The sequence below is a fragment of the Sphaerisporangium sp. NPDC051017 genome (assembly GCF_040683095.1).
Lineage (GTDB): Bacteria > Actinomycetota > Actinomycetes > Streptosporangiales > Streptosporangiaceae > Sphaerisporangium.
Genome location: NZ_JBFBCI010000039.1, coordinates 1 through 56,739 on the forward strand (window position 1 = coordinate 1; position 56,739 = coordinate 56,739).

At 70.8% G+C, this 56,739-nt stretch carries 51 protein-coding genes and 1 pseudogene (1 of these 52 only partly in view); 24 read left to right on the forward strand and 28 right to left on the reverse strand.

What is annotated here, in order from left to right; translation table 11 throughout:
* The first annotated feature begins 69 nt into the window (after positions 1-69).
* The 4 genes from AB0M95_RS26560 (at position 70) to AB0M95_RS26575 (ending at position 2,493) form a co-directional block, all read left to right on the forward strand.
* A complete protein-coding gene (locus AB0M95_RS26560) occupies positions 70-1,338 on the forward strand; it encodes a helix-turn-helix transcriptional regulator (protein WP_363769866.1) in 1,269 nt (422 codons plus the stop codon).
* Between the two features lie 218 nt (positions 1,339-1,556).
* On the forward strand, positions 1,557-1,808 hold the full coding sequence (locus AB0M95_RS26565) for a hypothetical protein (protein WP_363769869.1): 252 nt from the start codon (positions 1,557-1,559) through the stop codon (positions 1,806-1,808).
* Positions 1,809-1,867: 59 nt separating this feature from the next.
* Complete coding sequence (locus AB0M95_RS26570) at positions 1,868-2,203, forward strand: hypothetical protein (protein ID WP_363769872.1); 336 nt, start codon at positions 1,868-1,870, stop codon at positions 2,201-2,203.
* Positions 2,203-2,493 (forward strand): hypothetical protein, encoded by a 291-nt coding sequence (locus AB0M95_RS26575; protein ID WP_363769875.1) that lies wholly within the window; start codon positions 2,203-2,205, stop codon positions 2,491-2,493. The genes AB0M95_RS26570 and AB0M95_RS26575 overlap by 1 nt, the downstream gene beginning before the upstream one ends.
* Positions 2,494-2,629: 136 nt before the next feature.
* Here the strand turns inward: AB0M95_RS26575 and AB0M95_RS26580 are convergent, their stop codons facing one another.
* The 5 genes and pseudogenes from AB0M95_RS26580 to AB0M95_RS26600 form a co-directional block, all read right to left on the reverse strand.
* Positions 2,630-2,818, reverse strand: coding sequence for a hypothetical protein (locus AB0M95_RS26580; RefSeq protein WP_363769878.1), 189 nt, complete (start codon positions 2,816-2,818; stop codon positions 2,630-2,632).
* A gap of 53 nt (positions 2,819-2,871) precedes the next feature.
* Positions 2,872-4,500 carry a hypothetical protein gene (locus AB0M95_RS26585; RefSeq protein WP_363769881.1) on the reverse strand — a complete coding sequence of 543 codons (1,629 nt, stop codon included), beginning with the start codon at positions 4,498-4,500 and terminating at the stop codon, positions 2,872-2,874.
* An 88-nt stretch (positions 4,501-4,588) separates the two neighbouring features.
* Positions 4,589-5,395 (reverse strand): annotated as a pseudogene (locus AB0M95_RS26590) (RtcB family protein); the annotation flags it as partial.
* Between the two features lie 307 nt (positions 5,396-5,702).
* Positions 5,703-6,227, reverse strand: coding sequence for an NUDIX hydrolase (locus AB0M95_RS26595; RefSeq protein WP_363769884.1), 525 nt, complete (start codon positions 6,225-6,227; stop codon positions 5,703-5,705).
* 204 nt (positions 6,228-6,431) lie between these two features.
* Positions 6,432-8,108 (reverse strand): thiamine pyrophosphate-binding protein, encoded by a 1,677-nt coding sequence (locus tag AB0M95_RS26600; RefSeq protein WP_363769887.1) that lies wholly within the window; start codon positions 8,106-8,108, stop codon positions 6,432-6,434.
* Positions 8,109-8,419: 311 nt separating this feature from the next.
* Here AB0M95_RS26600 and AB0M95_RS26605 point away from each other — a divergent pair, with 311 nt between their 5' ends.
* On the forward strand, positions 8,420-8,608 hold the full coding sequence (locus AB0M95_RS26605; protein ID WP_358521718.1) for a hypothetical protein: 189 nt from the start codon (positions 8,420-8,422) through the stop codon (positions 8,606-8,608).
* Positions 8,609-8,620: 12 nt separating this feature from the next.
* Here the strand turns inward: AB0M95_RS26605 and AB0M95_RS26610 are convergent, their stop codons facing one another.
* Together AB0M95_RS26610 and AB0M95_RS26615 are read right to left on the reverse strand one after the other, a co-directional pair.
* Positions 8,621-9,739, reverse strand: a complete 1,119-nt coding sequence (locus tag AB0M95_RS26610) for a M20/M25/M40 family metallo-hydrolase (RefSeq protein ID WP_363769890.1) — start codon at positions 9,737-9,739, stop codon at positions 8,621-8,623.
* Between the two features lie 5 nt (positions 9,740-9,744).
* Positions 9,745-10,311: a helix-turn-helix domain-containing protein gene (locus tag AB0M95_RS26615; RefSeq protein ID WP_358521723.1), complete on the reverse strand. Its 567-nt coding sequence runs from the start codon at positions 10,309-10,311 to the stop codon at positions 9,745-9,747.
* 56 nt (positions 10,312-10,367) lie between these two features.
* On the opposite strand from AB0M95_RS26615, the gene AB0M95_RS26620 reads away from it, so the two are divergent.
* The 4 genes from AB0M95_RS26620 (at position 10,368) to AB0M95_RS26635 (ending at position 14,503) form a co-directional block, all read left to right on the forward strand.
* Positions 10,368-11,603 carry a benzoate/H(+) symporter BenE family transporter gene (locus AB0M95_RS26620; RefSeq protein ID WP_363769894.1) on the forward strand — a complete coding sequence of 412 codons (1,236 nt, stop codon included), beginning with the start codon at positions 10,368-10,370 and terminating at the stop codon, positions 11,601-11,603.
* Positions 11,604-11,830: 227 nt separating this feature from the next.
* On the forward strand, positions 11,831-12,886 hold the full coding sequence (locus AB0M95_RS26625; protein WP_363769897.1) for a 3-oxoacyl-[acyl-carrier-protein] synthase III C-terminal domain-containing protein: 1,056 nt from the start codon (positions 11,831-11,833) through the stop codon (positions 12,884-12,886).
* Positions 12,887-12,944: 58 nt separating this feature from the next.
* The gene (locus tag AB0M95_RS26630) at positions 12,945-13,493 is read left to right on the forward strand and encodes an isoprenylcysteine carboxylmethyltransferase family protein (RefSeq protein WP_363769900.1); all 549 of its coding nucleotides are present in this window, start codon (positions 12,945-12,947) and stop codon (positions 13,491-13,493) included.
* Positions 13,490-14,503: an NAD(P)/FAD-dependent oxidoreductase gene (locus tag AB0M95_RS26635; protein ID WP_363769903.1), complete on the forward strand. Its 1,014-nt coding sequence runs from the start codon at positions 13,490-13,492 to the stop codon at positions 14,501-14,503. The genes AB0M95_RS26630 and AB0M95_RS26635 overlap by 4 nt, the downstream gene beginning before the upstream one ends.
* Before the next feature lie 113 nt (positions 14,504-14,616).
* On the opposite strand, the gene AB0M95_RS26640 is transcribed toward AB0M95_RS26635, so the two are convergent.
* Positions 14,617-16,296, reverse strand: a complete 1,680-nt coding sequence (locus tag AB0M95_RS26640; RefSeq protein ID WP_363769906.1) for a DEAD/DEAH box helicase — start codon at positions 16,294-16,296, stop codon at positions 14,617-14,619.
* A gap of 323 nt (positions 16,297-16,619) precedes the next feature.
* On the reverse strand, positions 16,620-16,940 hold the full coding sequence (locus AB0M95_RS26645; RefSeq protein WP_363769908.1) for a hypothetical protein: 321 nt from the start codon (positions 16,938-16,940) through the stop codon (positions 16,620-16,622).
* Between the two features lie 267 nt (positions 16,941-17,207).
* Here AB0M95_RS26645 and AB0M95_RS26650 point away from each other — a divergent pair, with 267 nt between their 5' ends.
* Complete coding sequence (locus tag AB0M95_RS26650; protein WP_363769911.1) at positions 17,208-18,062, forward strand: helix-turn-helix transcriptional regulator; 855 nt, start codon at positions 17,208-17,210, stop codon at positions 18,060-18,062.
* Positions 18,059-18,343, forward strand: a complete 285-nt coding sequence (locus AB0M95_RS26655) for a DUF397 domain-containing protein (RefSeq protein WP_363769914.1) — start codon at positions 18,059-18,061, stop codon at positions 18,341-18,343. The genes AB0M95_RS26650 and AB0M95_RS26655 overlap by 4 nt, the downstream gene beginning before the upstream one ends.
* A 220-nt stretch (positions 18,344-18,563) precedes the next feature.
* On the opposite strand, the gene AB0M95_RS26660 is transcribed toward AB0M95_RS26655, so the two are convergent.
* Entirely contained in the window at positions 18,564-19,199 is a 636-nt protein-coding gene (locus AB0M95_RS26660; protein ID WP_363769917.1) for a TetR/AcrR family transcriptional regulator, read from the reverse strand.
* A 391-nt stretch (positions 19,200-19,590) separates the two neighbouring features.
* On the opposite strand from AB0M95_RS26660, the gene AB0M95_RS26665 reads away from it, so the two are divergent.
* Positions 19,591-19,986, forward strand: a complete 396-nt coding sequence (locus tag AB0M95_RS26665) for an ankyrin repeat domain-containing protein (RefSeq protein ID WP_363769919.1) — start codon at positions 19,591-19,593, stop codon at positions 19,984-19,986.
* 257 nt (positions 19,987-20,243) lie between these two features.
* A complete protein-coding gene (locus AB0M95_RS26670; RefSeq protein ID WP_363769922.1) occupies positions 20,244-20,906 on the forward strand; it encodes an NAD(P)H-binding protein in 663 nt (220 codons plus the stop codon).
* Between the two features lie 233 nt (positions 20,907-21,139).
* Here the strand turns inward: AB0M95_RS26670 and AB0M95_RS26675 are convergent, their stop codons facing one another.
* On the reverse strand, positions 21,140-22,414 hold the full coding sequence (locus AB0M95_RS26675; protein WP_363769925.1) for a M14 family metallopeptidase: 1,275 nt from the start codon (positions 22,412-22,414) through the stop codon (positions 21,140-21,142).
* A 248-nt stretch (positions 22,415-22,662) separates the two neighbouring features.
* Between AB0M95_RS26675 and mihF the strand changes: the two genes are divergently transcribed.
* Both mihF and AB0M95_RS26685 read left to right on the forward strand, forming a co-directional pair.
* Positions 22,663-22,971, forward strand: coding sequence for an integration host factor, actinobacterial type (mihF, locus tag AB0M95_RS26680; RefSeq protein WP_358521758.1), 309 nt, complete (start codon positions 22,663-22,665; stop codon positions 22,969-22,971).
* 108 nt (positions 22,972-23,079) lie between these two features.
* Complete coding sequence (locus tag AB0M95_RS26685; protein ID WP_363769928.1) at positions 23,080-23,370, forward strand: hypothetical protein; 291 nt, start codon at positions 23,080-23,082, stop codon at positions 23,368-23,370.
* Between the two features lie 93 nt (positions 23,371-23,463).
* On the opposite strand, the gene AB0M95_RS26690 is transcribed toward AB0M95_RS26685, so the two are convergent.
* From AB0M95_RS26690 to AB0M95_RS26700, 3 genes are all read right to left on the reverse strand, one after another.
* On the reverse strand, positions 23,464-24,300 hold the full coding sequence (locus AB0M95_RS26690) for a hypothetical protein (protein WP_363769931.1): 837 nt from the start codon (positions 24,298-24,300) through the stop codon (positions 23,464-23,466).
* Positions 24,301-24,462: 162 nt separating this feature from the next.
* Positions 24,463-25,443: a hypothetical protein gene (locus AB0M95_RS26695; protein ID WP_363769934.1), complete on the reverse strand. Its 981-nt coding sequence runs from the start codon at positions 25,441-25,443 to the stop codon at positions 24,463-24,465.
* 367 nt (positions 25,444-25,810) lie between these two features.
* Positions 25,811-27,655 (reverse strand): long-chain fatty acid--CoA ligase, encoded by a 1,845-nt coding sequence (locus tag AB0M95_RS26700; protein WP_363770069.1) that lies wholly within the window; start codon positions 27,653-27,655, stop codon positions 25,811-25,813.
* 334 nt (positions 27,656-27,989) lie between these two features.
* Here AB0M95_RS26700 and AB0M95_RS26705 point away from each other — a divergent pair, with 334 nt between their 5' ends.
* Entirely contained in the window at positions 27,990-29,471 is a 1,482-nt protein-coding gene (locus AB0M95_RS26705) for an oligopeptide:H+ symporter (RefSeq protein WP_363769937.1), read from the forward strand.
* A gap of 3 nt (positions 29,472-29,474) precedes the next feature.
* Here the strand turns inward: AB0M95_RS26705 and AB0M95_RS26710 are convergent, their stop codons facing one another.
* Positions 29,475-30,917 carry a PLP-dependent aminotransferase family protein gene (locus AB0M95_RS26710; RefSeq protein ID WP_363769940.1) on the reverse strand — a complete coding sequence of 481 codons (1,443 nt, stop codon included), beginning with the start codon at positions 30,915-30,917 and terminating at the stop codon, positions 29,475-29,477.
* A 64-nt stretch (positions 30,918-30,981) separates the two neighbouring features.
* On the opposite strand from AB0M95_RS26710, the gene AB0M95_RS26715 reads away from it, so the two are divergent.
* Both AB0M95_RS26715 and AB0M95_RS26720 read left to right on the forward strand, forming a co-directional pair.
* Positions 30,982-31,608 (forward strand): hypothetical protein, encoded by a 627-nt coding sequence (locus AB0M95_RS26715; RefSeq protein WP_363769942.1) that lies wholly within the window; start codon positions 30,982-30,984, stop codon positions 31,606-31,608.
* 46 nt (positions 31,609-31,654) lie between these two features.
* Complete coding sequence (locus tag AB0M95_RS26720) at positions 31,655-33,463, forward strand: glycoside hydrolase family 15 protein (protein ID WP_363769945.1); 1,809 nt, start codon at positions 31,655-31,657, stop codon at positions 33,461-33,463.
* A gap of 28 nt (positions 33,464-33,491) precedes the next feature.
* On the opposite strand, the gene AB0M95_RS26725 is transcribed toward AB0M95_RS26720, so the two are convergent.
* Complete coding sequence (locus AB0M95_RS26725) at positions 33,492-34,397, reverse strand: hypothetical protein (protein ID WP_358521778.1); 906 nt, start codon at positions 34,395-34,397, stop codon at positions 33,492-33,494.
* A 41-nt stretch (positions 34,398-34,438) separates the two neighbouring features.
* Positions 34,439-35,365 (reverse strand): LD-carboxypeptidase, encoded by a 927-nt coding sequence (locus AB0M95_RS26730; protein WP_363769949.1) that lies wholly within the window; start codon positions 35,363-35,365, stop codon positions 34,439-34,441.
* 161 nt (positions 35,366-35,526) lie between these two features.
* On the opposite strand from AB0M95_RS26730, the gene AB0M95_RS26735 reads away from it, so the two are divergent.
* On the forward strand, positions 35,527-36,426 hold the full coding sequence (locus AB0M95_RS26735; protein ID WP_363769952.1) for a sulfotransferase: 900 nt from the start codon (positions 35,527-35,529) through the stop codon (positions 36,424-36,426).
* A gap of 22 nt (positions 36,427-36,448) precedes the next feature.
* Here the strand turns inward: AB0M95_RS26735 and AB0M95_RS26740 are convergent, their stop codons facing one another.
* The 4 genes from AB0M95_RS26740 to AB0M95_RS26755 form a co-directional block, all read right to left on the reverse strand.
* The gene (locus tag AB0M95_RS26740) at positions 36,449-38,323 is read right to left on the reverse strand and encodes an ABC transporter ATP-binding protein (RefSeq protein WP_363769955.1); all 1,875 of its coding nucleotides are present in this window, start codon (positions 38,321-38,323) and stop codon (positions 36,449-36,451) included.
* Between the two features lie 195 nt (positions 38,324-38,518).
* Positions 38,519-39,298, reverse strand: coding sequence for an enoyl-CoA hydratase/isomerase family protein (locus AB0M95_RS26745; protein WP_363770072.1), 780 nt, complete (start codon positions 39,296-39,298; stop codon positions 38,519-38,521).
* A 292-nt stretch (positions 39,299-39,590) separates the two neighbouring features.
* Positions 39,591-39,806, reverse strand: a complete 216-nt coding sequence (locus AB0M95_RS26750; protein WP_093173121.1) for a helix-turn-helix domain-containing protein — start codon at positions 39,804-39,806, stop codon at positions 39,591-39,593.
* 114 nt (positions 39,807-39,920) lie between these two features.
* Positions 39,921-41,519, reverse strand: coding sequence for an ABC-F family ATP-binding cassette domain-containing protein (locus tag AB0M95_RS26755; RefSeq protein WP_358521787.1), 1,599 nt, complete (start codon positions 41,517-41,519; stop codon positions 39,921-39,923).
* Between the two features lie 401 nt (positions 41,520-41,920).
* On the opposite strand from AB0M95_RS26755, the gene AB0M95_RS26760 reads away from it, so the two are divergent.
* A complete protein-coding gene (locus tag AB0M95_RS26760) occupies positions 41,921-42,925 on the forward strand; it encodes a HAMP domain-containing sensor histidine kinase (RefSeq protein WP_363769960.1) in 1,005 nt (334 codons plus the stop codon).
* Positions 42,926-42,938: 13 nt separating this feature from the next.
* Here AB0M95_RS26760 and AB0M95_RS26765 read toward each other — a convergent pair whose 3' ends face one another.
* Complete coding sequence (locus tag AB0M95_RS26765; RefSeq protein ID WP_363769963.1) at positions 42,939-43,739, reverse strand: acVLRF1 family peptidyl-tRNA hydrolase; 801 nt, start codon at positions 43,737-43,739, stop codon at positions 42,939-42,941.
* 128 nt (positions 43,740-43,867) lie between these two features.
* Here AB0M95_RS26765 and AB0M95_RS26770 point away from each other — a divergent pair, with 128 nt between their 5' ends.
* Both AB0M95_RS26770 and AB0M95_RS26775 read left to right on the forward strand, forming a co-directional pair.
* Positions 43,868-45,052, forward strand: a complete 1,185-nt coding sequence (locus AB0M95_RS26770; RefSeq protein WP_363769968.1) for an EAL domain-containing protein — start codon at positions 43,868-43,870, stop codon at positions 45,050-45,052.
* Positions 45,053-45,242: 190 nt separating this feature from the next.
* Positions 45,243-46,268, forward strand: coding sequence for a DUF2278 family protein (locus AB0M95_RS26775; RefSeq protein WP_363769971.1), 1,026 nt, complete (start codon positions 45,243-45,245; stop codon positions 46,266-46,268).
* Between the two features lie 121 nt (positions 46,269-46,389).
* On the opposite strand, the gene AB0M95_RS26780 is transcribed toward AB0M95_RS26775, so the two are convergent.
* The 6 genes from AB0M95_RS26780 to AB0M95_RS26805 all read right to left on the reverse strand — a co-directional run bounded on the left by AB0M95_RS26780 (position 46,390) and on the right by AB0M95_RS26805 (position 53,938).
* Positions 46,390-46,545, reverse strand: coding sequence for a hypothetical protein (locus AB0M95_RS26780; protein ID WP_363770075.1), 156 nt, complete (start codon positions 46,543-46,545; stop codon positions 46,390-46,392).
* An 18-nt stretch (positions 46,546-46,563) separates the two neighbouring features.
* Positions 46,564-47,352, reverse strand: a complete 789-nt coding sequence (locus AB0M95_RS26785; RefSeq protein ID WP_363769973.1) for a hypothetical protein — start codon at positions 47,350-47,352, stop codon at positions 46,564-46,566.
* 298 nt (positions 47,353-47,650) lie between these two features.
* Complete coding sequence (gene hisG / locus AB0M95_RS26790) at positions 47,651-48,496, reverse strand: ATP phosphoribosyltransferase (protein WP_358521813.1); 846 nt, start codon at positions 48,494-48,496, stop codon at positions 47,651-47,653.
* Positions 48,497-48,562: 66 nt separating this feature from the next.
* Complete coding sequence (locus AB0M95_RS26795) at positions 48,563-48,826, reverse strand: phosphoribosyl-ATP diphosphatase (RefSeq protein WP_363769976.1); 264 nt, start codon at positions 48,824-48,826, stop codon at positions 48,563-48,565.
* Between the two features lie 377 nt (positions 48,827-49,203).
* Positions 49,204-50,913, reverse strand: a complete 1,710-nt coding sequence (locus AB0M95_RS26800) for a ThuA domain-containing protein (protein WP_363769979.1) — start codon at positions 50,911-50,913, stop codon at positions 49,204-49,206.
* Positions 50,914-51,049: 136 nt separating this feature from the next.
* Positions 51,050-53,938 (reverse strand): carbohydrate-binding protein, encoded by a 2,889-nt coding sequence (locus tag AB0M95_RS26805; RefSeq protein WP_363769982.1) that lies wholly within the window; start codon positions 53,936-53,938, stop codon positions 51,050-51,052.
* Positions 53,939-54,548: 610 nt separating this feature from the next.
* Between AB0M95_RS26805 and AB0M95_RS26810 the strand changes: the two genes are divergently transcribed.
* Together AB0M95_RS26810 and AB0M95_RS26815 are read left to right on the forward strand one after the other, a co-directional pair.
* Positions 54,549-56,204: a histidinol-phosphatase gene (locus tag AB0M95_RS26810; protein ID WP_363769984.1), complete on the forward strand. Its 1,656-nt coding sequence runs from the start codon at positions 54,549-54,551 to the stop codon at positions 56,202-56,204.
* A protein-coding gene (locus tag AB0M95_RS26815) for a hypothetical protein (RefSeq protein WP_363769987.1) crosses the window boundary here: on the forward strand, positions 56,201-56,739 show its 5' portion. The gene runs 34 nt beyond the window's last position; only the first 539 of its 573 coding nucleotides appear in the window; the start codon lies at positions 56,201-56,203; the stop codon falls past the right edge of the window. The genes AB0M95_RS26810 and AB0M95_RS26815 overlap by 4 nt, the downstream gene beginning before the upstream one ends.

The following is a 56,739-nucleotide window of genomic DNA, read 5'->3' on the forward strand; positions in this document are numbered from 1 at the left end:
TGAACCTGCGCCTGGAACCTTTCGGCACGTTCCCATCTCCTTCGGACTGTTACCACCCTATCGGGCGGTATGTCCGGAATCTCTGGGGCACCTCAGCCTGACTCTACGCCTCCCCCGGACTTCACCCCTGGTCAGCGCATCCGCTGGTATCGAGAGAAGCGGGGCATGACGCGTCCCGTTCTCGCCGGTCTGGTCGGCCGGGGCCCATCCTGGCTGAAGAAGATCGAACGCGGCGAACGCGAGACGCCAAGCTATGAGCTGCTGTCGCGACTGGCAGGGGCCCTCAATCTCGCCGATCTGTCACTCCTCACGGGCGGGCCGACGTCCGTACCGATCAGCGCCGGTTCTCGGGTCATGGTGCCTTATGTCTCCGATGTGCGAGACGCGGTGCGGGGCCGTCTGTTCGGCCAGGAGCAACCGGAGGAGGGGCCTGGGTCTGTCGATATCCTGGCGGGCCGTGTGTCCGGAGCCTGGCAACTGTGGCACGCGTCGCGTTTCCAGCGTTCGGAAGTCGGCAACCTGTTGCCGGACCTCATCAGGGATGCACAAGCTCTTACCCGCGTCCTGGACGGCACGGAGCGGCGGCGCGTCCTCGCCGTGTTGGCGAGTATCTACCAGCTCGCCCAGCAAGCCATGGCCTACTCGTGTGAGCCAGAGCTTTACTGGGTGATCGCCGATCGCGCCCGTTCGGCTGCGCAAGACGCTGATGATCCACTCTCGCTTGCGGGCGTTGCCTGGTCGTACGCCAACGGGCTGCGAGAGACCGGCTACACCAGCGAAGCGATCGGAACCGTGAGAGAGGCCGCAGACGAGCTACGGCCTCGGCTCGAACAAGGTTCCGATGATCTGAGAGGCATGTACGGCGCACTCAACCTGCATGCCGCTGTGAGCTTCGCCCGAGAAGGGCACGACGGCGACGCTTGGCGTCATTGGGATGAGGCCAATGCCGTCGCCCGTCGTCTGCCTAGAGGCTACGCGCATGCATGGACAGTGTTCGGCCAGGGCAACACTGACTTCCACGCGATCTCCATCGGCGTGGATCTTCGGACGCCCGGCGCTGCCCTTCAGAAGGCTGAGGACATCGACCTTAGCGAGGTGCCTTCAGTCGAGCGGCGTGCTCGGGTGCTTGTCGAGCTGGCGCGGGCTCATCACCAGCGAAGCGACAAGGCGGGCGCACTGCACTACATGAACCGGGCTCAAATCGCATCGCCGGAAACAGTGCGCTACACGCCTTCGGCTCGTGGTCTCGTCGGGGAACTATTCCTACAGGCCAAGGGCCCCTTGAAGGCCGACGCTGCCGCGCTTGTTGAGGCGGTGGGACTGCCTCTCGTTAGCTGAGGTCCCAGCCTGGGCCCCTGAGCGCACGGCCCCATTCTGGGCCCCCTGCGGGTTGCCGGGCGGCCTAACCTCCAACGCACGACGGATGTAGACAGTCACCGATCGTGCACAGAGAGGAACGGGCCATGCACTTCCCCCGCAGCGAGAAGGGCGCGGAACGGTTCAGGGGTCACCTTCTCGATCTTGCTCATCGTCTCTCCGGGCGGGGTCTCACGTCCGTGACGATTCAGACCATCAAGATCACATTGTTCGGCAATGACAAGAGAGCGCCGATAGCTGTAGAACCGCCGGAGTTGGACATCCGACTCCCGACCGGTGCGCCACTGGGCACGGTGACGGTGCGCAAGGACGGCCGCGCCCTTGCCTTCTGGGTTCGTCCCGCCGGCGGCAGCGCACGCTACCTGTGCCCTATCAACGCTCCTCAGGAAGGCGTCGCCGACCTGATCAAGCTCGCGGGGCAGCCCCGATGACGGTCGGAAGGGGCGGGGTAGAGCGCCCGGTCCTCCCGGTGCGGACACAACCCCCAGAGGTGCGTGCCGGACTGGCGTTAGCGCGGGAGTTGGAGCGTCATGGGCTGTGCTCGGAGATCCACCAGGGGTATGGGCTCGCCCTCGTATCGGTGTGGGTTGACCTGGTGGTGTGGACGGACGCCACCTGTTACATCTGGTGGACCGGCCAGTTCCGTCCAAACGGTCGCCGTCAGCTCGCCTACTGCGCCGGAAACGATCCCGCGTCGGCCGCCGCCCGCGTTGCCGCTCGTTATGTCGAGCTGCGCAGGAACCACCCGCATGCACAGATCATCGCCGACGTGCTGGAGTCGGCCGGTCTGGTGGTCCCCCCGCTGCACATCGGCGGGGCCGCCTGATGCAACAGCGATCCGCGGCGGTGAGCCTGGCCACCCTTACCAGCATGTACGGCAAACGCTGGCAGATCATCGAGAGCGCCGGGGGCGGGTGGATCGCCGTTCGTCACCACGGGCTGTCGGCCAGGGCTCTCGCGCGGGGCCTGTCGAACGTACGAGGTGGGAACACCTTGGAAGAACTGGCAAAGCACCTCGCGACCGAAACGGCGCTGGAAGATCGGCCCTTGCTCCCCGCGCTGAGACGCCCCGTAGATCAAGAGCCTCCCGATCACGTCGTGTCGGCGAGACGCTGACTCCAACCGCCGCGACGGAGCCCCCATGACCCGCTGTGGGGGCTCATCCATGTGCACGGACCCTAAGCCACGTCATCCGGTGGACCGGTGCGAAGCGCCGGGCCTTCGATCGCCCCCGGCCCTGTGAGCAGGCTAGTCACCGCCTGGCGATCGTCGGCCTGTACTGGCTGATACCTCTTCGTCGGGAGTGCTTGCGGCGGCGGCCGGTGCTCCCCGCCGGGACCGGCCTCCAGGGCCGCAGCCCGGCGGGGGAGGGCACCGGACGCCGCGCGGCGCGCTTGCGCGCCGCCTTGACCCAGTAGAGAAACTCCTCGCCATCACGCATGCTCGAATAAGCCGGGAGTCACTCAACGTACTCAGCGATGGGTCCAGGGCTGATCAATAGTGATCGATGCGATTTACCATTACACCCAGCATGGGAATCCGGCGATGCTGTTCCACCCAGTCCTCGACAGGACGCAGACCCGCCACTCCGATGATTGCAACGCATTGCGCGTCCTTATATTGATGCCGACTGAGATCATCACGCACCTGTCGAACACTAGCCGCCTGCCCTTCAGGGAGCATACTCCAGGCTTCATTTGTACGTGCGGCTTTATGTGTGGCTCGATCATGTAAAACCCACTCGTCCGCCCCATCGGGATGCACGACGAGTAGCAGGTCAGCATTATTCACGTCGGGCTCGGCTTGTTCAGATTCTTCAGCAAGCCGCCAAGTAGCAGCTCGCCACCGCGCAAAAGTCTCAACCCAGTTAGGCTCCTCAGGATTCTCTAGAAGATCCCGTATGCGCCGAGTCGATAAACCTTGCTTTTCTATTCGCTTTCCCGCTAGCGCCGTAGCCGTACGGGGATACTTGGCCACCAGAGGCGGACTGCACAGAAGGTTCACAATGAATTCCTCGAGGCGGTTCAGGCACTTCTCCGCCTCCCTCGCTTCACCCAAAGTAGGGACATGCCCGCCATGAATGACGCGGTTACGCAGTGACGCGATCTTGTTCGCCCAGTCGGATATGGCGCCAGGGTCTTTCAAGCTCCACAACCCGCCTATGCGCCCCGCATATTCGACTTTGACGCGTCGCGTTATCCCTGCACGCTCATTCGCAAATGTGCCACAAGCATCCTCCGGACGCATGCCTTCTTCCCACATAAGATGCATGAGGAGGTCGTCTAGCAGCACCTCTGCCGCCGTGGCTGCTGCTAGCACAGCCCCCCGGTAGTCCCCCAGCCTTTCGAGCGCAACCCCTGACTGACGCCTAAGATCGGCATATGCCATAAAAGCTGACACCTCTCGGTCTATGGCGATATGAAGTGCCGACAACTGCTCTTCGTCGAGATCTTCATATCGCCGCATACCGAAAATGCTGCCCATATTCACCATATAGGCAGATAGGCCGTCCGGCCATGATTCGTCAGCCTGATTCACGAGCCTATGCGCCATAGGAACCATAAAAGGAAGCAACTCTCTGGTTGCAATCTTAACCGGCTCTTTGGTAATGACATTGTAAGCGCGCTGCACCCTCTGGATGCACTCGATAACCTTATCGAATGCATCACTCAGGGCTTCCTCATCTGGCTCCAGATTAGCTTCAAATATGACAGCCGCTTCTACCACAGTTACGTCGCGATCCAAGGAACCTGCCGTATCGTCGCCCGTCTGATTGCCGTCATACGGGAACGCTTTCTTGGCCACCTTGAATGTTGCATCTAAATCATAGGGGTTATACTCTTGGACTCGCTCCTGCCAAAAGCGAAGCGAAACATGCAAGCTATCCACTGACAACTGAACGTCTTCGCCGCACCGCCCCTCCGAATGCAGCCTTTCAATAGCATCAATCATGTTATGCGCATAGGTGAAAGACGTAACAGTGGCGTGCGGAATCGCCAAGTAATCCGGAAGTGGCAAGAACCAGTAGAATACGTGGTGACTCCCTTCGGGAATCAGCTCATTCCAAACATCCTCAGACATGTGCACACCGCCCCCCTTGCATCGCCCGATGCTAGCGAACATCTCAAGTCCTCGCGGCCGCTTGCCATGACAGAGCGAGTATTACGGAAGGTGACATCGATCAAGACTAGAAGCTATTGCCCCAAGCGTTGTTGTGGTGGCAGGAGATCGGCTGCTCGAAGGTGATGCCGGCGAAGTGCTTGCGCAGCACGCCGCAGGCGAGCGCCATCATGATCGCGCGGTTGCGCCGCGCGTAGTCCTGCGCCCAGAACAGGTCGCGGCGGTAGGCCTCCATCTTCGCCGTTCCTGCCACGAACACCGCCAGGTCGCGGTCGGGCAGATCCTGGTTGTGCGGCAGCCCGCGCGCCTGCTCGATGTGATGCTCGGCCAGTTCCTTGCCGATGTTGCGCGATCCCGAGTGCAGCACCACCCACACCGCGCCCTCGTCGTCGGAGCACACCTCGAGGAAGTGGTTCCCGCCGCCGAGCGTGCCCATCTGGACCTCGGCCCTGTCACGGCGTCCCCGGACCGCCGGCGCCAGCGCGTCGAAGTTCTTCCAGAACCCCGCCCAGTCGGCCGTCGGGAACCCGTGCAGCGAGGACGGGTTCACCGGGCGCTTGTGCGCGTGGAACCCGACCGGGATCGCCTGCTCCAGCCGCGACCGCAGATACGGCAGGTTGTCCGGAAGGTCCTGAACCTTCAGCGAGGTCTTCACCGCGCTCATCCCGCACCCGATGTCCACGCCGACCGCCGCCGGCGACACCGCGTCACGCATCGCGATCACCGAGCCCACGGTGGCCCCCATGCCGTAGTGCACGTCCGGCATCACCGCGACACCATGCGTCCAGGGAAGGTTGGCGACGTTGCGCAACTGCCGCATCGCCTGGTCCTCGACCTGCCCGGGGTCGGCCCACATCCGGATGGGCGCACGCCCACCCGCCACCTCGCTGTACACCATCCCGCGCCGCCTCCCTCCGGAAAACTCTCCTGACCCTTCAATAACGCCAGACCGCACACACTGCCCGCAACCGATTAATGATCGCGGCACGGGTGCGTCGCGGCACGCCAGGCCGGGGGGTGCGTCCCTCCGGTTCGGCGCGTCCCCCTCCGGGATACCAGAACCCGGTAGTGGATTCTTGGGGGAAAGTTACGCTTCCGCTGGAGTTGTCCTTTCCGGGCGCTGGGCGTGGTGACCAAAGGTGGGGACGACAGATCACGGTTGTGCGGACGGTCTCGCTCCGGTCGGCGTGTCCGGGGCGAACAGGTCAGGACCCGCCGAGCAGGTAGAGGAGGGCTGCCATCGTGAAGCCGGCGACGATCTCGCGCTTGTCGATCAGGCCGCGGACGTCGGCCACGGGCACCCAGTCGACGCGCGCGGCCTCCGAGCCGTCCAGCGGCGGGCCGACGCGGACGGCGCCGTCCGCGCGGAAGATGTGATGCTCGCAGTCGGCGATGCCGTTGAGGGGCTGCAGCGTCAACATGGGACGCAGCGGCCCGGGGCGCCAGCCCGTCTCCTCGACGACCTCGCGCGCGGCGGCGGCGATCGGCTCCTCCCCCGGCTCCACCAGGCCGCCGGGGATCTCCCACCCCCAGGAGTCGGTGATGAAGCGGTGCCGCCAGATCATCAGCACGCGCCGCCGGTCGTCGACGACCACGGTCCCCGCCCCCGAGGCCATGCGGATGAGCCGGTGGCCTATGCGGGTGCCGTCGGGGAGCTCGACATCGGCCAGCCGGACGTCCAGCCACCGGTCGGTGTAGAGCGGATCTTCCGAGTTGACCTTCCAGCGCATGCGCCCACTCCCGGCTCGGCTCGTCTGGTCCCCGCGCCCACGCTACAAGGGGACACCTGCCACCCGTAAGGCAGGAGATCATGCCCCCTGCCAAGGTTCCCTGCTCGCAGCTCCCTGTGGTAATGCGCGTCGGCCGCCGATCGGGCGCTGGGCTGTCCGATCGGCGGCCGGGTCCGGCTCTCGTTTCGGGGCGGCGGGCCGCCCTCAGGAGTCGCGGCTGATGGCGAGGTCGATGAGGAAGGGCCCGGGGTAGTCGAGCGCCTGGGCGACCGCGTCGCGGACCTGCTGCGGCTTCTCGATGCGGACCGAGCGCACGCCGAGGGAGGCGGCGAGCTGGGTGAAGCCGATCGCGGGATAGCTGATGTCGAACATCTCGGGCAGCGGGTGCTCGGCGATGTCCTGCGTGCCCCAGTAGTGCTCGACGTTGTCGTCCAGCGTCCGGTAGCGGCCGTTGTTGCAGATCACGAACTTGGCGGCGATGTTGTAGCGGGCCGCGGTCCACAGGGCCTGCAGGGTGTACATGGTGCCGCCGTCCCCGGCGAACCCGATCACCGTGCGGTCAGGGTTGGCGATCTTCATGCCGACGGCGCCGGGGACGCCCACGCCGAGCGTCCGGCCGCGGCTCTTGTGCCAGTGCCCGGGCCGGTTCGCCCGCAGGTAGCGCGAGATGGCGGGCGACTGGGACAGCGCCTCGTCGAAGATCATCACATCGTCGGGCAGGTGCTTGGCCAGCTCCTGGGCGAACACGGCGGTGGACAGCGGCAGGCTGCCGGCGTTCTCCAGGTCGCGGGCGCGGGCCTCGGCGAGGGTCTCGGCCTTGCGGGCCGCGCCGGCGCGCAGGCGCTCCGAGGCGGCGGCGCGGTCCCGCGGGGTCATCTCGACCTCGAGGGCGTCGGCGAGCAGGCCGAGGGCGCGCCGGGGGTCGGCCACCAGGCCGAGGTCCACGGGGTAGTTCTTGGCGATCGCGCCGGCGTCCAGGTCGATGTGCACGACCTTGGCCCCGGGCGCGAACACGCCGTCCATCGCCGGGAAGACCTCGGGCATGACATAGGTGCCGCAGACGAGCACGGCGTCGGCCGCCGCGGTGATCCGGTGGCTGTTGGTGCCGAACATGCGGCCGAGCTCGCCCCGGTACAGGGGATGGTCCACCGGCAGGTTGACCTCGGACCAGTCGGCGCCCCACACCTCGGCGCCCAGGGTCTCGGCGACCCGGGCCAGGGCGTCCTGCGCGCCGGAGAAGTGGACGCCGTCACCGGCGATCACGATCGGGTGGCGGGCGCCGGACAGCAGCCGCGCGGCCTCCTGGACGGCGTCCTGCGACGGGGCGCTCGCGGCGTCCAGGAAGGAGGTGGGGACGGCGTCCTCGTCGGTCTCGGCGTCCATCACGTCCGCGGGCAGGACGACGAGCACCGGCCCGTACGGGGGCGTTGCGGCGATCTTGAACGCGCGGCGCAGCATGCGCAGCGAGGACCTGGGGTCGACGACGCGGGTGGACCACTTGGTGACCAGCTTGGCCATGCCGACCAGGTCGGCCGATCCCTGGGCGTCCATGCTGTCGTAGGCGACTCCGGCCTCGCCCGCGATCACGACCATCGGGGTCTGGCCGCGCAGCGCCTCGTACAGCATGCCGATGCCGTTGCCGAGGCCGACGCCGTAGTGGAGCTGGACGAGCGCGGGCCTGCGAGTCGAGCGGGCCCACCCGTCGGCGATGCCCACGGCGGCGGCCTCGTGCAGCGCGAGGACGTACTGGATGTCGGGAAAGCGGCGCAGTTCGTCGAGAAACCCCTGCTCGACCGTTCCCGGGTTTCCGAAAATATGAGTGATGCCGTCGGCCTGGAACTGCTCGATGATCGCCACGCGGGCGGGTCTGCTGGCGGCCACGTTCTCCTGCCTCTCTTCGTGTGCGGGGGTCTCGCTCGCGGTAGGAGGCCGCGTCCGGCGCGGTGCCGACCAGGTACGTGCGCCCCGTTCGCATCTCGCCCGTACGCGGCATTCAGCCTCGAATCACGCTAAACCTGGGGAGATCGCGGCGCCCATGGGAGCGCGGCGGAGGTCGCGCACTATCCAAGGTCCCGGGCCGCACTACGTCAGATCCCACCGCACGCCGGACTCATCCGGCGATCGGCCGCCGATCATCTGGATGTTATGAATTTACGCGGTAGATGCTCATTCGAGCGGGTACGGCGTCCAGCATGGAGGCTTTCCGGCGGACGCGCGCATGGCTCTGGGCCGCGTGCGCCGCGGTGCTGCTCTGCGTCGCGCTGGCGATCTACGCGGGGCTCACCGAGATGTGGTCCCTGCTGTTCCCCTGCTGCATGCTCGCCGCCATCATCGCGGGCTTCGCCATCGCCGAAGGGGAACGCTGCCTGCGCCGCGACTAGCGACGGGAACGACTACGAGCCACCGGGCACGGCCGGTCCCAGCCGGGACAGGAAGTCCTCCAGGGCGCGCTGATAGGGCATCACCGTGGTCAGGTCGGCGTACTCGTCCGGGCCGTGCTGGCCGTCCCCGCCGACGCCGAAGATGACGGCGTCGACGCCCCGCTCGTAGTAGAACCGCCCGTCGGCGGCGCCGTGCTTGCGCAGGAAGTCCGGGCGGTACCCCTGCTCGCGTACGGCGGCCTGGAGCGCGCGGACCTCCACGCTGTCGCGGCGGGCGTGGTGGGGCGGGCCGACGTGGCCGACGACCGGCGTGACGCCGGGCTCGCAGAAGGTCAGCAGGTGCTCGGCGATCTGCCCGGCGGTCCTGCCGTTCAGGTCGGCGTCCTCCGGCGGATAGCGGATGTCCAGCCACGCCTCGGCCAGGTCCGGCACCTGGTTGCGCGCCGTATCCGGCGTCGTGACGCGCGCGACGTTGACGGTCGTGCGCCAGACCTCCTCGGCGGCGTCGGGGTAGCGGGCCAGCAGGTTGCCGAGCGTGCGCGTCAGCTTCAGGACGGCGCTGTCGCCGAGCCAGGGATAGGCGGAGTGCGCGGCCCGGCCGGTGGCGCGCAGGTCGGCGGTGACCATTCCCTTGGAGTCGGTGACGATCCGCAGGCCGCTCTGCTCTCCGATCAGCGCGAACTCGCCGGCGACCCCGCGCTCCAGCTGGTGCAGCGTGCCGTCGCGGCCGCCGACCTCCTCGTCGGTGACGAGCTGCAGCGCGATCGGGTACGGCAGCAGCGGCGCGCGCTCGCGGAAGACCGTGGCCAGCACCAGCGCCGAGACCTTCATGTCCTGGGCGCCCCGGGCGTACAGCCGGGAGCCGTCGCGGCGCGGCCGGAACTGGCGGGGCTCGGCGGGGACGACGTCGAGGTGGGCGTTGAGGATGACCCGGAACCGGGGCCGCGCGCCGCCGTGGTACACCAGCGCGCTCGGCTTGCCGCCGGAGGAGAACCGCTCGACCGTGAACCCCGGGCCGACGTAGGCGAGCACCAGGTCGAGCGCGCGCCGCAGGTCCGCGGGCCGGTCGGCGGTGGACGGCACGGCGAGCAGCTCGCCGGCCGCCGCCAGTAAGGACTCGGGGGGCTCCACGAACGTCATCCTGCCCGCCGCGCGGACGGGTAGCGGATGAGCAGGCCGGCGTGGACGTCCTCGGCCCCGACCGCCGCGTAGGTGTGCGGGACGTCGGCCCGCCAGGTGAGGTACCCGCCCGGTCCGGCACGACCCGGGGAGGTCGCGGGGCCGGCGCTGAGCACGCCGCTGAACACGGTCATGTGCTCGGTGACCCCGGCGGGGTGGGCGGGCGAGGTCTGGGACGTTCCGGCGGGCAGGTGGATGCGGTAGAGCTCGAAGGTCACGTGGTCCTCCTGGAAGACCTGCAGCAGCGTGGCCTCGACGGCGGTCCCGTGCACGGCCAGCGGCCCGGCGGGTGGGCCGAAGATGGCCGCGATCGGCACGCCGAGCTCGGCGGTGACGGCCCACAGGGTCTCCAGCGTGGGGTTGCGCGTGCCGTTCTCCAGCCCGGACAGCGTGGCCTTGCCGACGTTCGCCCGCCGGGCCAGCTCCGACAGCGAGATGCCCCGTTCCTCGCGCAGCCGGCGCACCCGCCGTCCCATCTCCACGGGGGCGGCGTCGAGGGCGGGTCGGCGGTCCGGGGCGTCCATACCGTCATCGTGCCCTACCTTGCCGGGCGCGGGCCCCGGTCGCTAGCGTTCCGTTCATGGAACGCACCTCCCCCGCCCAGCCCGTCGTCGCCGGGGTGGTCACCGCCCTGGTCGGCTTCGCCAGTTCGTTCACCGTCGTGCTGACGGGCCTTCGCGGCGCGGGCGCGGACGAACGGCAGGCGGCCTCGGGGCTGATGGCGCTGTGCGTCGCGGTGGGGGTGGTGGCGATCGTCCTCGGCCTGCGGCGGCGCGTGCCGATCACCATCGCCTGGTCCACCCCGGGCGCGGCGCTGCTGGTGACCACGACCGGCCTGGACGGCGGGTTCCCTGCCGCCGTGGGGGCGTTCCTCGTCTGCGGGGCCCTGATCGTGGTCTCGGGCCTCGTCCCCGCCCTCGGCCGGGCGATCGCGGCGATCCCGGCGCCGATCGCCGCCGCCATGCTCGCGGGCGTGCTCGGCGGGCTCTGCCTGGCCCCGGTCCGCGCCATGCTGGAGGTGCCCGCGATGGCGGGGCCGGTGATCCTCGTGTGGGCGCTGCTGTACCGGTTCGCCCGCACCTGGGCCGTGCCCGGCGCGCTGGTGGCGGCGGCCGTCGCCATCGCCGTCACGACGCCCGCCGACGGGTTGCGCGGGCTCGACCCGTGGCCGGTCGTGGAGGTCGTCGCCCCCGTGTGGAGCCTGCCCGCCGTCGTCGGCGTGGGGGTGCCGCTGTTCCTGGTCACGATGGCCTCGCAGAACGTGCCGGGCATGGCGGTGCTGGCCGGGTTCGGCTACCGCCCGCCCCTGCGGGACGTCCTCACGGCCACCGGGACCGCCTCGGCAGGCGCCGCGCTCCTCGGCGGGCACGCGGTGAACCTGGCCGCGATCACCGCCGCGCTGGCGGCCGGGCCGGACGCCGGGCCCGACCCCTCGCGCCGCTGGATCGCCTCGGTCACGGCGGGCGCCTCGATGATCGTGCTGGGGCTCGGGTCGGGACTGGCCACGGCGCTGGTCCTGCTGTCGCCGCCGCTGCTGATCGAGGCCGTGGCGGGGCTGGCCCTGCTGGGCGCGCTGGCCGGCGCGCTCACCGGGGCGTTCGCCGCCTCATCCGCTGCGTCGGAGGGACGCGAGGGCGCCGTGGTGGCCTTCGTGGTGACGTTCTCGGGGGCGACGTTCCTCGGCGTCGGTTCGGCGTTCTGGGGGCTGGTGGCGGGATGCCTCGTGCACGCGCTGATGCGCCGCCGCGCCCTGGCCGGCCCGGAGCCCTCCGGCCCGGGAGCCGTCCGGCGGCGGGAGACGCGCGAGCGGGCGTAGTACGCCTGTCACACTGGCCTCCGCGCAGACGCCAAGGGGCGCCTGGTCGCGCAGGCGACGCGACTCGCGGGCGTGCGCGTCCCGCAGGCCGGCTGACGAACCGGGCGAACCCGCAGATCCCCGGCAGACATCACCAAAAGATCCTCAAGCTGGCGCTTCAGGTATGCGGGCGGGCCGGGTGGGCAAGACAGAGGTGTCTCCCAGTGTCGGCGAAGCGGGAACTTCTTATGACCCGAATTGCGGCTGTCCGCGGTGCCCTTCCCCCTCATCGTTACCCTCAAGCAGAGATCACCGACGCGTTCGCGCGCCTATGCCTGCCCCCCGGGGCGAGCCGGCGGCTGCTGGACCGGGTGCACACCTCCGCCCGAGTCGGCCACCGCAACCTGGTGCTTCCCCTGGAGGAGTACGCGAAACTCGACGGCTTCGGGACGGCCAACACCATCTTCGTCGAGGCGGCCGTGGACCTCGGCGCGGAGGCCGTGGGCGCCGCGCTGGAGGCCGCCGGGCTGACCCCCGCCGACGTCGACATGATCATGTTCACGTCCGTGACCGGCATCGCCGCCCCCTCGGTGGACGCCCGGCTCGCGGGCAAGCTCGGGCTGCGTCCCGACGTCAAGCGGGTACCCGTCTTCGGCCTGGGCTGCGTCGCCGGCGCGGCCGGGATCGCCCGCCTGCACGACTACCTGCGCGGATGGCCCGGCCACGTGGCCGTGCTGCTGTCGGTGGAGCTGTGCTCCCTCACCCTCCAGCGCGGCGACGCCTCCCCGGTGAACCTCGTGGCGAGCGGCCTGTTCGGGGACGGCGCGGCGGCCGTGGTCGCCGTGGGCGCGGACCGCGCCGAGGGACCGGGCCCCGAGGTCGTCGGCAGCCGCGCCCACCTCTACCCCGACTCCGAGACCGTGATGGGCTGGGACGTCTCCGACACCGGCTTCCGCGTGGTGCTCGACACCAGCGTCCCCGACGTGGTGCGCACCTACCTGGCCGGCGACGTGCGGAGCCTGCTGGCCGACCACGGGCTCACCCCGGCGGACGTGACGGCGTGGGTGTGCCATCCGGGCGGCCCGAAGGTGCTGCACGCCGTCGCCGAGAGCCTGGACCTGCCCGAGGGCGCGCTGGACCTCACCTGGCGCTCGCTGGCCGACGTCGGCAACCTCTCGTCCTCCTCGGTGCTGCACGTGCTGCGCGACACCCTCGCGCTGCGGCCTCCCCCCGCCGGGACGCCGGGCGTGCTCCTGGCGATGGGGCCGGGCTTCTGCTCCGAGCTCGTCCTGCTGCGCTGGTAGGGACGCGATGCCGTCATCGTCCGCCGCGTCGATCACCGTCCCCCTATCGTTGGGCGACATGTCACCGTGGTACGTGCTGCTGGTGCTGCTCGTCGGCGCCGAGCGCCTCGCCGAGCTCGTCGTGGCCCGCAGGAACGCCCGCTGGAGCCTGGCCCGGGGCGGCCGGGTGTTCGGGCGCGGCCACTACCCCTGGATGGTGGCCCTGCACACCGGCCTGCTCGCCGGGTGCCTGCTGGAGACCTGGCTGGCGGACCGCCCGTTCGTCCCGGCCCTCGGCCTGCCCATGCTCGCGCTCGCCGCCGCCGCGCAGGCCCTGCGCTGGTGGTGCATCATCGCGCTCGGGCCGCAGTGGAACACCGAGGTCATCGTCGTGCCCGGCCTGCCGCTGGTGACGCGCGGGCCGTACCGCCTGCGGTGGCTGCGCCACCCCAACTACGTCGCCGTGGCCGTGGAGGGCGCGGCGCTGCCGCTGGTCCACGGGGCGTGGGTCACCGCGCTCGTGTTCACGGCGCTCAACGCGGTGCTGATGGTCGTGCGCGTCCGCTGCGAGGAGGCCGCCCTGGCCTCGCTGACGAGAACGCCGGCGACCGGCGAGGTCGCCGCGTGATCGACGTGCTCATCGCCGGGGGCGGGCCCGCGGGCCTGGCGACCGCCATCAACGCCGCGCTGGCCGGCATGGAGGCGGTGGTGGTCGAGCCCCGCGCGACGCCGGTGGACAAGGCGTGCGGCGAGGGCCTCATGCCCACCGGCGCCGCCGCCCTGAGCGCGCTCGGCGTGCGGGCGCCGGGCCGGCCTCTGCGCGGCATCCGCTACGCCGACGCGCGCCACCGCGTGCACGCGGAGTTCCGGCACGGCCCCGGGCTCGGCGTGCGCCGCACCTCCCTGCACGCCGCCCTGGCCGGGCGCGCCACCGAGGTCGGCGTGAAGATCGTCCACGGCCGCGTGGAGGCCCTGCGCCAGTACGACGACCACGTGGAGGCCTTCGGGACGCGGGCCCGCTGGCTGGTGGCCGCCGACGGCCTGCACTCGCCGCTGCGCGCCCTGCTCGGCCTGGAGCTGCCGAGCCGCGCCCCCCGTCGGTACGGGCAGCGCCGCCACTTCCGCATCGCCCCCTGGACCGACTTCGTCGAGGTGCACTGGGCGCCGCGCGGCGAGGCGTACGTCACCCCGGTGGCCGACGATCTGGTCGGTGTGGCCGTACTCGGCTCCGAGCGGCGCCGCTACGACGAGCACCTCGCGGAGTTCCCCGGGCTCGTGGCCCTCCTGGATGGGCCGGCCGCGACGCCCGTGCGCGGGGCCGGCCCGCTGAGGCGGCGGGTGCGCGCCCGGGTGGCCGGGCGGGTGCTGCTGGTCGGCGACGCCGCCGGGTACGTGGACGCGCTGACCGGCGAGGGGGTCTCCCTGGGCCTGCTGGCGGCGCGCGCGCTGGTCGGGTGCCTGCGCGCCGGGCGGCCCCAGGCGTACGAGCGGGCGTGGCGGCGGCTGTCGCTGCGCCACCGGCTGCTCACCGAGGGGCTGCTGGCGGCGCGACGGCACCCGGGCACGGCCCGGCTGATCGTCCCGGCGGCCCGCCGCCTGCCCGCCGTCTTCGCCGCCACCGTCAACGCCCTCGCCTGACGGCCCACCGGGCACGACCGAGCGAGCACGGTCCGGCGGGTACGACCGGCACGACCGGGCACGGCCGGGCGGGCACCTGTCGGCGAGGAGGACGGGGACGGCGGGCGGGGCGGTCAGCGGGCCGGGAACCGCTCCCGGCGGACGGTGACCTTCCTGCCCTTGATCGTGCTCTGCCGCAGGGAGGCGATGACGTCGTCGGCCGCCTGCTGCGGGACCTCCACCAGGGAGAACCGGTCGGCGATCTCGATCGCGCCGATGTCGCGGCCGCTCAGCCGCGACTCGTTGGCGATCGCGCCCACCAGATCCTGGGGCCGGACGCCCGCGCTGCGCCCCGCGCCGACGAAGATGCGGGTCATGCCGCTGGTGGGCACGCGCCCGCGCCGTTCGTCGCGCCCGCCCGGCTCGCGGCGGCCCCGGCCCTCGCGCTCGGGCCGCAGCGGGACCTCCGGGATCTCCTCCTCGTCGGCGGCGGCGCCGCTCGCCTCGTGCGCCAGCTTCACGGCCGCCATGGCGATCTCCATGACGTCGAACTCGTCGGCGAGGGTGTCGACCACGACCCGGAAATGCTCCAGGTCGTCCTCCAGGATGCTCTCCTCCAGCGCCGAACGGGTCAGCTCCAGCCGCCGGGCGCGCAGGTCGGCGACCGTCGGCACCTTCTCGACCACGATGCGGCTCTTGGTGACCCGCTCGATCGTCTTGAGCATGCGGTGCTCGCGCGGCTCGGCCAGCGTGATCGCCACGCCCTCGCGGCCGGCCCGCCCGACCCGGCCGATGCGGTGGACGTAGGACTCCGGCGCGGAGGGGACGTTGTAGTTGACGACGTGGGTGAGCTGCTCGATGTCCAGGCCGCGCGCCGCGACGTCGGTGGCCACCAGCAGGTCGGCGGTGCCGGCGCGCAGCCGCGCCATCACGCGGTCGCGCTGTTCCTGGCCCATGCCGCCGTGCAGCGCCTCGGCGCGGTAGCCGCGGCCGTTCATGGTCTCGGTGAGCTGGTCGACCTCTTCGCGGGTGCGGCAGAACACGATGGTGGCCTCGGGCGCCTCGACGTCCAGCACCCGCCCGAGCGCGGCGGGCTTGTGCGCCCGCGGCACGACGTAGGCGCTCTGGCGCACGCGCGGGGCCTCGCCGGGGGCGGTGGACTCGCGCTCGATCTGGATGCGCACCGGGTCCTTCAGGTGGGCGCGGGCGATCGAGTCGATGCGCGGGGGCATCGTGGCGGAGAACAGGACGGTCTGCCGCTCCCCGGGGGTCTCCTGGAGAATGGCCTCGATGTCGTCGGCGAACCCCATGTCGAGCATCTCGTCCGCCTCGTCGAGGACGACCATGCGCAGCGCGTCGAGCTGGAGCGTCTTGCGGCCGATGTGGTCCAGCGCTCGCCCGGGGGTGGCGACGACGACGTCCACGCCGCGCTGGAGCTCCCTGAGCTGCCGCCCGATCGGCTGGCCGCCGTAGATGGGCAGCACGCGGGCGCCGAGGTCGCGCCCGTAGCGATGGACGGCCTCCGACACCTGGACGGCCAGCTCGCGCGTCGGGACCAGCACCAGCGCGGTGGGCGCCGTGCCCTCGCCGCCCGGCGTCATGCGCTGGAGGATCGGCAGGGCGAAGGCGGCCGTCTTGCCGGTGCCCGTCGCGGCCTGGCCGAGCAGGTCGTGGCCGTCGAGCAGCGGCGGGATCGCCTCGCGCTGGATGGGCGTGGGCTCCTCGTACCCGAGGTCCAGCAACGCGCGCAGCAGCTCGGGCCGCAGCCCCAGGTCAGCGAAGGCCGTGGTGTCTTCGGTGGCGTCGGGGGTCATGATCGGGCTCCTCGGTAGGGGCGGACGCGCATGGTGGTCTCACACCATGGTCACGATGTTCCACTGTGGCGGCATGCTCGCCGTCCACCGGGTGCGCGCTCCGGCGCTCCGCTCCGCCCCCGGGATCTCGCCCGGCGTGCCCGGAGCCGCGCCTCCGCACTTGGGAGCGGTCCTTTCATGCCTACAGGAGAGGAAAGCTTACTTCACACGGCAGGAGCCGGGTTCCGGCGCGTTACGCCCAGACGCGTTCAGCGGTGTGCCCGCCACGGCCGGGCTGCCGGGCGGGCACGAGGAACCGGCGTGCTCCGGGCGGCGGCCGTGTCCTATCCGGCCTCCCCCAGCCAGACGCACTCGCATCCGAGCCGGGTCGCGGCGCGATGAGCGTTCTCCCACCGGCCGAGGCCATGTCCGCCCATCGACAGGGTCGTCGCGCCCCCTTGGGGCAGGACCATCCCCACGGCTATGACGCAGAGATCTATCTCCTCCTCCCCCTCATCCCTGACCAGCGCGAACACGCGAGGCAGCCCGCCTAGGAGCGCGTGAACCTCTTCCTTCCCGACCCCGAGGACCTCGTCCTCATCAGGGCCCTTCCCACCTCCGGCGGAGGTGGAGCCGTGATAGACAGTCGAGCGATCGGAATCCATGGAGTGCTCCATGCGAGCGCTTCCTTTCCGTCGAGGGCCGGGATGGGCATGTCGTCGCAAGCGAGACCACCCGGCCCTTACTGTTTCGGACCTTTACGCCACCCGCCGGCTAGTCGAAGGGCGGCCGGACACTGCACATCTTGCACACTTGGCGTGATCAGATGACCACGATGAGCTATCGTGGCATGCCAAGCGGTGCTCTACAAGTTGTGTGAGCCGTGAATGTGAGAGCTCCAACTGCGTGAAGGGTCGAGAAAGGATCGACACATGGCCGCTCCCAAGTGGGTCACCCTGCGAGCACAGTGGCTTGGGCAGCAACTTCGTGATCTACGTGAAGCGAACGGGCTCCTGCTGCGGGACGCGGCCGAGTATCTCCAGCGCGACCCGTCCACCGTCAGCCGCTTCGAAACGGGCGAATATCCGATCAGACGCCCTGACCTGCTCGCACTGCTCGGCCTCTACGGCCTGGCCGACAGCCGACGCCGCGACAACCTCATGAGACTCAGCCAGGACGTCTGGCAGAAGGGGTGGTGGGACGGATACGCCGAGGACGTCGCCGGATCCTTCATCGATTACGTGTGGCTGGAGTCCCGCGCCCGCCAGATCCGCGCCTTCGACAACACGCTATTGCTCGGGCTCTTCCAAACGGAGCAATACGCCCGTGCCGTGATCACCGCTGCGGAGTTCGATGCCGACCCGGACCAGATCGACAGATGGGTACAACTGCGCATGACGCGCCAGGCGATCCTGAAGAACGATGACGGGCCCCACGTCCTGGCGATCATAGATGAGGCGGTGCTTCATCGCAGGGTCCTGGGCCGGTCCGATCTGTCAAGGCAGTTCGAGCTCCTCGTCGAGTACTCCTCGCGGCCGAACATCGAGATACGGATACTGCCTTTCAGCGCTGGAGCACACGCCAGTCCGACCGGAGCGTTCCGCATCATCAGGATGGACGAGCGGTTCCCGGAGGTGGCCTATGCGGAGACGCCCAAAGGAGCAATCTATGTCGAGTCGCCAGATAACGAGCGCTTGATCCGGACGTACGATGAGCTACGCAGACTCACGCTCGACCCGCAGCGGTCGGCTGAGCTGATCTCCGCAATAGCAGAGGAGCTGCGGTGAACGAGGTGAACACACCCGGAGCGCCCAGGTCAGAGGATCTTGCGCGGGTTGCATGGCACATCAGCACCAAGAGCGAGAACGGCGGCGGGAGTTGTGTCGAGGCCGGGCCGCTGGCCGATGGCAGCGGCCGTGTCGCCGTCCGCCACAGCCATCACCCGAACGGGCAAGTGATCGTGTACAACCGGGCCGAGTGGACGGCCTTCATCGACGGCGTCAAGGCCGGTGAATTCGACTTCACCACCACATCGGCGGAAGATCGTCACCACGATCAGGTCACCTGATCGTCTATCTTGCTCCCTCGCTCCCTCGGTCTTGGAGCTGCGGCGCGGGGGCGAAAGCTGGCTTTTGTTGCGTTGTTGCGCGCGGAGTTGTTGTCATCGCACGCACCTACGCTTTCCCGTCCCGCGCGGCCGGTTCAACGGAGTCTCCGCCTCCTGACGACCTGAAATCAGTGACGGAGAAGGGCGGCGACAACTCCTGGCTGATCAAGCCGACAGCTGCTCATTGAGCAGGTCCGCGCAATCCGCCTTTTATCAGGGAGGTGAACGTCTCCGCGGCCTCCGCTTCGCTGCAGCCGCCGCGCACCATCAGGCCCGAGAGTGCTTCACCCGCGCCGACCAAGCCGGCACAGCGTCGTTGGAGCTCTGCCGAGGACAAGGCGCTGTGCGGCTCCAGAACTGTTGCGAACAACTGGACGGAGTCCTCGAGGAGTTCCTGGTACACGGCGTCCTTCTCCGCACTGCCCCCCAGCGCAGCTCCGACGGCATGCCATTCACCGCCCGTGTCGGCAGAGCACCGAACGTAGGCGGCCGCGAGGATCTCGGCGGTTTCATCGAGGCCCCGTTCCCCGGGGGTCAACGCGTTCCGCAGCGTGTTCTGCTGTTCTCTGTCGATCGACCTGTAGAGCTCGATCAACAGCTCCGACCGCGTACCGAAGTGATCGTAGGCGACTGGCTTGGAGACACCTGCGCGCGCGGCCAGACGCGCGAGGCTCAGCCGATCCACACCTTCCTCGCGGACGATCAGAAGCGCCGTTTCGAGCAGTTGGCGCCGTCGCTCCGCCTTGGAGAGTCGACGCGGAGCCGCCCCTCTGGCCCCACTTCGCATGTCACTCATCACCTCACGCTCGCTTGCCAACCTACGAAAGGTAGGTTAGCGTTGCGCCTTACCTACCAAAGGTAGGTTAGCGCGGTCTTGCCGCTAGGGGCCGCTTGGTCCGAGGTGAGGAGGTTCGGCCATAAGACCGGATCCCACGGTACTCGTCGGCGGTTCCGGCATCGTCGGTCGCTGAGCCGCACGATTTCCGCGCCACGAAGGGCAGCATCCGGGTCGTGCTTGGTGGCTGCCACCTCGTGGCCGGTCTCTAGCCGGCAATCCTTTCGTCCGTCAAGAGAATGGCGGCGGCGGTGCTGACCCGACGCCGGTCTCGAGGCCACGGTGCAGAAATCGCGCCGCTATACCCGCCACCGCGGCGAGCCGATGTCAACCAAGATCGTCATCGAACAGTCCCCTCTCGCCCGGCTCAAGCATGCCAACGAACCACAGCCGCGAGGGGTACACCGACATCGTGCGCGTGCTGCTCGACGCGGGTGCGGATCCTCGCCGGGTGATCGGGCTGATGAGGGGCACACCAGTGCACGACGCCAGCTACTTCGGGCATGCCGATGTCATTCGGGCGCTGACGGAGAAGCCCGGGCGTGCCGGGGCGCCGGCAGCTGAGATCGACGCGCAGGGCCCCTACAACGGCTTGACCGCACTGCACGACGCGGTCTGGCACGGGCATGTGGACGCGGCGCGAGCACTGATCGACGCCGGAGCCCGCCTCGACCTGAAGACGCATGCGGGCCTCACGCCCCGAGGTCTCGCCCTTCTCTATGGTTACGACGACCTGGCCGAGATCCTCGCCGAAGCCGAGCGGGAGTGATCCAACCCCTCGATCACCTCACGTGTTCAACTCGACGTACATCGTGACAAACGCGGTCGCTGGAAACTGAATACGTGAGGTGAGTGCGCAGAGGATGCCGCGAGGCCCCGGTCGAGTGCCGCCACCGCGTACTCACCGCTCGATGTCGTGAGCCTGCACGCGCGCACCTCGGCGGCCGGCCCGCGTCCGCACGCACAGCGAAGCCTTGCGCCATCCGCGACCACAGGCCCCGTTAGATCGCGAGAGGTAGGAAAGCCATGGACGTCTTCATCATCGGCATCACCGGACGAATCGGCCGCCTCCTTACCGGCAAGCTTCGCGACCGTGGCGACACGGTCAGCGGACTCGTTCGACGAAGTCGCGACGAAGCAGACTTCGCCGCGAGCGGCATCCGGACTTCTCTCGGCGACGTGAGCGTCATGACTCCGCAGGAACTCGCCACCGCCGCCGAAGGCGCCGACGTGATCGTCTACACCGCCGGGTCGAACGGCGGCGCGCGACACGTGACGGAAACGATCGACCGGGACGGAGTCGCCAAGGCCGCTGAAGCGGCGCACCTGGCCGGCGTGCGCCGCTTCACACTCGTGTCCGTCTTCCCGGAAGCATGGCGTGAACGCGACCTCCCCGAGGACGAGGAATACTACTTCGCGGCCAAGAAGGAAGCAGAAGTCTCGCTCACCCATAGCGACCTGGACTGGCTCATCCTCCGCCCTTCCCTCCTTACCGATGAGCCCGGAACCGGACACATCGCGATCGGCCCAGCCGAACTCCACGAGCAGATCAGCCGACACGACGTCGCGACCGCCCTGACACTCATCCTTCACGAACCGCGTATCAGCAGACAGATCCTCGAACTGAACGAGGGAGGCAGTCCCATCGAGACGGCGGTGGCTCGATGCATTCGCTCGCCGGCTCGCTGAACCAAGAGCGGCGGTTCCGAGCCGTGAGCGCCAGGCAGCCACCCACGACAGCTCGCTGGATACGGCTTCCTTGGAGACTGATTTCTTTGTCTCGCCCTACGAGTGCAGGGTTCCGGAAGGGCGTACCGGCGCGTGCGGCCGCCGCCTTTTGGGCGGCGGCCGCGCGCGCGTTCTAGATCTGTGTGACGAGTGGCGGCTGTCCCAGAGCCACCCGTTCACCTACAGCCGACGTCCTAGCAGTACTGGGCCTGCTTGCCGATGATGCGGTAGGGGCAGTCGGAGTACTCCAGGAGGCGCAGGACGGCCTCCTTGTTGCGGGTGGTCTGCGGGACGATCTGCTCGTCGGGCGGGTAGAAGCCCGGCGAGGAGCTCTTCGGGTACATCTCGAAGGTGTAGGTGAAGATCTTGTAGTTGCCCCACAGCCAGTCGTTGATGTCACCGTCGGTGATGTAGAGGTCGCTGGCCTGCTGCGGGGTGTAGCCGTTGGTGCTCGCCATGTTCTGGCCGAGCGCGGCGAGCGCGTCGTGGTCGTCCTGCGTCAGGCCGGCCGCCGTGTCGGCGTAGGTGTAGCCGTACGGCCACAGCACCAGCTCGGAGTAGGTGTGCCAGTCGATGTTGGTCTTGATCTGCTGGACGCCGCCGACGACCCGGCTGCGGACGAAGTCGGCGACGGCCTTGACCTCGGGGGCCGACTCGGCGGAGGTGCCGCGGTAGGTGTCGCTGGAGGGCGTGGGCGAGGAGCCGTTGCAGCAGCCCCAGCGGTAGGCCCAGTTGCGGTTCAGGTCGGTGCCGACGGCGGAGGAGCCGGAGTTCGGCTGCCGGTTCTTGCGCCAGGAGCGGTAGGAGCCGGTGGCGATGTCGTACTCGCCGCCGTCGGGGTTGAGGTCGGGCAGGATCCAGATCTCGCGGGTGTTGACGAGGTCGGTGATCCTGCTGTCGGTGCCGTAGCTGCTCGTGAACAGGTTGAGCAGGTAGATCGCCATCTCGACCGTCAGGTGCTCACGGGCGTGCTGGTGGGCGGTGAACAGCACCTCCGGCTCGTTCTCGTCGGTGCCGACGTTGTCGCTGATCTTGATCGCCATCAGGTCGCGGCCGCCGTAGGACGTGCCGATGCTGATCTTCCTGGCGATGGACGGGTAGCTCGCGACCACCTGGTTCACCAGCGCGGTCAGCTCGGCGTAGTTGTGGTACCCAGAGTCGGCCGGCGGGAAGTCCTGCGGGCGGGGCAGCACCGGGGACAACGGCCGCGGGAGCCGTCTCACCGTGAATCCCAGAGATTCGACCGCGCCGATCTCGGCCGCCGTGGCGGTGACCACGACCGAGTTCGCGGCCACCTCGTCGATGGCGGCGCCGGTCTGGGCGATGGCGGTCCGCTGCTGGGCCGTAATCGGCCCCTGTACCAGGTACTGGTAGTTGGCAGGCGGCTCCGCCGCGGCTCCGACCCCGGTGATGCCGCTGGTCAGCAGCAGTGCCAGGATCGCGAACCCGACGAATAGACGTCGTCTCACCTGTTCCTCCCTCAGGCGCGCATCGGAGGGTTTATCACGCGCCTTCACCGAGAGTCAGGCCAGCGGTCCGAAGTTTAAAGGCCCAAATTTCACGACTTGTACGACATGGCGGGCGGGTGCGAATCCAGCGCGATCGGGTGATCACCAGGGGAACCCATGATTAACGCGCGATGTGGGGGTAACACACCCCCGACCACAGCAACGGCCGGTCAGACGGCCCAGGACACGAACCACCTAGGAGACCCCCTATGGCCCTCCCCGTCCTCACCCCCGAGCAGCGTCAGGCCGCCCTCGTCAAGGCCACCGAGGCCCGTCAGGCGCGCGCCGCGCTCCTCACCCGCCTGAAGAACGGAGACCTCACCCTCGCCCAGCTCTTCGAGCGCGACGACGACACCGCCAAGAAGATCAAGGTTTCGCAGGCGCTGCGCGCGCTGTCCGGAATCGGCCCGACCAAGGCCGCGGCGCTCATGGAACGCGCGGGCGTGGACGAGAAGCGGCGCATCGGCGGCCTCGGCGTGCAGCAGCGCCGCAAGCTCGTCGAAGCCGTCTCCCCCTGACGCCCGCGCGGCCGGGTTTCCGCCTGGCCTCCGACAGGGGGCGTTCACCTCAAGGTCGCCAGCGCATAGTCTCCACATGACGAACATCGCTGCGGGAGGCGATCACCTTTGAGCAAGCTCACCGACGACGAGCGCGGGGACCTGGCCGACATCCTGGCCAGCCCCGAGCTGAACCACCCACGCGTGCACGCCGACCGCGAGGTGGGGCAGCAGCTCGCGGACTTCTTCCGCAGGGACATGCCCGACGTGGACGAAGTGGCGATCGGCCGCGTGTTCCTGCGCGCGGCGGTCACGATGACGCAGCTCGGCGACGCGGGGATGCCCGTCGACCAGATCGCGAACATCTTCACGCTGAGCGCCCTCGACCTGACCGCGCTGGAACTCGCGCGAGAGTCGTAGACCGGGCGGGCGCCGTGAAGGCCCGGAGACGCCGGAACGCCTGGCCCCGCGCGTGGCGGGGACCAGGCGTCCCGTTCGTTCGGACCTACGGGCTCAGCGGACGACCTTCACGTAGTCGCTCGCCGACGACCCGTACAGGCCGCGCGTACCCTTGAACACGACCTTCCACGTCCCTGACCAGTAGGCCGGGATCTTGGTGTAGAAGGTTCCGTCCGGGTTGGTCTCGATCGTGTCGACGTACTGCCACTTGCCACCGCGGGCCGGGTGGAAGTACACGTTGATCTTCTGCCAGCCGAGCCAGCGCCAGTTGCTCCAGCGGTAGTCGTCGCGGCAGCGGTCGCCGCCCACGACGAAGACGTCGCCGTCCCACCACCAGTCGTTGTGGCACCGGGCCGCCGAGAGCTTGCCCTCGAGGGTCAGCTTGCGGCCCTTCTTGACGGGGTTAGGGCTCGCGTCGAACCCTTCGATCCGCGTCGCGCGGGGGCCGCTGTACGGCGGCTTCGCCCTGTCGTGCTTGACGTAGAAGTACGCCTTGGCCTTCGCGACCTTGCCGTCCTTGCCCGTCGCCTCGACGTAGACGACCCAGTTCCCGTCCGGATCGTGCCGGTCGAGAACAATGGTCTTCTCCCACGTCTTCCATTCGCCGGAGGACGACTTCGCGGCCCCGGCGCAGGGGTTGCAGTAGGACTGCCCGCCCCGTCCCGTCGGCTCGAAGTCGAACTTCACGTCCTCGGCGTTCACGACCTGGACCGTGGCCGTGACCGCGACGTCATCGCCTCCACGGATGACCACCGGGTCGGGAGTCACCTTGATGGATTCGATGCTCACCGCGTCGCCCGGCGCTGTGTCGGCCAGCGCCGGCGCCGCCACCGTGAGCGCGGAGGCGCCCATGGCGGCCGCTACCAGTGCGGTAGCGATGCGTTTCATCATTGTTGGAACTTCCTCTCCCCGTAGAGAAAGGCATCCCAGGTGGGGGTGTGCCTACGTCATAGACGCTTTCAGGGGAGGAAAAGTTGCCAGATAATCTCCAGGAAATTATTACAAAATGGACACCTCACCAAAACAGCACACCACTAAGCGGGGCCTTTTGTCCTACTTTCTTGATATCTGTCGCGAAATGGTGGCACTACTGGCGTAATGCGGTGTTCCTGGGTAAATAGCCTGCCATACGCCGTGTGCCCGTCTCACTCGCCGCGAGAAACGCCCCTCGCGATTCGTGCGCGCTTCGGCGACGGTCCGCCACGTCCTCCCGCGGTGGCTCCTGAACCGCAGCGTGACGCGCTGCCCCGGGAACGACCAGTAGTCGAACCTGCCCGCCGGGTCGACCCGCATCAGCGTGCCCGACACCCGCGCCAGCCACGGGCGCTTGCGCACCGGGGTGACCCGCACCCCCGTGAGGACGGTCGCCTTCTTGAACAGGAAGGACGAGGACGCCGTCGACCGCGCCCCCCTCGCGTTCCTGGCGGTGGCGACGACCCGCCACCGGCCAGAGGGGTACCAGCGGGTGAGCCCCACCGGCGGGCCGAACCGCCACATCTCCCATCGCGCGGCGGCCCCGGGCGCCGGAACGCGGACGCCGCCCCGCCCCACGCCCACCCTCGCCGGCAGGCTCCGCCCCGCCAGGCCATGACGCTTCCCGGCGACGGGATGCTTACGGGCGGCGCGACGCTTCCCGGCGGCCTGATGCCTCCGGGCGGCGGAACGCTTCCGGGCGGCGGGACGCTTCGCCGCGGCGGGGCGCCGCGCGGGCTCCAGCCGCAGGGTCACCCCGTCCTTCCCCGAGGCCCCCTTGGCCACCACCTCGACGACCAGGCGCACCGCTCCCCGGGGCCGGGCCACCGGGCTCTTCGGGCGGACCCTCACCGACCGGATGACCGGCCGCTCCGGCCGCCGGGACGCCCCCGACGGGACCGGCGGCGCCGCCGGCACGGGCGAGACCGCGGGCGATCCGGGACGGGAGGACGGCGGGGGCGCGTGGACGTCCGTCCCGGCGAGGGACGCGGGCGCCTCGGCCAGGACCGTGAGCGCGACCAGCCCCGCCGCGGACGTGGTGAGCATTCGTCTCAAGGTCATGCGGTGGAGGCTTTCTGATTCGATTAGCGAATCGTAGTCATGTCGTGGCATGTTGTTGCCAACACGCCCGGCGCCCAGGCGACGTCGGGCACCCTCCCCGGTCAGGCCGTGCACGCCTGACCGGTCAGCGCCCGGGGGGACGTGCTCAACGGGCCGGCGGCTCCGGTTGCCGGCACCAGGGCACGAAGACGATCGGTGAATACCGGGCAGCTCGTTGTGCCTTGATTCTGTGTAACGCACACGATCGCTAAGCCAATCAGAGACGCTAGGCACCGGCCGGTAGGACACGCGCCCGCTCCGGTAAACACCCGCCCGGCGTCCCGGCGCCGCCGTCCGGGAGGGACGGCGGCCGCGCGGGCGGGCGGGCTCAGCCCTCGTACATCGCGTCGATGGCCTCGGCGTACTTGGCGTGGATGACCCGGCGCTTGAGCTTGAGGCTCGGCGTGAGCTCCGCGGTCTCCGTGGTCCACTCCACGGGCAGCAGGCGCCACCTCTTGACCTGCTGGACGCGGGCGAGTTTCTCGTTGGCCACGGCGACGGCCGCCTCGACCTCCTTGAGCACGTCGGGGTGCTCGGCGAGGTCGGCCAGGGTGGTGAACTCGACGCCCCGCCCGCGCGCCCAGACCGGGGCGACCTCGCCGTCCAGGGTGAGGATCGCGACGACGTACGGCTTGCGGTCGCCGTAGGCGAGGGCCTGGCCGATCAGCGGGTGTTCCTTGAGGTGGTTCTCGGTGTTGGCCGGGGAGATGTTCTCGCCTCCCGCGGTGATGATCAGCTCCTTCTTGCGGTCGAGGATACGGACGAAGCCGTCCTCGTCGATGGAGCCGACGTCGCCGGTGTGCAGCCAGCCGTCCTCGTCGACGAGCTCGGCGGTGGCCTCCGGCCGGTTGAGGTAGCCCGCGGTGTTGGCGGGGCTGCGCGTGATGATCTCGCCGTCCTCGGCGATGCGGACCTCGATGCCGGGGCCGGGGCGGCCGACCGCGCCGAGCTTGAACTCCGCGTCGCTGTTGGCGGTGAACGCGCCGCTGGTCTCGGTCATGCCGTAGACGTCGAGCACCTTGAGGCCGAGACCGGCGAAGAAGCGCTGCACCTCCAGCGGCATCGGAGCGGCGGCGGTGGCGAGCCAGCGGGCGTTCTCGAAGCCGATCATGGCGCGGATGATCGACAGCAGGGCGGCGTCGGCCCGCTCGTAGGCGGCGATGACCTCGGGGCTCGGCGTGCGGCCGTACTGCGTGGCCTCGATGTAGGCGAGCCCGGCGGCCATGGCGGCGCGGACCTGCTCCTGCTGCTCCGCGGGCTGGGTGGCGAGCAGCGCCTGCAGGCGGGCGTTCATCTTCTCCCAGACCCGGGGCACGCCGAAGAACAGCATCGGCTTGACCTGGCCGAGGACGGTGGCGAGCTGCGCCAGGTCGGTGCAGAAGTGGATGTGGGAGACCTTGAACAGCGGCAGGTACAGGCTGAGCACGCGCTCGGCGATGTGGGCGTAGGTGAGATAGGAGATCTGCGCGCCGCGCTCGGGCACGCCGGTCACGCGGTCGGTGGCCACGACCTCGTAGAAGATGTTGGTGTGGGTGAGGGGCACGCCCTTAGGGTTGCCGGTGGTGCCGGAGGTGTAGAGCACGCTGAGCACGTCCTCGGCGGTGACGGCGTCCGCGCGCGCCTCCGCGGCGGCGGGGTCTTCGGCCAGGGCGCGCTCGCCGAGGGCGAGGAAGTCGTCCCAGCTCATGAACGGCTCGCCCTCGGGGGCGTCCTCCAGGAGGATGACCTTGAGCACGTCCGGGAGCTCGCCGAGGATCGGCCGCCAGCGGTCGAGGTCGGCGGCGCCGCCGAGGACGACGATCCTGGCGCCGACGTCCTTGGCGACGAAGGCGACCTGTTCGGGGGCGAAGGTCGAGTAGACCGAGCAGGCCCTGCCGCCGGCGTGGACGGCGCCGAGGTCGGCGAGCACGTGCTCGCTGCGGTTGACCATCATGAGCGCCACGGCCTCGCCGGGGCCGAGGCCGAGGGCGGCGAACCCGGCGGCGATGGCCAGCACGCGGTGGCGGGCCTCGCCGTAGGTCAGCGTGGTCCAGCCGCCGCCGTCGGCGGGGTCGGAGTAGGCCGGCGCGTCGGGGAAGCGCTCGGCCGTGAGCTTGAGCTGTCGGCAGATGGTGTGCCCGGCGATCTCCGACTCGATCTCGGAACGTTCCGCCAGGACTCGGGGGTCGGCCATGTCGCGCCTCCAGAGAATGCCCATGAGCACGGGTGGCATGCATCGCACCACAGGGCGTTCACGGTAGACAAGTCCCCGTAAGGGAGAAGAAACGCGGCGTTGCCCGTGCCGTCGCACGAGGGCGGCGGGCATGATCACCCAGAGTGATCGGATGCCGGTCGAGACCGATCGGATGACGGACGGCAAGCGGGCATATTTGTGTAGTTAGCACTTTTTCGGATATTCAGGACATTTAGTGCATCTGGTCGGATACCTTCCGGGGTCCGTCCGGGCACGCGATCATCCGGTCCACGGGGGGACCGGGGACACCTGAGCGGAACGGGGGCGTACCGGCATGTCCGTAGAGGCCGGCCAGCGCGCGGAGGAAAAGACGATCTTCGGTCATCCACGCGGCATCATCACGCTGTTCATGACCGAGATGTGGGAGCGCTTCAGCTTCTACGGGCTGCGCGCGATCCTGTTCTTCTTCCTTGTCGCCACCGTGGCCGGCGGCGGGCTCGGCCTGCCCAAGACCACCGCGACGGCCGTGGTGGGCGTCTACGGCGCGCTGGTGTACCTGCTCGCGCTGCCCGGAGGCTGGATCGCCGACCGGGTGCTCGGCGCGCGCAGGGCGGTGCTCGCCGGCGGCTCGGTCATCATGCTCGGGCACATCTGCATGGCCGTCCCGATCGAGGGCTCCACGCTGGTGTGGCTCGGCCTCGCCCTGATCGTCGCCGGGACCGGGCTGCTCAAGCCCAACATCTCGACGATGGTCGGCCGGCTCTACCCCGAGGGCGAAAACGCGCGGCGCGACGCGGGCTTCTCCATCTTCTACCTGGGCATCAACCTCGGCGCGTTCGCCGCGCCCTACGTCGTCAGCAACCTGGCCAAGGACGAACGCTGGCACCTCGGCTTCGGCGCCGCCGCCGTGGGCATGGCGTTCGGCCTCGCCCAGTACGTGATCGGCGGCCGGCACCTGCGGGGCGTCGGCGACGAGCCGGGGCACCGCCTCACCCCCGAGGAGGGCCGCCGCTTCGGCACCCTCGCCGTGACCGGCCTCGCCACCGCGGCCCTCGCGATCGGCCTGTGGGCGATGTCCGGCACGCTCACCGTCGACCGGTTCACGGTGGCCCTCACCGTGCTCACGATCCTGATCCCGGTCGGCTACTTCGCCTACATCCTGCTCGGCAGCCACAACCTGACCTCCGGCGAGCGGTCGAAGATGAAGGCGTACATCTGGCTGTTCGCCGCCGCCGCGGTCTTCTGGATGATCTACGATCTGGCGCCGACCGTGCTCAACGACTTCGCCGCGACCAGGACCGACCTCAGCCTGTTCGGCCACTCCATCACGGCCGCCACCACGCAGTCGTTCAACCCGCTGCTCATCCTGATCTTCGTGCCGATCTTCGCGGGCCTGTGGGTGCGGCTCGGCGACCGCGTGGGGGCGGCGCAGAAGTTCGCCGCCGGGCTGTTCATGATCGGCGTGAGCTTCGTGGTGATGGCCTTCGCGGCCCACCTGGCGCAGTTCGGGAAGATCTCGGTGTGGTGGCTGTTCCTGGTGTACCTGATCCAGGTGTTCGGCGAGCTGTCGCTCAGCCCCGTGGGCCTGTCGGTGACCACCGAGCTGGCCCCGCACGCGTTCCGCAGCCAGATGCTCGGCGTCTGGTTCCTGTCGTTCGCCGTCGGCGACGCGATCGGGGGCCAGACGGCGCGGCTGCTCCAGTACATGTCCCAGCCCGCCTACTTCGCCACGCTGGCCGCCATCGCCGTGATCGCCGCGGTGGTGCTGCTGGGGTTCTCCCACCGGCTGCGCGTGCTGATGGGCGAGGTCCGGTAGCCCTCACAGCGTGGGCGTCAGCGGGGCGGCCGGCGCCGGGCAGGGGACGGCGCCCGCGCCGAGGGCCCGCGCCGCGGCCAGGCGGCGGGCCGCGCCGGCGAGCGGCCCCGGCGGCAGGGTGTACGGGAGGCGCAGGTAGCGCTCCAGCGTGCCGTCCACGCCGAACCACGGGCCCGGGGCGAGCCGGATGCCGTGCAGCGCGGCGGCGTCGGCCAGGGGCGTGGCCACGGGGGCGTCCAGCCGCACCCACAGCGACGCGCCGCCCGCGGGCAACCTGAAGCGCCACTCGGGGACCTCCGCCCGCAGGACCTCGGCCAGGGCCGCGCGCGAGGCGCGCAGGGTACGGCGCCGCTCGGCCCTCGTCTCCTCGATGCGCTCGAACAGGTGGGTCACGACGAGCTGCTCGAACAGCGGGGCGGCGATGTCCACCGAGGCGCGCGTCACCGCCAGGCGGCGCACCAGCGCGGCCGTGCCGCGGATCCAGCCGATCCGCAGGCCGCCCCACCACAGCTTGGAGGCCGACCCGATGCTGATCACGCGGCCGTCGGTGTCGAAGGCCGCCGCCGGGGAGGTGTGCGGCACCTCGTCGATCGCCATCTCCGCCCAGCTCTCGTCCACCATCAGCGTCGCGTCGTACCGGCGCGCCGCCCCGGCCAGCGCCGCGCGGTCGGCGTCGGGCATCAGCAGGCCGGTCGGGTTCTGGAAGTCGGGGATGACGTAGGCCAGGCGGGCCGATGACTGGCGGATGGCCGAGGTCACGAGGTCCATGCTCAGGCCGTCGTCCTGCACGCCGACGGGGACCAGACGGGCGCCCCGGTTGCGGGCCGCGTCCAGCGCGTGCGGGTAGGTCGGCGACTCGACCAGGACGGGGTCGCCGGGCCCGGCCAGCAGCGCCGTCACCAGGTGGATGCCGTGCTGCGCCCCGAGGGTGACGAGGATCTGGTCGGGCCGGGTGGCCAGGCCCCGGGCGATGTACCGGGCGGCGATGGCCTCGCGCAGCGGCCGGATGCCCATCGGGTCGTAGCCGCTGCCGAGGGCGTAGCGCGGGTAGGCGTCGGTGGCGGCGGCGATGGCCTCGGGGAGCAGGGCGGTGGCGGCCGGGGCCGCGGAGTGCAGCGGCAGCAGGCCGTCGTCGTCGGAGGCCATCCAGGGGTTCTCGGCGCCGAGCGCGCCGGGGTCGGGCAGCGCCGTCCAGCTTCCCGCGCCCTGGCGGCTCTCCAGGTAGCCCTGCTCGCGCAGCCGGTCGTAGGCGGCGGTGACGGTGGTGCGGCTGACGCCGAGCGCCTCGGCCAGGTGGCGCTCGGCGGGCATGCGCACCCGGGTGGGCAGGCGCCCGTCGAGCATCAGCGTGCGGACGGCCCGTGCCAGGGCCTGGTAGTACGGCCGGGCGCCGCCGGGCAGGTCGACCAGTCTGGCCAGTTGTGGCCCGCTCAGATAGCGATCCATAAGGCCACTTTCTCGGATTGGCCCTTTATGAGCAAGCCAATCGGCGCGGACCATTACCAGCATTATGAGCGAACTCTCCCTCCCTCACCTGGGCTCGCTGCCCAACCGCCTGCTCCGCCTGTACGCCGGGCTGGCCCTCTACGGCGCCGGGATCGGCCTGCAGGTCGAGTCCGGGCTCGGCAACGGTCCGTGGGACGTCTTCCACCAGGGCCTGTCCGTGCGGACCGGCTGGTCGATCGGGACCTGGATCATCCTCGTCGGCGCGATCGTGATGGTCTTCTGGATCCCGCTGCGGCAGCGGCCGGGCATCGGGACCGTCAGCAACATCGTCTTCGTCGGCCTGTTCGCCGACCTGACCCTGTGGCTGGCCCCCACCCCGGACCTTGTGGTCGTGCGCTGGGCGTACCTGCCGGCCGCCGTCGTGTGCGTCGCCGCCGCAACCGGGCTGTACATCGGCGCCGGCATGGGCCCCGGCCCCCGCGACGGGCTGATGACCGGCCTGCACCGGCTCGGGCTGTCGATCCGCGCCGCGCGCACGATCATCGAGCTCACCGTGCTCGCGGCCGGCTGGCTGCTCGGCGGGACGGTCGGCGTCGGGACCATCGTGTTCGCGGTGACGATCGGCCCGCTCACGCAGTTCTTCATGCCCCGGATGCGCCCCCGGCCGCGGCCTGAACCCTACGCCGCCTGAGGAACCGCGACGCGCGCCCGCCCCCCGCGCGTACTAGCGTGACGACATGCGGATCGAGGACTACGCCATCATCGGCGACATGCAGTCGGCGGCCCTCGTCGGACGGGACGGCTCGGTCGACTGGCTGTGCCTGCCCCGTTTCGACTCCCCCTCGTGCTTCTCCTCCCTGCTCGGCGACGAAGGCAACGGGCACTGGTGGATCGGCCCGGCGGGCACGCGGCGCCGGCTCAGCACACGCCGGCGCTACCGCCACAACACGCTGATCCTCGAGACCGAGTGGGACACCGAGGGCGGCACGGTCCGCGTGACCGACTTCATGCCGCCCCGGCAGGCCAACCCCGACCTGGTGCGGATCGTCGAGTGCCTGACGGGCACCGTCGAGATGGCCACGCAGATCCGCATCCGCTTCGACTACGGGCGCATCGTCCCGTGGGTGCGCCGCAGCGACGGCCTGCTCCAGGCCATCGGCGGCCCCGACTCGGCCTGGCTGCACTCGCCGGTGCCGCTGCAGGGCGGCGACTACGCCCACCGGGCGACGTTCCGCATGTCGGCGGGCGACCGGCTGCCGTTCGTGTTCACCTGGCACCCCTCCCACTCCCCCAAGCCGCAGGACATCGACCCGATCGCCGAGCTCGCCGAGACCGAGGCGATCTGGACCGAGTGGGCGTCCCAGTGGGACCCGGGCGCCGAGACCCGCTGGCACGACGCGGTGATCCGCTCGCTGATCACCCTCAAGGCGCTGACCTACGCCCCCACCGGCGGCATCGTCGCCGCGCCGACCACATCCCTGCCCGAGGACCTCGGCGGCGTCCGCAACTGGGACTACCGCTACTGCTGGCTGCGCGACGCCACCATGACGCTCGACGCGCTGATCTACGCGGGCTACGTCGAGGAGGCCCGCGACTGGCGCGAGTGGCTGCTGCGCGCCATCGCCGGCCGCCCCCAGGACCTGCAGATCATGTACGGCGTCGCGGGCGAGCGGCGGCTCCCGGAGATGGAGCTGCCCTGGCTGGAGGGCTACGAGGAGTCCCGACCGGTGCGCATCGGCAACGCCGCCGTCGACCAGCTCCAGCTCGACGTCTACGGCGAGGTGATCAACTGCCTCTACGTGTCCCGGGCGTCGGGGCTGCCCGCCATATCGCGCACGTGGGCCATCCAGCGGACGCTGATGGACTTCCTGGAGTCCCACTGGGACGAGCCGGACGAGGGCCTCTGGGAGGTGCGGGGGCCGAGGCGGCACTTCGTCCACTCCAAGGTCATGGCGTGGGTCGCCGCCGACCGGTCGATCCGGCAGATCGAGCGGTTCGGCCAGACCGGGCCCGCCGACCGCTGGCGCGCGCTGCGCGAGCGCATCCACTCCGAGGTCATGGAGAAGGGCTTCGACGCCGACCGCAACACCTTCACCCAGTCGTACGGCTCCCGGGAGCTGGACGCCTCGCTGCTGCTGATCCCGCAGACCGGGTTCCTGCCCGCCCGCGACCCCCGCGTGATCGGCACCATCGAGGCCGTCGAGCGCGAGCTGATGTCGGAGGGCTTCGTGCTGCGCTACCCGCTCGCCCAGCGCAACTCCGTGGACGGCATCACCGGCGGGGAGGGCGCGTTCCTGGCGTGCAGCTTCTGGCTGGCCGAGGCGCGGGCCATGATCGGCAGGCGCCATGAGGCCGTCGAGCTGTTCGAGAGGCTGCTGTCCCTGCGCAACGACGTGGGGCTGCTGGCCGAAGAGTACGACCCCCGCTACGGGCGGCTGGTCGGCAACTTCCCGCAGGCGTTCAGCCACGTCCCGCTGATCCACGCCGCGCACACCCTGTCCCAGCCCGAGGGCGCCCCCTCCCGCCACCACGCCTACATCGGCTAGCCGTATCGACCAAGCGGCCGGGCGGGGGTCAGCGGCCCTTGGCGAGGTCGGCGAGCAGCCGGGCGAACTCGGGCGGCGGGGCGACGACCAGGCGGCGCAGGCCGTCCTGCTCCACCAGCTCGGCCTGGATCCGGGTCAGCCGGCCGTCCTTCCACCAGTAGACGTGCGGGCTGAGGCCGTCGTCGCGCGAGCGGTACTCCCGGTGGGCGAGCAGCCACAGGCGTTCGATCGCGCGCATCACCGACAGCCCGCCGATCGGGTGGACGATCATCTCGCCGGGGCGCGGCAGCGCGACCATCAGGCCGTCGGAGGACACGAGCAGGTAGTCCTCGATGCGGCGCAGGTGCACGGCGGCGCCGGAATGGGAGCCCGACATGACCCAGGCGGGCGTCCCGTCGAGGTCGACGCGCTCGGAGGTCAGCCTCTCGTCGGCGAGCACGTTGCCCGCCGCCAGGTCGAGCGCCTCGGCCGGGGTGATCGGCCAGCAGAACGCCTCCTCGGGGCGCACCGGGCGGCCGTAGACGGTGAGGACCTCCACCAGGTCCGAGCCGATGTGCCGGCCGATCAGCCGGGACGGGTCGTCCTCCAGGTCGTCGGCGAGGACGACGCGCGTGCGCAGCAGCGGCCGGACGCGGGGCAGGTCGCACACGTCGGGCATGTCGTCGGACCTGGCCACCGTGCGCGACAGGTGGCCGGCGACCAGCGTGGGCCAGTCCTCACGGGGACGGCGCCCTGCCTCGCGGCGCAGCCCGGTCAGGCGGACGGTGATCCGCCGGGGCCCGGACAGCATGAGGGCGGAGCCGTCGGGCGCGAACTCCCAGGCGTACCCCATATCGTCGGCGACGAGCGCGAGCAGCGAGTCGAGATCCACGTCTTCGCTCGCGCGCCCCCGCGCGCCGCCACGCCGGTCGCGGTACCGCCTGAACAAGCCCACACGAGGCTCCCAACTACCGCCGTCATCCCCCGGACCAGCGACTACATTGCCGTGGCCGGGTCGCGGAACAGGCAAGTCAAAGAGCACGATTCTGCATCAATAACCGCTTCCGCCCCCATCCAGGCGGTGAACTGTGGTGTCCCGTGGCCGATCGGCAGGCCGGCGATCATGGGCACCCCCAGCGGGGCCAGCCGCTCGACGAGCGCGGGCATCGGGTCCCCGCAGTCCACCCAGGAGCCGAGGACGACGCCGGCGGCGCCGTCCAGGCACCCGGCCTGGACGAGCTGGGTCAGCATGCGGTCGACGCGGTACGGCTCCTCCCCGACGTCCTCCAGCAGGACGATGCGCCCCTGGGCGCGCAGCGCGTACGGGGTTCCGCACAGGGCCGCCAGCAGCGACAGGTTGCCGCCGGTGAGCGTGCCCTCCGCGCGGCCGGGGACGATCACGCGGTCGCCGGTGATCGGGCCGGGCGCCTCGGTCTCGAACAGCGACGCGAGCAGGTGGTCGAGCGACGTCCGGTCGGGCCCCTCGGGGTCGCCCAGGGTCTCGCAGGCGGGCATCGGCCCGAAGCAGCTCGCCACACCGAGGCGGACGGCGAACGCCTGGTGCAGGGCCGTGATGTCGCTGGACCCGAGCAGGATCTTCGGGCGCGCCGCCTCCATCGCGGGCCAGTCGAGCAGGTCGAGCAGGCGGGTGGCGCCGTAGCCGCCCCGCGCGCAGACGACCGCGCGGAAGGACGGGTCGCACCAGGCCTCCTGCAGGTCGGCCGCCCGGCCGGCGTCCGAGCCCGCGAGGTACCCGCGCCGGTGCATCACCCTCGGCATGACGACGACGTCCAGGCCGGCCTCGGTGAGCGCCTGGCGGCCCCGGGCCAGGCGGACCGGGTCGACGGGCCCCGAGGGCGCGACGACGGCCACCCGGTCCCCCGGCCGCAGCCGGGACGGGATCCACAGGCGCCTGCCGCTCACCGGTCCGCCCCCAGGCCCGGTCCGGCGGCGGCGTCATGCCGCGAATCAGCGGATATGCCCGCCATGGTGAATACTCTTACCCAGGTGACGCCATATACCACCGAGAGGCGGGGCGTAGCCGGTTCGTTCACCTCGCAAAGGGTGTCAGACTGTCCTCACTTATGCGACCCCCGCCCCACATTCTCGTGGTCAACGGCATCAAGGTCCACAGACCGGTGTTCGTGCTGGGCGCCCCGCACTCCGGCGCGGACCTGCTCGCCCGTGCCCTGAAACGCTCGCCGGGGTTCCACGTCACGATCGGCCGCGCGTCCGTCGCCCACGTCGTCCACGCGTTCGCGCGACGGCCGTCGATCATGCGCAGGAAGGGCGGCGGCGCGGTGCGGGTGCTGCGCGACGCGCTCGCCGAGGCCTGGCAGATCGTCCCCGGGGCCTGCGCCGAGTGCCCGGCGGCCTGCCGGGAGGCCGGGGCCGTCACCGGGGCGGGGCCGTGCGCCTCCCCCGGCGCCGTCGTGCGGTTCGGCGACGCCAACCCCGACCTGCTCTACAGCGCCCCCGTGCTGATGCAGGCCTTCCCCGACGCCCGCTTCGTCCAGTTCATCCGGGACGGCAGGGACGTCGCCGCCGACATGCTCGCCGACCGCGCGTCCATGGCGTGGGCGCGCCCGGGCACGCTCAGCGACGAGACCGAGTTCCCCAACCCGTTCCTCGGGGTCAACGCGGGAGAGCACCGCGACAAGTGGTCCCGCATGGACCCGGCCGGCAAGTGCGCCCTGCGCTGGCGCAGCGCCGTCCGCCTGAGCGCCGCGCTGCGCCAGGAACTGCCCCGCGACCAGCTGCTCACGGTCCGGTACGAGGACATGGCCGCCTCCCCCGCCGAGACGATCGCCACGGTGTCGGAGTTCCTGGAGTCCCGGGTCTCGACGGTGGCCCTGTACGGCACGGCGGCCCCGCGGGTCGGCGCGTGGCGCACCGCGCTAGAGCCGCGGCAGGCGGCGCTGGTGGAGAAGGTCGCCAAGGACGAGCTGGTGCGGCTCGGCTACCTGGAGCCGGCGTCCACCTGACCGGCACCCGTCCGAGGGATGCTCACCTCTGGTGCTCGAACTGGGTGCGGTACAGCTCGGCGTAGGCGCCGCCCTGGGCGAGCAGGTCGTCGTGACGGCCCCGCTCGACCACCCGGCCGTCCTGGACGACCAGGATCGTGTCGGCCTCGCGGATCGTCGACAGCCGGTGCGCGATCACCAGGGACGTCCGGCCGGCCAGCGCGGTCTTCAGCGCCCGCTGGACCGCGGCCTCGGACTCGGAGTCCAGGTGCGCCGTGGCCTCGTCCAGCACGACCACGTCCGGCGCCTTCAGCAGGAGCCTGGCCAGCGCCACCCGCTGCTTCTCGCCGCCGGAGAGCCGGTAGCCCCGGTCGCCGACGACGGTGTCCAGGCCCTCGGGCAACGACTCGATCAGCTCGCCGATCTGCGCGGCGTGCAGTGCCTCCCAGATCTCCTCGTCGGTGGTGCCCGGCCGGGCGTACCGCAGGTTGGCGCCGATGGTGTCGTGGAACAGGTGGGCGTCCTGCATCACGACGCCGACCGTCTCGCGCAGCGAGGCCAGCGTGGCGTCGCGCACGTCGACGCCGTTGACCCGCACCGCGCCGCCGGTCACGTCGTACAGCCGGGAGACCAGCGAGGTGATCGTGGTCTTGCCCGCGCCGGAGTGCCCCACCAGCGCGATCAGCTCGCCGGGCGCGGCGGTGAAGCTCACGCCCTTGAGCACCTCCTGGCCGGGCCCGGTGTCGGGGCGGGCCACCGACTCCAGCGAGGCCAGCGAGACCTCCTCGGCCGAGGGGTACTGGAAGCGGACGTCGTCGAACTCGATCGTGACCGGTCCCTGCGGCAGCGGCCGGGCGCCGGGGCTCTCGGCCACCATCGGCCGCAGGTCCAGCACCTCGAAGACGCGGTCGAAACTGACCAGCGCGGTCATGATGTCGACGTGGACGTTGGACAGGCTGGTCAGCGGCCCGTACAGGCGCATGAGCATCGCCGCGAGCGCGACCAGCGTGCCGATCGGGAAGGCGCCGTCGACCACCAGGACACCGCCCGCGCCGTACACCAGGGCGGTGGCGAGCGCGGCGACCAGGCCGAGGGCGACCCGGAACACCGTGCCGTACATGCCGACCGTGATGCCGACGTCGCGCACCCGCCCGGCGCGCTCGCCGAAGTGCGCGGCCTCGTCCTCGGGCCGGCCGTACAGCTTGGCGACCATGGCGCCGGCGACGTTGAACCGCTCGGTCATCACCGAGCTCATCTCGGCGTCGAGTTGCATCTGCTCGCGGGTCAGCCCGGACATGCGGCGCCCCACCCAGCGGGCGGGGAAGATGAAGACCGGCAGCAGGACGAGCGCGACCAGCGTCACCTGCCACGACAGCAGCAGCATCGCGCCGAGCACCATGATCAGGCTCACGACGTTGGAGACGACGGCCGACAGGGTGCTGGTCAGCGCGCGCTGGGCGCCGATGACGTCGCTGTTCAGCCGTGAGACGAGGGCGCCGGTCTGGGCGCGCATGAAGAACGCCACCGGCATGCGCTGCACGTGGTCGAAGACCTCGGTGCGCAGGTCGTAGATCAGGCCCTCGCCGATGCGCGAGGAGAACCACCGCTGCACCAGCCCGAGCCCGGCGTCCACCACGGCGAGGCCCGCGATCATGAGCGACAGCCAGATCACGATGTCGGTGCGGCGCGGGACGATGCCCTGGTCGATGATCGCTTTCAGCAGCAGCGGGTTGGCGATCACGATCGCCGCGTCGAGCACGACGAGCACCAGGAAGGCGGCGATGTGCCGGCGGTAGGGCCTGGCGTACCGGGCGATGCGCGGCACGGTGCCCGGCGTCAGCCGCTCCTTGGTCACGGAGCTGTCCCGCCGCAGGGACCGCATCACTTGGGGGCTGTATCCCCCGCCCAGCATCGACATCGTGCTTCTTCGCCGGTCCTCTCCACGTTCGCCCGTCTTCTCCTTCGGCGAAGCGCGCGTCCCGGTCGCGCCATTCCCCGATCAGCCCGGATCAGCTCACGGCGAACGATCATCGCAGGGAGTCCGGCCGCCGGGCGCCCCGGGTCAGGCGGGGGCCCCGCTGTTCCTCTCCGCCGCTCACGGCGGCCTCACCACCTACCGCTCCGGTGCGGCGGATCCCGCGGCGGGCGCGGCGAACAGCGCCCGCACACGCGCCACCTGCTCGGCGCGCTCGGCCGCGGCCTGCTCCTCCAGCGAGCGGCCCGGCGCGTCCCGCAGCAGCCGTTTGGTCGCCGCGGCGGCGGCCCTGTCGGTCGCGAGCAGGGCGGACGCGAGCTTCGCCGTGGCCGCCTCCAGTTCCTCGCGCGGGACCACCTGCTCGGCGAGACCGAGCCTCAGCGCCTCCCCGGCCTCGACGACGCGGGCGGTGAGGCAGATCTCCACGGCTCTGGCCACGCCCACGAGGTCGACCAGCGGCTTGGTGCCGGTGAGGTCGGGGACGAGCCCGAGCGCGGGCTCCTTCATGCAGAATCTGGCGTCGTCCGCGAGGATCCGCAGGTCGCAGGACAGGGCCAGTTGGAATCCGGCCCCGATCGCGTGTCCCTGAACCGCCGCGATCGACACGATGTCCGGCCGGCGCAACCATAGGAACCCCTGCTGGGCCCCCTGGATCCGCCGTTCGAACGCCTCGGAGTCGAGCGCGGCCACGGACGCGAACGAGCCCTGCCCCGGCACCCCCTCCGGAGTGAGCATTCGCAGGTCTATGCCCGCTGAGAAGGACGGCCCCTCGCCTCTGACCACGACGACACGCACGTGCCCGGGCAGCGTACTGCCGATCCGGGCCAGGGCCGACCAGGTGGCGAACGTCTGAGCGTTCCGCTTGTCCGGCCGGTCCAATGTGATCGTCGCGATCTCGCCGTCCACCTCGAAGCGCATGCCGATCTCCGCGAGTTCCTCGCTGCCGAGGGCCCTGTCAGCCTCGCCGCGCACATCATCCGAGCGACTCCGCGCTCCGTTCGTGCCCGGTCCGGCGCCCTCGCCCGCCGAGATCGCCGCCGCACTCCCCCCAACCGTCGCTTCCGGCATCGCTCGCTCCGTTCGTGAAGTCGCGGCCCCACCACGTCCGGCCCCGGTGATGGCTCCAGAATCGGATTCTACCGGTGGGCGCGGATCGGCCACGGACGAACAGGACGAGCGGTTGCGGTCGCGCGTTCCGAGGCGGCCGCTTCTAGCGCTTCGACTTACCCCGGGTGGCCCCGCCGCGCCCGCGCAGAGTCACGCCGGACTCGCTGAGGATGCGGTGGATGAACCCGTACGACCTGCCGGTGGAAGCGGCAAGCGCGCGGATGCTCTCACCCGCGGCGTAGCGCTTCTTAAGATCGGCGGCCAGCTTCTCACGGTCGGCCCCGGTCACCCGGGTGCCCTTCTTCAGAGTCTCGGCCACGAGTACCTCCTGTAGTGCCAGACTTCCGCAGCGTTACTCACGCCATGATCAGTCATTTCAGCCGGATCGGCTACCTACTCCACGGGAAAAGATCCGTACCCGCTCAAATTAAGATCAGGCAAGTGCCACAAGATCGGAAAATTCATCACTCCAAGCGTCTTCCACTCCGTCCGGTAGCAAGATCACCCTATCTGGTCGTAGGGCCTCTACGGCACCCTCGTCATGTGTAACGAGGACAATTGCCCCAGAATAGGACCTCAGAGCTGAAAGTACTTGATCGCGGCTGATCGGATCCAGATTGTTCGTAGGTTCGTCCAACAGCAGGACGTTGGCGCTCGAGAGCACCAGTGTGGCCAGGGCCAGTCGGGTCTTCTCCCCTCCGGACAGGACCGAGGCGGGCTTGTCGGCGTCGTCGCCGGAGAACAGGAACGAGCCGAGCACGTTGCGCAGGCCGACGTCGGGCACGTCGGGACCGGCGGAGCGCATGTTCTCCAGCACGGTGCGGTCGCCGTCCAGGGTCTCGTGCTCCTGGGCGTAGTAGCCCAGCTTGAGGCCGTGACCAGGGCGGATCTGGCCGGTGTCGGGCTTCTCCAGGCCGCCCAGCATGCGCAGCAGCGTGGTCTTGCCCGCGCCGTTGAGACCGAGCACCACCACCCGGCTGCCCCGGTCGACGGCGGCGTCCACGTCGGTGAAGACCTCCAGCGAGCCGTAGGACTTCGACAGGCCGGTCGCCGTCAGCGGGGTGCGGCCGCAGGGGGCGGGATCGGGGAAGCGCAGCTTGGCGACCTTGTCGCTGCGGCGCTCCTCCTCGACGCCTGCGAGCAGGCGCCTGGCCCGCCGCTCCATGTCCTGCGCGGCCTTGGCCTTGGTCGCCTTGGCGCGCATGCGGTCGGCCTGCGAGAGGAGCTGGGACGCCTGGCGCTCGGCGTTGGCCCGCTCGCGCTTCCTGCGGCGCTCGTCGGCCTCGCGCTGGGCGAGATAGGCGGTCCAGCCGACGTTGTAGGTGTCGACGACGCAGCGGTTGGCGTCGAGGTGCAGGACGCGGTTGACCGTCGCTTCAAGAAGCCCGACATCGTGGCTAATAATGATCAAGCCGCCCTGGTGTGATCGTAAAAAATCACGAAGCCACCCGATTGAGTCTGCATCGAGGTGGTTTGTCGGCTCGTCAAGCAGGAGAGTCTCCGCTCCGCTGAACAGAATGCGGGCCAGCTCGACCCGTCGTCGCTGGCCGCCGGACAGGGTCTCCAGGGGCTGCTTGAGCACCCGGTCGGGCAGGCCCAGGCTGGAGGCGATCGACGCGGCCTCGGCCTCCGCCGCGTACCCGCCGAGGACGTGCAGCCGGTCCTCCAGGCGGCCGTACGCGCGGACGGCGCGGTCGCGGACGCGCTCGTCGGCCGAGGCCATGCCGCCCTCGGCCTCGCGCAGCTCCCGCAGCACCTCGTCCAGGCCGCGGGCGGACAGGATGCGGTCGGAGGCGAGCACCGCCAGGTCGCCCGTGCGGGGGTCCTGGGGGAGGTAGCCGACGCTGCCGCTGGTGGTGACGGTGCCGGTGGCGGGCAGGCCCTCGCCCGCGAGCACCTTGCACAGCGTGGTCTTGCCCGCGCCGTTGCGGCCCACCAGGCCGATGCGGTCGCCGGGGTTGACGCGGAAGGACGCCCCTTCGATGAGCAGGCGGGAACCGGCGCGCAGTTCGATGTCGGACGCGATGATCATGATGAGGGAACACTCCCAGAGCGGGGAACGAGATTCGAGGGACGTGCTGTCGGAAAAGAGCACGGGTGCCGCGAGACGGCCCGGCCGCCTCCGTGGTGAGTGCGCCGATCAATCGGGAGTGCGCATAGGCCTAGTGTAAGGCCCGCGCTCCCCTGGGGCCCCGTACCCGCGGCCCGGCGTCAGGCCGCCTGCCGCCGGGGTACTCGCCGACCGCGTTGTCGCAGGTCATTGCAGTTGAGCACGTAGAGTTGGGGAACGGAGACGCCGACCTGCAAACGTCGGCGCCCACCCGCGGAGGCAGGTGCCGTGCCCTCGCGGGTTCCCGCGTCACGACCTGACAGGAGGTCCCCCGGGCGGGTACCGGGGAGCGGGAGGCCGATACCGCGCGGACGGAGGCATCTGTGGGCATCTGGCACACGCGGTCGCCGTCATGCGACCACATCAGGCGCGGGCGGAATCGCCCCGGCGCCCGCCGGAACGCGGCGGGCGCCTCCTCGGGCACCGCCTCGGGTGCCGACGGGATCGCCGCGGTCGCCGGCAGAGTCGCCGGCGGCCTCCCCGCGGTCGCCCTCATCACCACCGCCGCCCTGGCCGCCCGGGCGGCCGGCAGGAAGGTGCTGCGCCGGGTGAGCGACATCTCGGCCGAACTGGCCGCGATCTACGAGGGCGACGCCGGCGGCAGCATCGCCCCGGAGCACGACCCCGAGGAGATCGCCGAGCTCGTCCGCCATCTCAACGTCACCCTGCAAATGCTCTCCCGGGAGCGCGGATTCACCTCCGACGTCTCCCACGAGCTCCGTTCTCCCATCACCGCGCTCCGGGCGGAGCTGGACGACGCGCTCCTGTACCCCGGCCAGACCGACGTGCCGACCCTGACCACCCGGCTGCTGCCGTGCGTCGACCGACTGGAGGCCATGGTGACGGACCTGCTGACGCTGGCGCGGTCGCGGGTGGGGCGCGCCGGGCGGCGTGAACGGTTCGACCTCGACGAGTGCGCGCGTCAGGTGGTGTCGGAGCGGCTGGACCGGTGCCCGGTCACCCTGATGGCCGGCTCGGGCGTCACGGTGGACGCCGTGCCCGCCGAGATCAGGCGGGCCCTGGTCAACCTGCTGGACAACGCCCAGCGCTACGCCCGCAAGACGGTGGACGTCGAGGTCCGGCGGCAGGGCGGCGACGCGCTGCTCGCGGTGTCCGACGACGGCGAGGGGGTGCCCGAGGCCGACCGGCGGCGGATCTTCGAGCGGTTCACCCGGCTCGACGTCTGCCCCGAGCGCGACGGCCTGGGCACCGGCCTCGGCCTGGCGATCACGCAGGAGATCGTCCGCGGGCACGGCGGGTCGATCCACGTCGAGGACTCCGAAACCGGCGGGGCGCGGTTCGTCCTGCGCCTCCCGCTGTCCGCCTGACGCGGGCGCGGGCTCATTCCTCCGGGTCGACGACGCGGATGCGCACCGCCCTGAACCTCTGAGGCGTCTCCTTCAGCACGGCCAGCCGGGGGTCGGGGACGTCCAGGAACGGCCCGGACGCGAGCGCGAAGACGGCGGCGAGCCTGCGGTCCTCGCGCAGCGCGTCGGCCGCCCGCCGGTCCCCGCCGAGCACGACGGCGTCCAGGTCGGGCACGTGCGGGCCGAGCACCCGGGCGGCGACGTCGGCCGCCGCCCCGAGGGCCTCGTCCGCCTGCTTGCGCCTGCGCCGGGCGAAGCGCTGCTGGGACCAGCCCCCGGCGGCGCTGCGCCCGTAGACCTGCCGGGAGCCGACCTTGGAGGCCACCAGGCGCTCGCCCTCGAACACGCCGGCGGCGTACCCGCCCAGGCGCACGAGCAGCACCCCGACGCGCCGTTCGCGCGCCGCGTGCGCCGCCAGGTCCGCCACGGGGCCACCCTCGCCGGCCGGGCCGTCCTGGACCGGCAGCGGAGGGAACGGCACGTGGCACTCGGCCAGGGCGCCGTCCTCGGCCCGCAGCCGGACCACGTCGCCCTCCGTGACGGCGACGACGGGGCCGTGACGTCCGGCGAACCCCTGCGCCCAGCCCGCGAGGCGCTCGGGGGCGACCGACACCCACCGCCCGCCTCCCGCCGCGGGACGTGACGTCACGATCTCCTCCTCCCGGGCCCGGGCGAACCCGCGCGCCGCCTGACCGCACACCTTACCGAGGGCGGGATCCCGGCGGTCGCGGGCGGCTCGGGGAGGGCGGGACGAGGGGTCCGGGACCGTGATCATGGTCACGAACGGTGACACTGTTCCGGACTTCCAGTAAAGAAGAACTTCCCTTCCAACGAAAGGGGAAATGTGGGTGAATTCGCCTTTCTGGGCGGTAGTTCCCCCTGAAACCGCAGGACAATCGCCACGTGACGGTCCCCAGGTCCACCTCTCCGGCCGCTTCACCCCCGGAACTCTCCACCGCCGACGACGCCTACCGCCAGGCGTCCGGCGGCTCTCCCCTATTCCAGCCGATCGTCGACCTCGACACCGGCGGGGTGATCGCCGTCGAGGCCGGCGCCGGCGTCACGCTTCCCGGCTTCTCACGTGACATCTCCTCCGCCGTCGCCGCCGCCTACGCCGCCGCGCGCGAGGAGGCCCTGCTGCCCCTCCTCCTGACCGTCGCGTCGGGGGCCGTGATCGAGGGCTCCGCCGCCATGGCGCCGCTCCACGAGGCGATGCGCGCCACGCGACGGCGGCCCCGCGAGGTCATCCTGGTCGTCACGGGCGACTTCCCCCCCGAGTACCGCCAGGCGCTCCTGGTCGGCGTCGAGGGCCTGCGGGCCATCGGGTACCTGGTCGCCCTCGGCGGCCTCGGCACCACCCACATGCCGCTGGACCTGGTCGCCGACGCCTCGCCGTACGCGGCCGTCCTGTCCCCCGAATTGGTCGACCGCATCCCCCGCGACCCGCGGCGCAACGCGCTCGGCGAGGCCGTCGCCCAGATGGCCAAGACCATCGGCATCCACGTGCTCGCGCCGCACGTGCGCGACGAGATGCAGCTCACCACGCTGCGCGGCTGGGGCATCCGGCTCGCCCAGGGCCCGCTGCTCGCCCCGCCCGACTGGCGTCCCGCGCACGGCCGCGTGCACGTCCCCCTGCCGGTGCCGGCGTCGGCCGCCGAGCCGTCCACGATCGACCTCGGCCCGCGGGTCCAGGAGTTCCTCATGCCCGCGGTCACCCTGGAGATGGACGCGACGGCCGAGGACGTGGTCGACGCGCTCGGCACCGAGCCGTCGATCACCAGCGTCATCCTGGTGGACGAGTACCAGCGGCCTCGGGGCAGCGTGGAGCGCAGCCGCTTCCTGCTGTCCATCGCCGGGCCCTACGGCCACGCCCTGCACGCCAAGAAGCCCGCCCACCGCCTGGCCGACGCGCCGCGCGTCGTGCCGAAGACGACGCCCGCGATCGCGGCCATGCAGGTCGCGGGCAAGGACGGCGCCCGCGTCTACGACGACCTGGTCGTGGTGGACGAGGTGGGGCGGTGCATGGGGGTGGTCCACGTCGGCGACCTGATCCGCCACGTCGCCGACCTGCGCCCGGGACGCCGCTGAGGGACGTCCGGGAACGTTCCGGCCGTACCGGGCCGTCCCCTCGCGCCGTTTCGGGCCCGGCCTCGCGTGTCGCGCCCCGGTGGGCCTGGATGCGCGACCGGCCCGGCGTTACCCTGCTCCTGGCGCGCCGGGGGGCGCGGGGGAACGGGGGCGGCGCGGGCATGTTCCGCTCCCTTGGAAGGGGTTCGCGATGCCGCTCAAGTCTTATGGTGTGCTCGCCGGCCGGGCGGTCGCCCGGCGCAGGGAAGGCCGCGGCGACACACCGCACTACCAGATCCACCTCGTCGACGACATGGGCACGAACTACCGGGCGGCGGTCAACGTCCTGTCCCAGCAGGCGCCCTCGGAGCTGCTGTACGCGGCGGTGGAGGACTTCCGTCACCCGCTCACCGCGGCGCTGCCGCCCGCGGGCAGCGGCTGGACGTCGCTGCCCAGCGCCCCGGGCGGCGCCGCGGGGGACTTCATCCGGGGCAACCTGTTCGACCCGGCGGCCATGCGCCCGCTGCCGCCGGACCTGCCCGGCGAGGACAACGACCTGGCCGACCTGCTGGACCACTACGTCCAGCGGGCGATCGGCGACCCGCGGGCCGGGGTGTACGTCCTCGGCGAACGCTGGGGGCCCGAGCCGAGGACCGCGGACAAGATCTTCGGGTTCCTGCCCGGCAACGGCGTGCACGACGTGCACATGAACCAGGGCAACAGCGGCCGCTTCCGCGCCGACGACCACGTGTGGCAGGACGGGGCCCTGCTGGTGCACCTTCCGGCCCAGTCGCGGCCGGCCGAGTCGCGGTGGGTGGGCATCTTCCTGGCCTTCCAGTCCCAGGCCTGGCACACCGACGACGTCACCGGGCACGCCCTCGCCGAGGCGCCGGCCCGTCCCGCCACCGGCGCGGACGCGCGGGTGCGGATCATCGCGGCGCTGGCCAACCCCACCGGCCCGGCGCCCGAGCACGAGACCGTCACGCTGCTCAACGCCTCGCCCGACCCGGTCGACCTGGCCGGGTGGCGCCTCGCCGACCGCGCCAAGAACGTCCTGGCCCTTCCCGCCGGGCCGCTGGCCCCGGGCACGACCCTGGTGGTGCCGACCGGCGAGGGGCTCCAGCTCGGCAACAAGGGCGGGGCGATCACCCTGCTGGACCCGGCCGGACTGAAGGTCCACGGCGTGGCCTACACCGCCGACCAGGCCGCCCGGGAGGGGTGGACCATCACCTTCTGATACCTTCCTGACGCCTTCTGACAGTGAGGATGTAGGTGAGCGCCTTCCGGCGGGGTTTGACCCCACTTCTGACTGACCGCAGGGTCCTTAACGGGATCTGTCGGCCCCGGCCGGAAGGCGCTCACCTGCACTCACTGGACGCGGCGCGTGACCTTATAGGAGCCTGGCCAGAGGCCCCGTCACTGGCCCTTGCGCGGACCACGACCCAGCCCTCGCGGTGCAGCGGAGAGACGGTGGGGGCCCTCCATGCCAGGGTGATCGCGATTGCCTCGTCGATGCGCTGAGGGGGCTGCGCTCAGCCCCCGATGGGGCCGTAGTTGGCGACCGAGGAGATGCGGTCGTTCCAGCCGATCCGGCCCAGGTCGGGTATGTCGATGCCCGGGGTGCCGTACAGCCTGATGCCGCCGTAGTTGATGTGCTCGTAGTAGAAGACCAGGCAGTTGGTCGCGCCGATCGAGCTGATGGTGTCGTTCCAGTCGGAGCCGGGCCAGGAGCCGTGCCTGACCCGGGTCAGGTCGGGCCAGCCGAGCTTGGCGCCCAGCCAGAACCAGTCACCGCCGTAGAAGTGGTGCTCGAACATCTGCACCTCACCGATCGTGGGCGGCCGAGGGCCGGCGCGCATGTCGTCGGGCGTGGCGGTGCGTGTGCTCGACCGGCCGATCGCCTTGGCCGCCCATATCGCCGTGCGCAGCGGCCGGTCGTCGGTGAAGGCCAGGATGCGATCGGTGGAACCGTCGGCCACGAAGGTCAGCACCTGACCGTCGAAGCGCGTGACGTCCGCCGGGTCGTACTCGACGCCGTCGATGACCACGGCCACCTGCGGCACCCGGTGCGACAGGAGCGCGGACGGCGGGTCGGCGTCCACCGGAACGGGCGCGAGAAGGCGGGTGGAGTCGAGGGGCTCGGGCTCGGCGGGTGGCGGCACCGCCAGGGCGTGCTGGACCAGGGACTCCAGCGTGGTGATGCCCGCCTCGCGCAGGACGGCCAGGACGTCGTCCTCGTTCAGCCCGCCGACGTTCCCGGAGAACCGCAGAAGCCTATCGACGCCTCGCCGGGTCTCGACGCTGAGCTGATCACTTGACATGGGTGTGTCTCCGTTCGAGGGGGGTACTCGAGAGACGCCCACCATGGTCGGAGGGCCGCGACCAAGCATATCCGAAACGTAGTCGACCGACCACATTCAGTTAGAGTCGTCTGCGAGCCTCCTTATCCGGAGGCGTTGCGGAACCTGGGTGAAGCGCCGGGAGCCGCGCCTGTGGGCCTTTCACTGCTGCACCGTAGGCAGCGACTGCTGCCACCGCCGATTTCCGCAGCCCGCGGGCTCAGGGACCGCGGGCTCGGATACGGCGGCGTCAGATACGGCGGGCTCAGATACGGCGGGCTCAGATGCGGCAGGCGAAGATGGCCGTGGCGAGGACGGCCTTGGCGCCGATCTCCGAGAGCCGGTCCATGACCTGCTGGTGGCCCTTGCGCGGGACCATCGCGCGGACCGCGACCCAGCCCTCGCGGTGCAGCGGCGAGACCGTGGGCCCCTCCATGCCGGGGGTGATCGCGATGGCCTCGTCGATGCGCTCGGCCCGGATGTCGTAGTCGATCATGACGTAGTCGCGGGCGACGATGACGCCCTGCAGCCGCCGGACGAGCTGGCGGACGCCGTTGGTCTCCTCGGCGCCGACCTGCTTGATCAGCACGGCCTGGGAGTGGGCGATCGGGTCGCCGAAGACCTCCAGGCCGACGTTGCGCAGGGTGGTGCCGGTCTCGACGACGTCGGCCACGGCGTCGGCGACCCCGAGGCGGATCGCGGTCTCGACCGCGCCGTCCAGCTTGATCACCCGGGCCTCGACGCCGACATCGGCGAGGTGCTTGCCGAGCAGCCCGGCGTAGGAGGTGGCCACGCGCATGCCCTCCAGGTCCTTGACCGAGGAGAACGCGCCGGCCTTGGCGGCGAAGCGGAAGGTGGAGACGCCGAACCCGAGCGGCATGACCTCCTCGGCAGGGGCGCCGGAGTCGAAGAGCATGTCCAGGCCGGTGATGCCGGCGTCGAGCGTGCCCTCGCCGACGTAGACGGCGATGTCGCGGGGGCGCAGGAAGAACAGCTCGCAGCCGTTGTCGGGGTCGACGACGACGAGTTCCTTGGAATCCCTGCGGGGGCGGTAGCCCGCCTCCTTGAGGATGGTCTGGGCGGCCTCGGTGAGGACGCCCTTGTTCGGTACGGCTATGCGCAGCATGGCTTACGGAGATTCCTTCGGATCGGAGAGACGAGGCCGGTCGGCGAAGGCCGGGAGGGACCCGGCCTAGAGATGCTTGTAGACCTCGTCGAGCCCGATGCCCCGGGCGATCATCAGGACCTGCACGTGGTAGAGGAGCTGGGAGATCTCTTCGGCCGCGCGCTCGGCGGACTCGTGCTCGGCCGCCATCCAGCTCTCGGCGGCCTCCTCCACGACCTTCTTGCCGATGGCGTGGACACCGGCGTCCAGCGCCGCGACGGTGCCCGACCCCGCGGGGCGGGTGCGCGCCTTGTCCGACAGCTCGGCGAACAGCTCTTCGAAGGTCTTCATGATCTCTCTCACGTCGGGGTGCCTGCTCGTCAAGAGTAGTCGTCCGCCGCTGGAAGACGTGTCAGGCTCTCACCTGGCGAGATCGCGTCACGGTTCCCGGGCGTGCCGGGACGTCCCCGCGGCCCGGCACCGGGGGGCGCGCCGGGACGCGGGGAACCCTGTCACCCCGTCCGCCCGGGACCACCGGGGCGCCGCGGTGTCGGCGTCACCGCGGCGCGTCCGGGACAGCGATGCCCGGGGCCGGACGGGGCGCGGAGACGGGGCCGGTCGGCGTCGCGGTCCCGCCTCACGTTCTCCATGCCTTATGGCCTTCTACGGCCTTTGCCGACTCGTAGGGGAAATGCGTGGCGTGTCCCTGAATGGATCAACCGTTTGCCTTACGGCAGCACCCACTTCTGGTTGGGGATGCCGGCGACGCAGTCCCAGATATGGATCTGGGTGCCGTCGGCGGAGTTGTTGCCGGCGACGTCCAGGCACTTGCCGGACTGCGGGTTGCGCACCGTGCCGTCGCCCTGCGGCGCCCAGTTCTGCGCGCCGGTGTCGTTGCAGGTCCACAGCTGCACCTTGGTGCCGTTGGCGGTGCCGGCGTTGCTGACGTCCAGGCACTTGCCGAGCGCCCTGATCGTCTGGCCGTTGCCCGTGGTCCACTGCTGTGCCCCGGTGCCGTTGCAGGTGTAGAGCTGCACCTTGGTGCCGTCGGCGGTGCCGGCGTTGCTGACGTCCAGGCACTTGCCCGCCAGGCCCTTGATCGGACCGGTGCGGGTGGTGGGGGGCGCGCCGAGCTCCTTGATGCGGATGTTGCGGAACGAGACGTCGTCGCCGTCGCCGTGGTTCTGGAGGCCGATGTGGCCCTGGCGCAGGCTGCGGACGGGGTCGGTGTTGGTGAAGTCGTTGATCTTGGTGCCGTTCAGGAAGATCTGCACGCGCTCGCCCTCGACCAGCAGCTCGTAGGTGTTCCACTCGCCGGGCGGGTTGAGCGCGGCGTCGCGGGCGGCGACGTCGGCGGACTTGAACCCGTAGACCGAGCCGGTCGTCTTGTCGGGGGCGTCGGTGGCGTCGATCTGGATCTCGTAGCCGTTGTTCACCGCCGACCACGGGTCGCTGCTGGCCGGGAAGCCGATGAACACGCCGGAGTTGTCGTCGCCCGGCATCTTCCAGTCGAGCTTCAGGGAGTAGGAGCCGAACTCCTTGGCCGAGTACCACAGCATGCCGAGGCCGCCGAAGGAGGTCAGGGCGCCGTCGGCGTTGGTGAACCCGCCGGGCCCGGCCTGCGACCAGCCGGTGGTCGATCCGTTGTACAGCGTGGTGTAGCCGGACTCGGGACGGCAGTCCGCCTTGGTCTTGCCCGCCGCGTAGCGGATGCCGCCGAGCAGGTGGGCCCGGAAGGGGGCCTCGGAGAAGGAGGCGATGGTGTGGCCGCCGCCGGTGTAGAACGAGCGCCCGCCGCCGTAGGTCTTGCACCACGCCGTCGGGTGGTCGGCGCCCATGGTGCCGCCGGTGTAGGAGCCCTCGTCCAGGGTGGCCAGCACGCGGGCCGAGGCGCGGGGGTTGGTCTGGTAGTTGTACCACTCGTCGGTGCGGGTCCAGGTCGCCGGCAGCGAGGCGGTGGCGGCGTGCGCGCGGTCCACGACCCGGACGCCGGCCTGCTGGATGGCCGGGTGGGACGAGAACCAGGCGCCGACGAGCTGGCCGTAGAACGGCCAGTCGTACTCGGTGTCGGCGGCGGCGTGGACGCCCACGTACCCCTTGCCCGAGGCGATGTAGGACTCGAAGGCCGTCTGCTGGGCGGCGTTCAGCACGTCGCCGGTGGTGCTCAGGAAGATCACGGCCGCGTACTGGGCGAGGTTGCCGGTGGTGAACGCGGCGGCGTCCTCGGTCGCGTCGACGGTGAAGTTATTGGCCGCGCCGAGGTCGCGGACGGCCTGGATCCCCGCGGGGATCGAGTCGTGCCGGAATCCGGCGGTCTTGGCGAACACGAGCACCTTGTAGGGGGTGTCGGCCGCCATCGCCTGGCCCGTGCCGGCGCAGACCATGGCGGTGACGATGGCCGCCACCATGACCAGAGCGCGGCGCAGATGGTGTCTCAACTTGCTCCCTCCTTGTCCTGAGTGCCGAGTCGATGCCGTTGAGCGCTCCCGTGCCGGGAGCACTCCACCGGCGGCCCTCCCGGGCCGGTCGCAAACGGGGCGGCGCGAGGGCCGCCCCGTCAGCAGACGCGACCGGTCAGGGCAGGGTCCACTTCTGGTTGGCGGCGCCGGCGACGCAGTCCCAGATCTGGACCTGGGTGCCGTCGGCGGAGTTGTTACCGGCGACGTCCAGGCACTTGGCGGACTGCGGGTTGCGGAGCGTGCCGTCGCTCTGCGCCGCCCAGTTCTGCGCTCCGGTGCCGTTGCAGGTGTAGAGCTGCGCCTTGGTGCCGTTGGCGGTCGCTCCACCGGCCACGTCCAGGCACTTGCCGAGCGCCCGGAGGGTCTGGCCGTTCACCGCCCAGTTCTGCGCGCCCGTGCCGTTGCAGGTGTAGAGCTGCACCTTGGTGCCGTCAGCGGTGTCGGCGTTGCTGACGTCCAGGCACTTGCCCGCCAGGCCCTTCACCGGGCCGTTGCGGGCGGGGGCGCCGGTCGCGAAGGTGAAGGAATCGACGTCGTACAGCGCTCCCGCCCCGCCCTTGAACACCAGGTAGAGCGTGGTGGCACCCGCCGGCCCCGGGTTCAGGGGGGCGGTGACGTCGCGGAAGGTCTCCCACCCGCCGGTCACCGGCACCGTCACGGCGCCGAGCAGGGTGCCCGTGGCCGACCCGGCCCGCACCTCCAGCGTGCCGCCGGCGCCGGCCGAGGAGACGCGCGCGGTGAAGGAGGTGACGCCGGAGAGCAGGTAGGGCTGGAAGGCGATCCAGTCGCCGTTTTCGATGTCGCCCACCGTCTTGCCGCCCTCGGCGCCCGCGTGGTTGATCGGGTTGACGCCGGAGGAGGACGAGTAGTGCTCGGCCTGGCGGTGCCTGGGCTGCAGCGTCACCTGGGCCGTGCCCTTCAGGCCGCCGGGGTCGGTGTACTCGGCGACCAGGACGCCGAAGGTGTTGGCGTCGGTGGCGTGCTCGCCGTCGACCGCGGTGGTGATCGTGCCCGAGCAGCCGGTCTTCGAGGTCATGGCGTGCGCGTGGCTGTCGTGGCCGAGCAGGTAGTTCATGGTGACCTTGGCGCAGTCCACCGTCCCGCCGTCGGGGTCGGTGACGCTGATGCCGTAGGAGACGGTGTCGCCGAAGGTGAACGGCTGCCCGTCCCCGGGCGAGGTGATCGTCACCTGCGGGGCCGTGTTGCCGACCGTGATGATCGCGTTCGCCGATCCCGTCGCCCCCTGCGGGTCCCTGACCGTCAGCGTGGCGGTGTAGGTGCCGTTGGCGGTGTAGGTGTGGGAGGGGTTGGCGGCGGTGGAGGTGCCGCCGTCGCCGAACGTCCACGCGTACGTCAGCGCGCCGCCCTCGGGGTCGGAGCTGCCGGCGGAGGAGAAGGCCACCGTCAGCGGCGCCAGGCCGGAGGTCGGGGCGGCGCTCGCCCGCGCGGTCGGCGCCCGGTTGCCGGTGCCGATGTGCTCGATGCGGTACAGCGCCGAGTTGGCGTCGCCGCCGAAGTACCCAGTGCCGTAGTCCAGGACGTACAGCGCGCCGTCGGGGCCGAAGGCCTGGTCCATGACCTGCTTGCCGGTGAACGGGACCGAGGTGATCGCGCCGCGGGCGCCGCCCGGGCCGACTTCGATGGCCTTGATCCAGCCCCGCCCGAACTCACCGGCGAAGAACACCCCGTCCAGTTCCTGCGGGAACTTCACCGGCGAGGTGGAAGAGGCGTCGTAGCGGTAGACGGGGCCGCCCATGGGCGACTCGGAGCCGCCGCCGAACTCCGGCGGGGAGCCGGCGTCGCCGCCGTACCGGATCCAGGCGGGCTGGGCGGCGGGGAGCGTGGGCCGCCCGGTGTTGCGGAAGGAGTTGTTCGCCGGGCCGCCGGCGCAGTTGTACTTCGCGCCGTTGACGCCGGTGGCGAAGTCGTACTCGGCGTAGGTCTCGGCGGCGGTGTTGGTCCCGGTGCAGTACGGCCAGCCGAAGAAGCCGGGGCCGGTGATCCGGTTGAACTCGACCTGGCCGCTCGGGCCGCGCGCCGAACTGGTCCCGGAGTCGGGGCCGTAGTCGCCGAGGTAGACGACGCCGGTGGCCTTGTCCACGCTCATGCGGAACGGGTTGCGAAAGCCCATGGCGTAGATCTCGGGGCGGGTGTTCGCGGTGCCGGGGGCGAACATGTTGCCGGCCGGGATGGAGTACGTGCCGTTGTCGTTCACCTTGACGCGCAGCACCTTGCCGCGCAGGTCGTTGGTGTTGGCGGAGGTCCGCTGCGCGTCGAAGACGGGGTTGCGGTCGGCGCGCTCGTCGATGGGGCTGTACCCGTCGGAGGAGAAGGGGTTGGTGTCGTCGCCCGTGCTCAGGTAGAGGTTGCCCGCGGCGTCGAAGTCGATGTCCCCGCCGACGTGGCAGCACATGCCCCGATCGGCGGGCACGTCGAGGACCTTCACCTCGCTGCCGGCCTGGAGCTTCCAGTCGGCGGTGAGGGTGAACCGGGAGAGCCGGTTGACGCCCTGCCAGGCCGTCCAGTTCGTTCCGTTCGCCGGGGCGTCGCCCGCGGGGGTGGACAGCGGGGGCGCGTAGTACAGGTAGATCCGGCGGTTGGTGGCGAAGCCGGGGTCGACGCCGACGCCCTGGAGCCCCTCCTCGTCGTGGGTGTAGACGGGGAGCGTGCCGACCACGGATGTCGTGCCGGCGGCGTCGGTGCGCCGTAGTGTGCCGTCGCGGGCGGTGTGCAGCACCGAGCGGTCCGGCAGGACGGCCAGCGACATGGGCTCGCCGACCTCGGCCACGCCCTTGGCCATCGTGACCTGCTGGAACGCCGCGGGGTTGACGGGCACCGCGGCGGCCGGGGACGCCCCGGCGACCAGCGCGCCCGCCGCCACGAGCAGAGAGGCCGCCGCCGCCCTGGCCCCGCGGGTGAGGCGCCACGCGAGGCGCCCCGATGGGGCGCGGCCGGGCGCGCCCGCGCCCATCGGCGCGCGCCGGTGTGGAATCGCCGTTGACATGCTCAATGTCTCCTTCCCTGGCCGATGTCTCGCCAGGCAAGGCGCGCCGCCCCCGCGCCTTGGGCACAGGTGCGTGCCCGGTCCTGTTTCCCGGAGGTTACGAACCGCACCTTCGGGGCTATTGGCCGCGACTCTAGATTCTTTCGATCGACCCGTCCAGCCTTTAGATCGGTAAATCGTAACTTTCGCTGATATGGGCGGAAGTTTGCGCGCGCTCGCCCCCGAGAAAGGTGACGGGCCGCCGGGAACCCCGTCGGCGCCGAGGATTCCGGCCATCCGAAACACGGCCGACAAACACCTCGATATGCCCAAGCGACCCAAAAGTCGATTTGTCCTGACATTCAGTCACAAAACTCCGGACATCCGTCCGGCGTGGCACACAAACCCGGTGGTCAGACGGCCCGGTGCCACGATCGCAAGCCACTCGACCCTCACCGGATCCGGTGTGTTCATGTCCGGTTAAGCGCCTTTTGCCATGGTTCCTCAGTAGCCGGACCAAGATCGATCCGGCGGGATGGAAAGGCAACACATGGGCCACGGGCACGATCACCCGCATGATCACTCTCACCCGCACACTCACGGCCACGGGGCCGGTCAGGACCAGGGCGACATGGCCCCGGTCGTCGACCTGACGATCCCGGACGCCGAGCTCTCCCCGTCCGAGCTCTCGCGGCGCCAGATGTTCCGCCGCGCCGGCCTGCTCGGCGCCGGCCTCACCGCCGCCGGCGTGCTCGGGACGCAGGGCCAGGCCGCCGCGTCGGCCTCCTCCGAGCGCCGCGCCCGCCACGGCGACGAGCCGCGCGACGGGTACCACTGGCTGGCCGGTGACCACCACATCCACACCCAGCACAGCAGCGACGCCCAGTACCGCGTCATCGACCAGGTCATTCACGGCAACGCGTACGGCCTGGACTGGATGGTCATCACCGACCACGGCAGCGTCGCGCACGCCAAGATCGGCGTCGAGAAGGTCAACCCCGACATCGTCGAGGCCCGCCGGGCCATCGACGACACCCTGGTCTTCCAGGGCCTGGAGTGGAACATCCCGGCCGCCGAGCACGGCACCGTCTTCGTGGCCCCCGGCCGCAACGAGGTCGCCACGCTGAAGGAGTTCGAGAACTCCTTCGACGGCACGGTCAAGGGCGCGAGCTCCAACACCCCGCAGAACGAGGCGCTCGCCATCGCGGGCCTGAACTTCCTGGCGGACGCGGTGAAGAGGCGCCGCGTCGACGACGCGCTGTTCCTCGCCAACCACCCCTCGCGCAAGGGCATCGACTCCCCGCACGAGGTCCGGGGCTGGCGCGACGCCCAGCCGGACATCGCCATCGGCATGGAGGGCGCGCCGGGCCACCAGGCCGCGGGCATCGCCAAGCCGAACGGCGGCGGCTCCGGCCGCGGCTACTACGACAACACCCCGAGCGCGGACTCCTTCCCCGGGTACCCGGCCGAGAGCTACAAGACCTTCGGCGGCTTCGACTGGATGACCTCGACGGTCGGCGGCCTGTGGGACAGCCTCCTCGCCGAGGGCAAGGGCTGGTGGATCACCGCCAACTCCGACTCCCACACCGTCTGGGGCGACACCAGCGTGCGCGGCCCGGGCAGCGACTTCAACGCCAACGGCCGGTACAACGACCCGGTCCACGGCGGCACCGCGCCCAACCTCACCAACGGCGACTTCTGGCCCGGCTACTACAGCCGGACGCACGTCGGCGCGCGCGGCTTCTCCTACCGCGCCGTCATGGACGGCCTGCGCCAGGGCCGCGTCTGGGTGGACCACGGTGGCCTGATCAGCGGCCTGGTCGTGCGGGTCCGCGAGGTCCGCGGCGGCGAGCGCGGCGTCACCCTCGGTGACACGCTGCAGGTCCGCAAGGGCGCCAAGGTCGAGGTCTCCATCGAGATCACGCTGGCGAACCAGCCCAACTGGGCGCAGTTCGTGCCGACCCTGGCCCGCGTGGACGTCATCCAGGGCGACGTGACCGGCCCCGTCTCCAACAAGGACGTCTTCACGACCCCGGCGACGAAGGTCGTCAAGTCCTACGAGGTCGGCAAGAACACCGGCACGGTCAGCTTCACCTACCAGCTCGGCGAGGTCGCCAAGCCGGTGTACGTGCGCCTGCGCGGCACCGACGGCAACCGCAGCGCCACGGGTCTGCTCGGCGCGTCCGTCGACCCGGCCGGTCCGGCGATCGACGTCTTCGGCGACGCCGACCCGTGGAAGGACCTGTGGTTCTACAGCAACCCGATCTGGATCGTGCCCCGCGGATGATCCTCGGACTGGACGCGGGCACGCGGACGGTTCCCGAGGCCGAGCACCTTCTCCATGACATGGTGGAGGCGCTCGGCCTCCCGGCCGGGACCATCGGCTGCACGCACTTCGTACGCACGGCGACGGGCCTGCCGCACGTCGCCCTCTCCCTGTCCCTCGCCGGCCACCCGGCGGACGGCGACGTGGACCTCTCCGCGGTGCCCGAGAGCATCGGCGTGGCGCTCGGCGAGCGCCGGAACGGGCCCGGGGACCTGGCGGAGGGCGCGGCGCTGGCCGCCGCCGAGCACGCCGGCAGATCCGGCGGACGTCTGGTGGTCTACCCCGGGCACGCAGAGCTGACCGGGACGCTGAGCGTTTCGGAGGTGCTGGCCCGCTCGGCGATCGATCAGGTCGCCGTGCTGGCACAGGCCGAGGAGCCGCCCTCCGACGCCCCGGTCGCGACCCAGGACTTCGTCCGGCCGCAGTGGCGGGACGGGCGGGCCGTCCTGCTGACGATGCCCGCCAGGGGCGGGCTGCTCATGCCCGCCGAGGTGCC

Bases quoted from the DNA above. Each gene is read 5' to 3' on its own strand.
- AB0M95_RS26560 (WP_363769866.1), top strand. From the start codon at position 70: ATGTCCGGAATCTCTGGGGCACCTCAGCCTGACTCTACGCCTCCCCCG.
- AB0M95_RS26575 (WP_363769875.1), top strand. From the start codon at position 2,203: ATGCAACAGCGATCCGCGGCGGTGAGCCTGGCCACCCTTACCAGCATG.
- AB0M95_RS26580 (WP_363769878.1), bottom strand. From the start codon at position 2,818: ATGCGTGATGGCGAGGAGTTTCTCTACTGGGTCAAGGCGGCGCGCAAG.
- AB0M95_RS26585 (WP_363769881.1), bottom strand. From the start codon at position 4,500: ATGTTCGCTAGCATCGGGCGATGCAAGGGGGGCGGTGTGCACATGTCT.
- AB0M95_RS26595 (WP_363769884.1), bottom strand. From the start codon at position 6,227: ATGCGCTGGAAGGTCAACTCGGAAGATCCGCTCTACACCGACCGGTGG.
- AB0M95_RS26605 (WP_358521718.1), top strand. From the start codon at position 8,420: ATGGAGGCTTTCCGGCGGACGCGCGCATGGCTCTGGGCCGCGTGCGCC.
- AB0M95_RS26615 (WP_358521723.1), bottom strand. From the start codon at position 10,311: ATGGACGCCCCGGACCGCCGACCCGCCCTCGACGCCGCCCCCGTGGAG.
- AB0M95_RS26620 (WP_363769894.1), top strand. From the start codon at position 10,368: ATGGAACGCACCTCCCCCGCCCAGCCCGTCGTCGCCGGGGTGGTCACC.
- AB0M95_RS26625 (WP_363769897.1), top strand. From the start codon at position 11,831: ATGACCCGAATTGCGGCTGTCCGCGGTGCCCTTCCCCCTCATCGTTAC.
- AB0M95_RS26630 (WP_363769900.1), top strand. From the start codon at position 12,945: ATGTCACCGTGGTACGTGCTGCTGGTGCTGCTCGTCGGCGCCGAGCGC.
- AB0M95_RS26640 (WP_363769906.1), bottom strand. From the start codon at position 16,296: ATGACCCCCGACGCCACCGAAGACACCACGGCCTTCGCTGACCTGGGG.
- AB0M95_RS26645 (WP_363769908.1), bottom strand. From the start codon at position 16,940: ATGGATTCCGATCGCTCGACTGTCTATCACGGCTCCACCTCCGCCGGA.
- AB0M95_RS26650 (WP_363769911.1), top strand. From the start codon at position 17,208: ATGGCCGCTCCCAAGTGGGTCACCCTGCGAGCACAGTGGCTTGGGCAG.
- AB0M95_RS26665 (WP_363769919.1), top strand. From the start codon at position 19,591: ATGCCAACGAACCACAGCCGCGAGGGGTACACCGACATCGTGCGCGTG.
- AB0M95_RS26670 (WP_363769922.1), top strand. From the start codon at position 20,244: ATGGACGTCTTCATCATCGGCATCACCGGACGAATCGGCCGCCTCCTT.
- mihF (WP_358521758.1), top strand. From the start codon at position 22,663: ATGGCCCTCCCCGTCCTCACCCCCGAGCAGCGTCAGGCCGCCCTCGTC.
- AB0M95_RS26690 (WP_363769931.1), bottom strand. From the start codon at position 24,300: ATGATGAAACGCATCGCTACCGCACTGGTAGCGGCCGCCATGGGCGCC.
- AB0M95_RS26695 (WP_363769934.1), bottom strand. From the start codon at position 25,443: ATGACCTTGAGACGAATGCTCACCACGTCCGCGGCGGGGCTGGTCGCG.
- AB0M95_RS26700 (WP_363770069.1), bottom strand. From the start codon at position 27,655: ATGGCCGACCCCCGAGTCCTGGCGGAACGTTCCGAGATCGAGTCGGAG.
- AB0M95_RS26705 (WP_363769937.1), top strand. From the start codon at position 27,990: ATGTCCGTAGAGGCCGGCCAGCGCGCGGAGGAAAAGACGATCTTCGGT.
- AB0M95_RS26710 (WP_363769940.1), bottom strand. From the start codon at position 30,917: ATGGATCGCTATCTGAGCGGGCCACAACTGGCCAGACTGGTCGACCTG.
- AB0M95_RS26715 (WP_363769942.1), top strand. From the start codon at position 30,982: ATGAGCGAACTCTCCCTCCCTCACCTGGGCTCGCTGCCCAACCGCCTG.
- AB0M95_RS26720 (WP_363769945.1), top strand. From the start codon at position 31,655: ATGCGGATCGAGGACTACGCCATCATCGGCGACATGCAGTCGGCGGCC.
- AB0M95_RS26735 (WP_363769952.1), top strand. From the start codon at position 35,527: ATGCGACCCCCGCCCCACATTCTCGTGGTCAACGGCATCAAGGTCCAC.
- AB0M95_RS26740 (WP_363769955.1), bottom strand. From the start codon at position 38,323: ATGTCGATGCTGGGCGGGGGATACAGCCCCCAAGTGATGCGGTCCCTG.
- AB0M95_RS26745 (WP_363770072.1), bottom strand. From the start codon at position 39,298: ATGCGCTTCGAGGTGGACGGCGAGATCGCGACGATCACATTGGACCGG.
- AB0M95_RS26755 (WP_358521787.1), bottom strand. From the start codon at position 41,519: ATGATCATCGCGTCCGACATCGAACTGCGCGCCGGTTCCCGCCTGCTC.
- AB0M95_RS26765 (WP_363769963.1), bottom strand. From the start codon at position 43,739: ATGATCACGGTCCCGGACCCCTCGTCCCGCCCTCCCCGAGCCGCCCGC.
- AB0M95_RS26775 (WP_363769971.1), top strand. From the start codon at position 45,243: ATGCCGCTCAAGTCTTATGGTGTGCTCGCCGGCCGGGCGGTCGCCCGG.
- AB0M95_RS26785 (WP_363769973.1), bottom strand. From the start codon at position 47,352: ATGTCAAGTGATCAGCTCAGCGTCGAGACCCGGCGAGGCGTCGATAGG.
- hisG (WP_358521813.1), bottom strand. From the start codon at position 48,496: ATGCTGCGCATAGCCGTACCGAACAAGGGCGTCCTCACCGAGGCCGCC.
- AB0M95_RS26795 (WP_363769976.1), bottom strand. From the start codon at position 48,826: ATGAAGACCTTCGAAGAGCTGTTCGCCGAGCTGTCGGACAAGGCGCGC.
- AB0M95_RS26805 (WP_363769982.1), bottom strand. From the start codon at position 53,938: ATGTCAACGGCGATTCCACACCGGCGCGCGCCGATGGGCGCGGGCGCG.
- AB0M95_RS26810 (WP_363769984.1), top strand. From the start codon at position 54,549: ATGGCCCCGGTCGTCGACCTGACGATCCCGGACGCCGAGCTCTCCCCG.